General features: G+C 67.8%; 52 protein-coding genes, 1 pseudogene and 1 riboswitch (2 of these 54 running past the window's edge). Of the genes and pseudogenes, 25 read left to right on the plus strand and 28 right to left on the minus strand.

The genetic code is table 11. From position 1 onward, the window contains the following. Positions 1 to 775, minus strand: partial view of a LysR substrate-binding domain-containing protein gene (locus tag ABZS29_RS34265; protein ID WP_355468451.1) — the 5' portion only. The gene continues 152 nt to the left of window position 1, outside the view; the window shows 775 of its 927 coding nt (coding positions 1–775); the start codon lies at positions 773 to 775; the stop codon falls past the left edge of the window. Between ABZS29_RS34265 and ABZS29_RS34270 the strand changes: the two genes are divergently transcribed. Continuing rightward, positions 774 to 1,685, plus strand: a complete 912-nt coding sequence (locus tag ABZS29_RS34270) for an MBL fold metallo-hydrolase (RefSeq protein ID WP_355468453.1) — start codon at positions 774 to 776, stop codon at positions 1,683 to 1,685. The two genes, ABZS29_RS34265 and ABZS29_RS34270, sit on opposite strands and share 2 nt — an antisense overlap. A gap of 53 nt (positions 1,686 to 1,738) precedes the next feature. Here ABZS29_RS34270 and ABZS29_RS34275 read toward each other — a convergent pair whose 3' ends face one another. Then, positions 1,739 to 2,902 carry an acyl-CoA dehydrogenase family protein gene (locus tag ABZS29_RS34275; protein ID WP_355468455.1) on the minus strand — a complete coding sequence of 388 codons (1,164 nt, stop codon included), beginning with the start codon at positions 2,900 to 2,902 and terminating at the stop codon, positions 1,739 to 1,741. Continuing rightward, positions 2,899 to 4,008 (minus strand): acyl-CoA dehydrogenase family protein, encoded by a 1,110-nt coding sequence (locus ABZS29_RS34280; protein WP_355468457.1) that lies wholly within the window; start codon positions 4,006 to 4,008, stop codon positions 2,899 to 2,901. Before ABZS29_RS34280 ends, ABZS29_RS34275 begins: the two co-directional genes overlap by 4 nt. A gap of 243 nt (positions 4,009 to 4,251) precedes the next feature. On the opposite strand from ABZS29_RS34280, the gene ABZS29_RS34285 reads away from it, so the two are divergent. Genes ABZS29_RS34285 through ABZS29_RS34330 form a run of 10 tightly spaced genes read left to right on the plus strand, consistent with a single transcriptional unit; the run spans position 4,252 to position 13,697 of the window. Beyond that, a complete protein-coding gene (locus ABZS29_RS34285) occupies positions 4,252 to 5,403 on the plus strand; it encodes a hypothetical protein (protein WP_355468459.1) in 1,152 nt (383 codons plus the stop codon). 31 nt (positions 5,404 to 5,434) lie between these two features. Beyond that, the gene (locus ABZS29_RS34290; RefSeq protein ID WP_355468461.1) at positions 5,435 to 5,620 is read left to right on the plus strand and encodes a hypothetical protein; all 186 of its coding nucleotides are present in this window, start codon (positions 5,435 to 5,437) and stop codon (positions 5,618 to 5,620) included. Between the two features lies 1 nt (position 5,621). Beyond that, the gene (locus tag ABZS29_RS34295) at positions 5,622 to 6,476 is read left to right on the plus strand and encodes a RimK family alpha-L-glutamate ligase (RefSeq protein WP_355468463.1); all 855 of its coding nucleotides are present in this window, start codon (positions 5,622 to 5,624) and stop codon (positions 6,474 to 6,476) included. Beyond that, positions 6,473 to 7,528, plus strand: a complete 1,056-nt coding sequence (gene argC / locus ABZS29_RS34300) for an N-acetyl-gamma-glutamyl-phosphate reductase (RefSeq protein WP_355468465.1) — start codon at positions 6,473 to 6,475, stop codon at positions 7,526 to 7,528. The genes ABZS29_RS34295 and argC overlap by 4 nt, the downstream gene beginning before the upstream one ends. After that, the gene (locus tag ABZS29_RS34305; RefSeq protein WP_355468466.1) at positions 7,525 to 8,322 is read left to right on the plus strand and encodes a hypothetical protein; all 798 of its coding nucleotides are present in this window, start codon (positions 7,525 to 7,527) and stop codon (positions 8,320 to 8,322) included. Before argC ends, ABZS29_RS34305 begins: the two co-directional genes overlap by 4 nt. Before the next feature lie 2 nt (positions 8,323 to 8,324). After that, positions 8,325 to 8,888: a gamma-glutamyl-gamma-aminobutyrate hydrolase family protein gene (locus tag ABZS29_RS34310; RefSeq protein WP_355468468.1), complete on the plus strand. Its 564-nt coding sequence runs from the start codon at positions 8,325 to 8,327 to the stop codon at positions 8,886 to 8,888. A 16-nt stretch (positions 8,889 to 8,904) separates the two neighbouring features. After that, positions 8,905 to 10,014 carry a Glu/Leu/Phe/Val dehydrogenase dimerization domain-containing protein gene (locus tag ABZS29_RS34315; protein WP_355468469.1) on the plus strand — a complete coding sequence of 370 codons (1,110 nt, stop codon included), beginning with the start codon at positions 8,905 to 8,907 and terminating at the stop codon, positions 10,012 to 10,014. Next, entirely contained in the window at positions 10,011 to 11,549 is a 1,539-nt protein-coding gene (locus ABZS29_RS34320; protein ID WP_355468471.1) for an AMP-binding protein, read from the plus strand. Before ABZS29_RS34315 ends, ABZS29_RS34320 begins: the two co-directional genes overlap by 4 nt. Beyond that, complete coding sequence (locus ABZS29_RS34325; RefSeq protein ID WP_355468473.1) at positions 11,546 to 12,790, plus strand: pyridoxal phosphate-dependent aminotransferase; 1,245 nt, start codon at positions 11,546 to 11,548, stop codon at positions 12,788 to 12,790. Before ABZS29_RS34320 ends, ABZS29_RS34325 begins: the two co-directional genes overlap by 4 nt. Next, complete coding sequence (locus ABZS29_RS34330) at positions 12,765 to 13,697, plus strand: hypothetical protein (protein ID WP_355468475.1); 933 nt, start codon at positions 12,765 to 12,767, stop codon at positions 13,695 to 13,697. The genes ABZS29_RS34325 and ABZS29_RS34330 overlap by 26 nt, the downstream gene beginning before the upstream one ends. Here ABZS29_RS34330 and ABZS29_RS34335 read toward each other — a convergent pair. Then, a complete protein-coding gene (locus tag ABZS29_RS34335; protein ID WP_355468477.1) occupies positions 13,640 to 14,053 on the minus strand; it encodes a MerR family transcriptional regulator in 414 nt (137 codons plus the stop codon). The two genes, ABZS29_RS34330 and ABZS29_RS34335, sit on opposite strands and share 58 nt — an antisense overlap. Positions 14,054 to 14,120: 67 nt before the next feature. Between ABZS29_RS34335 and ABZS29_RS34340 the strand changes: the two genes are divergently transcribed. Further along, positions 14,121 to 15,323: an MFS transporter gene (locus ABZS29_RS34340; protein ID WP_355468479.1), complete on the plus strand. Its 1,203-nt coding sequence runs from the start codon at positions 14,121 to 14,123 to the stop codon at positions 15,321 to 15,323. 45 nt (positions 15,324 to 15,368) lie between these two features. On the opposite strand, the gene ABZS29_RS34345 is transcribed toward ABZS29_RS34340, so the two are convergent. The 3 genes from ABZS29_RS34345 to ABZS29_RS34355 all read right to left on the minus strand — a co-directional run bounded on the left by ABZS29_RS34345 (position 15,369) and on the right by ABZS29_RS34355 (position 17,569). Then, positions 15,369 to 16,043, minus strand: coding sequence for a response regulator transcription factor (locus ABZS29_RS34345; protein ID WP_355468481.1), 675 nt, complete (start codon positions 16,041 to 16,043; stop codon positions 15,369 to 15,371). 154 nt (positions 16,044 to 16,197) lie between these two features. Continuing rightward, entirely contained in the window at positions 16,198 to 16,959 is a 762-nt protein-coding gene (locus ABZS29_RS34350) for an SDR family oxidoreductase (protein WP_355468483.1), read from the minus strand. Further along, positions 16,952 to 17,569 carry a ScbR family autoregulator-binding transcription factor gene (locus ABZS29_RS34355; protein ID WP_355468484.1) on the minus strand — a complete coding sequence of 206 codons (618 nt, stop codon included), beginning with the start codon at positions 17,567 to 17,569 and terminating at the stop codon, positions 16,952 to 16,954. The genes ABZS29_RS34350 and ABZS29_RS34355 overlap by 8 nt, the downstream gene beginning before the upstream one ends. A gap of 134 nt (positions 17,570 to 17,703) precedes the next feature. Here ABZS29_RS34355 and ABZS29_RS34360 point away from each other — a divergent pair, with 134 nt between their 5' ends. After that, complete coding sequence (locus ABZS29_RS34360) at positions 17,704 to 18,666, plus strand: ScbA/BarX family gamma-butyrolactone biosynthesis protein (RefSeq protein ID WP_355468486.1); 963 nt, start codon at positions 17,704 to 17,706, stop codon at positions 18,664 to 18,666. Here ABZS29_RS34360 and ABZS29_RS34365 read toward each other — a convergent pair. From ABZS29_RS34365 to ABZS29_RS34390, 6 genes are all read right to left on the minus strand, one after another. After that, on the minus strand, positions 18,577 to 20,130 hold the full coding sequence (locus ABZS29_RS34365; RefSeq protein WP_355468488.1) for an allophanate hydrolase: 1,554 nt from the start codon (positions 20,128 to 20,130) through the stop codon (positions 18,577 to 18,579). The two genes, ABZS29_RS34360 and ABZS29_RS34365, sit on opposite strands and share 90 nt — an antisense overlap. After that, complete coding sequence (locus tag ABZS29_RS34370) at positions 20,127 to 22,052, minus strand: 5-oxoprolinase/urea amidolyase family protein (RefSeq protein ID WP_355468490.1); 1,926 nt, start codon at positions 22,050 to 22,052, stop codon at positions 20,127 to 20,129. Before ABZS29_RS34370 ends, ABZS29_RS34365 begins: the two co-directional genes overlap by 4 nt. A 2-nt stretch (positions 22,053 to 22,054) precedes the next feature. Next, a complete protein-coding gene (locus tag ABZS29_RS34375; protein WP_355468492.1) occupies positions 22,055 to 22,654 on the minus strand; it encodes an urea amidolyase associated protein UAAP2 in 600 nt (199 codons plus the stop codon). After that, the gene (locus ABZS29_RS34380) at positions 22,651 to 23,259 is read right to left on the minus strand and encodes a DUF1989 domain-containing protein (protein WP_355468494.1); all 609 of its coding nucleotides are present in this window, start codon (positions 23,257 to 23,259) and stop codon (positions 22,651 to 22,653) included. Before ABZS29_RS34380 ends, ABZS29_RS34375 begins: the two co-directional genes overlap by 4 nt. Continuing rightward, positions 23,256 to 24,761, minus strand: coding sequence for an amino acid permease (locus ABZS29_RS34385; protein ID WP_355468496.1), 1,506 nt, complete (start codon positions 24,759 to 24,761; stop codon positions 23,256 to 23,258). Before ABZS29_RS34385 ends, ABZS29_RS34380 begins: the two co-directional genes overlap by 4 nt. A 53-nt stretch (positions 24,762 to 24,814) precedes the next feature. After that, a riboswitch (guanidine-I (ykkC/yxkD leader) is annotated at positions 24,815 to 24,917 on the minus strand. 86 nt (positions 24,918 to 25,003) lie between these two features. After that, positions 25,004 to 26,422: a tannase/feruloyl esterase family alpha/beta hydrolase gene (locus tag ABZS29_RS34390; RefSeq protein WP_355468497.1), complete on the minus strand. Its 1,419-nt coding sequence runs from the start codon at positions 26,420 to 26,422 to the stop codon at positions 25,004 to 25,006. Between the two features lie 51 nt (positions 26,423 to 26,473). On the opposite strand from ABZS29_RS34390, the gene ABZS29_RS34395 reads away from it, so the two are divergent. Then, positions 26,474 to 27,310 (plus strand): helix-turn-helix transcriptional regulator, encoded by an 837-nt coding sequence (locus ABZS29_RS34395; protein WP_355468499.1) that lies wholly within the window; start codon positions 26,474 to 26,476, stop codon positions 27,308 to 27,310. Here the strand turns inward: ABZS29_RS34395 and ABZS29_RS34400 are convergent. Together ABZS29_RS34400 and ABZS29_RS34405 are read right to left on the minus strand one after the other, a co-directional pair. Continuing rightward, positions 27,243 to 29,060, minus strand: a complete 1,818-nt coding sequence (locus ABZS29_RS34400; protein WP_355468501.1) for an AMP-dependent synthetase/ligase — start codon at positions 29,058 to 29,060, stop codon at positions 27,243 to 27,245. The genes ABZS29_RS34395 and ABZS29_RS34400 overlap by 68 nt on opposite strands. Before the next feature lie 11 nt (positions 29,061 to 29,071). Next, positions 29,072 to 30,280 (minus strand): lipase family protein, encoded by a 1,209-nt coding sequence (locus ABZS29_RS34405; protein WP_355468503.1) that lies wholly within the window; start codon positions 30,278 to 30,280, stop codon positions 29,072 to 29,074. A gap of 72 nt (positions 30,281 to 30,352) precedes the next feature. On the opposite strand from ABZS29_RS34405, the gene ABZS29_RS34410 reads away from it, so the two are divergent. Further along, entirely contained in the window at positions 30,353 to 30,985 is a 633-nt protein-coding gene (locus ABZS29_RS34410; RefSeq protein ID WP_355468505.1) for a TetR/AcrR family transcriptional regulator, read from the plus strand. Between the two features lie 13 nt (positions 30,986 to 30,998). On the opposite strand, the gene ABZS29_RS34415 is transcribed toward ABZS29_RS34410, so the two are convergent. The 5 genes from ABZS29_RS34415 to ABZS29_RS34435 all read right to left on the minus strand — a co-directional run bounded on the left by ABZS29_RS34415 (position 30,999) and on the right by ABZS29_RS34435 (position 35,111). Further along, on the minus strand, positions 30,999 to 32,009 hold the full coding sequence (locus tag ABZS29_RS34415) for a hypothetical protein (RefSeq protein ID WP_355468507.1): 1,011 nt from the start codon (positions 32,007 to 32,009) through the stop codon (positions 30,999 to 31,001). Positions 32,010 to 32,027: 18 nt separating this feature from the next. Beyond that, a complete protein-coding gene (locus tag ABZS29_RS34420) occupies positions 32,028 to 32,300 on the minus strand; it encodes a hypothetical protein (RefSeq protein ID WP_355468508.1) in 273 nt (90 codons plus the stop codon). Between the two features lie 507 nt (positions 32,301 to 32,807). Beyond that, positions 32,808 to 34,109, minus strand: coding sequence for an MFS transporter (locus ABZS29_RS34425; protein WP_355468510.1), 1,302 nt, complete (start codon positions 34,107 to 34,109; stop codon positions 32,808 to 32,810). 174 nt (positions 34,110 to 34,283) lie between these two features. Then, entirely contained in the window at positions 34,284 to 34,664 is a 381-nt protein-coding gene (locus ABZS29_RS34430; RefSeq protein ID WP_355468512.1) for a hypothetical protein, read from the minus strand. A gap of 9 nt (positions 34,665 to 34,673) precedes the next feature. Continuing rightward, the gene (locus tag ABZS29_RS34435; protein ID WP_355468514.1) at positions 34,674 to 35,111 is read right to left on the minus strand and encodes a VOC family protein; all 438 of its coding nucleotides are present in this window, start codon (positions 35,109 to 35,111) and stop codon (positions 34,674 to 34,676) included. A 181-nt stretch (positions 35,112 to 35,292) separates the two neighbouring features. On the opposite strand from ABZS29_RS34435, the gene ABZS29_RS34440 reads away from it, so the two are divergent. After that, positions 35,293 to 37,014 (plus strand): BCCT family transporter, encoded by a 1,722-nt coding sequence (locus tag ABZS29_RS34440; protein WP_355468516.1) that lies wholly within the window; start codon positions 35,293 to 35,295, stop codon positions 37,012 to 37,014. Here ABZS29_RS34440 and ABZS29_RS34445 read toward each other — a convergent pair. Continuing rightward, positions 37,001 to 37,570 carry a GNAT family N-acetyltransferase gene (locus ABZS29_RS34445; RefSeq protein WP_355468518.1) on the minus strand — a complete coding sequence of 190 codons (570 nt, stop codon included), beginning with the start codon at positions 37,568 to 37,570 and terminating at the stop codon, positions 37,001 to 37,003. The two genes, ABZS29_RS34440 and ABZS29_RS34445, sit on opposite strands and share 14 nt — an antisense overlap. 119 nt (positions 37,571 to 37,689) lie before the next feature. Here ABZS29_RS34445 and ABZS29_RS34450 point away from each other — a divergent pair, with 119 nt between their 5' ends. Then, positions 37,690 to 39,900, plus strand: coding sequence for a carbohydrate-binding protein (locus ABZS29_RS34450; RefSeq protein ID WP_355468520.1), 2,211 nt, complete (start codon positions 37,690 to 37,692; stop codon positions 39,898 to 39,900). Positions 39,901 to 39,943: 43 nt separating this feature from the next. On the opposite strand, the gene ABZS29_RS34455 is transcribed toward ABZS29_RS34450, so the two are convergent. From ABZS29_RS34455 to ABZS29_RS34465, 3 genes are all read right to left on the minus strand, one after another. Then, a complete protein-coding gene (locus tag ABZS29_RS34455) occupies positions 39,944 to 40,729 on the minus strand; it encodes an NPP1 family protein (RefSeq protein WP_355468522.1) in 786 nt (261 codons plus the stop codon). 91 nt (positions 40,730 to 40,820) lie between these two features. Further along, complete coding sequence (locus tag ABZS29_RS34460) at positions 40,821 to 42,104, minus strand: ABC transporter ATP-binding protein (RefSeq protein WP_355468524.1); 1,284 nt, start codon at positions 42,102 to 42,104, stop codon at positions 40,821 to 40,823. A gap of 139 nt (positions 42,105 to 42,243) precedes the next feature. Then, positions 42,244 to 43,143, minus strand: coding sequence for a GTP-binding protein LepA (locus ABZS29_RS34465; protein WP_355468526.1), 900 nt, complete (start codon positions 43,141 to 43,143; stop codon positions 42,244 to 42,246). A 289-nt stretch (positions 43,144 to 43,432) separates the two neighbouring features. On the opposite strand from ABZS29_RS34465, the gene ABZS29_RS34470 reads away from it, so the two are divergent. The 4 genes and pseudogenes from ABZS29_RS34470 to ABZS29_RS34485 all read left to right on the plus strand — a co-directional run bounded on the left by ABZS29_RS34470 (position 43,433) and on the right by ABZS29_RS34485 (position 49,195). Next, positions 43,433 to 46,462, plus strand: coding sequence for a PQQ-dependent sugar dehydrogenase (locus ABZS29_RS34470; RefSeq protein WP_355468528.1), 3,030 nt, complete (start codon positions 43,433 to 43,435; stop codon positions 46,460 to 46,462). Between the two features lie 60 nt (positions 46,463 to 46,522). Further along, positions 46,523 to 46,945 (plus strand): annotated as a pseudogene (locus ABZS29_RS34475) (serine hydrolase domain-containing protein); the annotation flags it as partial. 50 nt (positions 46,946 to 46,995) lie between these two features. After that, positions 46,996 to 48,342: an FAD-binding oxidoreductase gene (locus tag ABZS29_RS34480; RefSeq protein WP_355468530.1), complete on the plus strand. Its 1,347-nt coding sequence runs from the start codon at positions 46,996 to 46,998 to the stop codon at positions 48,340 to 48,342. Between the two features lie 46 nt (positions 48,343 to 48,388). Further along, positions 48,389 to 49,195 carry an endonuclease/exonuclease/phosphatase family protein gene (locus ABZS29_RS34485; RefSeq protein ID WP_355468532.1) on the plus strand — a complete coding sequence of 269 codons (807 nt, stop codon included), beginning with the start codon at positions 48,389 to 48,391 and terminating at the stop codon, positions 49,193 to 49,195. 3 nt (positions 49,196 to 49,198) lie between these two features. Here the strand turns inward: ABZS29_RS34485 and ABZS29_RS34490 are convergent, their stop codons facing one another. The 4 genes from ABZS29_RS34490 to ABZS29_RS34505 all read right to left on the minus strand — a co-directional run bounded on the left by ABZS29_RS34490 (position 49,199) and on the right by ABZS29_RS34505 (position 52,584). Further along, complete coding sequence (locus ABZS29_RS34490; RefSeq protein WP_355468534.1) at positions 49,199 to 49,561, minus strand: cupin domain-containing protein; 363 nt, start codon at positions 49,559 to 49,561, stop codon at positions 49,199 to 49,201. Between the two features lie 170 nt (positions 49,562 to 49,731). Further along, positions 49,732 to 50,253 carry a gamma carbonic anhydrase family protein gene (locus ABZS29_RS34495; RefSeq protein ID WP_355468536.1) on the minus strand — a complete coding sequence of 174 codons (522 nt, stop codon included), beginning with the start codon at positions 50,251 to 50,253 and terminating at the stop codon, positions 49,732 to 49,734. A gap of 10 nt (positions 50,254 to 50,263) precedes the next feature. Further along, positions 50,264 to 50,926 (minus strand): response regulator, encoded by a 663-nt coding sequence (locus ABZS29_RS34500; RefSeq protein WP_355468538.1) that lies wholly within the window; start codon positions 50,924 to 50,926, stop codon positions 50,264 to 50,266. Further along, positions 50,923 to 52,584: an ATP-binding protein gene (locus ABZS29_RS34505; protein ID WP_355468540.1), complete on the minus strand. Its 1,662-nt coding sequence runs from the start codon at positions 52,582 to 52,584 to the stop codon at positions 50,923 to 50,925. The genes ABZS29_RS34500 and ABZS29_RS34505 overlap by 4 nt, the downstream gene beginning before the upstream one ends. Before the next feature lie 330 nt (positions 52,585 to 52,914). Between ABZS29_RS34505 and ABZS29_RS34510 the strand changes: the two genes are divergently transcribed. The 4 genes in view from ABZS29_RS34510 to ABZS29_RS34525 are tightly spaced (at most 10 nt apart) and all read left to right on the plus strand, a layout consistent with a single transcriptional unit that may run on beyond the window. After that, positions 52,915 to 53,919, plus strand: a complete 1,005-nt coding sequence (locus tag ABZS29_RS34510; protein ID WP_355468542.1) for a tripartite tricarboxylate transporter substrate binding protein — start codon at positions 52,915 to 52,917, stop codon at positions 53,917 to 53,919. Between the two features lie 2 nt (positions 53,920 to 53,921). Continuing rightward, positions 53,922 to 54,428 carry a tripartite tricarboxylate transporter TctB family protein gene (locus tag ABZS29_RS34515; protein ID WP_355468986.1) on the plus strand — a complete coding sequence of 169 codons (507 nt, stop codon included), beginning with the start codon at positions 53,922 to 53,924 and terminating at the stop codon, positions 54,426 to 54,428. Then, positions 54,428 to 55,924, plus strand: coding sequence for a tripartite tricarboxylate transporter permease (locus ABZS29_RS34520; protein ID WP_355468544.1), 1,497 nt, complete (start codon positions 54,428 to 54,430; stop codon positions 55,922 to 55,924). Before ABZS29_RS34515 ends, ABZS29_RS34520 begins: the two co-directional genes overlap by 1 nt. A gap of 10 nt (positions 55,925 to 55,934) precedes the next feature. Continuing rightward, positions 55,935 to 56,241 carry the 5' portion of an EVE domain-containing protein gene (locus ABZS29_RS34525; protein WP_355468546.1) on the plus strand. Its footprint extends 152 nt past the window's final position, so only the first 307 of its 459 coding nucleotides appear in the window; its start codon is at positions 55,935 to 55,937; its stop codon lies beyond the right edge, outside the window.

The raw sequence follows: 56,241 nt of genomic DNA on the forward strand, positions 1-56,241 counted from the left end.
CGAGGCCGATGGTGCCGTTCCAGAGGACGGCTTGGATGCATTCCTGGACGGCTCGGACGATCGGTCCCTCGCGGGATTCGCCGCCGTTCCAGAAGGACTGCCAGCGCTCGTCGGTGCCAGGTGGGAACTGGAACCACGCGCGGTCGGACAGGTCGGCGAGCGACAGGTGGTCCTTCGTCGCCAACGGGTCGTCAGCGCGGAGTACGGCGCCGAGCGAGTCGGCGCGGAGTTCGTGCAAGTGCAGGCCGGTCGGGTCGAAGGGAGCACGGGTGATGGCGATGTCGACCAGGCCTGATCGGAGACCGCAGGTGGGATCGGTGAGGTCGGCCTCGCGGATGGTGATGGCGACACTGGGGTGCAGCCGGCGGTAGCTGTCGGCGAGCCGGGCGATGCCCGGATCGGTGCTGTCGGCAAGGATTCCGACGGTGAGACTCGCGGACGCGATGATGCGGGCTCGGACCTGTTCGGACTGCTCGAGGAGGTTGCGGGCCTCGGTGAGCAGCGTGACGCCGGCCGGGGTGAGCGAGACTCCGGCGGCGGAGCGGTTCAGGAGCGTCGTACCGAGGTCGGCCTCGAGTTGGCGAATCGCTCGACTCAGCGGCGGCTGGCTGATGTGCAGCCGGATCGCGGCGCGCCCGAAGTGAAGCTCTTCCGCGACCGCAACGAAGTAGCGCAGCAGTCGCAGGTCCATGACCTGGGATGATACCCAGCGGGTATCGGCGATGCGGAAGAAGTCTTGGACGGTCTCCGGCTGCTCGCTCGACGATCGTGACATGGCTGACTACCCCTTCCCCGACCCGATCGTCGACACCACCGCCGTCCAGGAGGTCGCGCGGGACCTCGTCGTGATCGCCAACCAGGACGTCGAGCTCGTCCCGAACGTCGGCATCATCGGCGGCACGCAAGCGGTGCTCGTGGTCGACACCGGGCTCGGCCCACGCAACGCTTCGAAGGTGCTGGAGTTCGCGACCGAGTACGCCGCGGGTCGCCGGTTGTACCTGACGACGACGCACTTCCACCCCGAGCACGCTTTCGGCGCACAAGCCTTCGTGGGTGAGGCGACGTACATGGTGAACTCGGCCCAGGCCGCCGACCTCGCCGAGAAGGGAGCTGGCTACCTCGGGATGTTCCGCCAGCTCGGTACGCCGGTCGCGCGGGAACTGGACGGCGTGGAGCTACCGACGCCTGATGTCGTGTACGACGACAGCTACTCGCTCGACCTTGGTGGACGCGTGGTCGAGCTGCGGCCGACCGGGCGGGCGCACAGTCGCGGGGACCAGGTCGTCACCGTTCCGGATGCTTCGGCCATGTTCACCGGGGATCTTGTGGAGGCTGGGCAGTTCGCGATCTTCCCGTGGTTCCCGCCACACGACACCGATGTTTCCGGGGTGCGCTGGATCAAGGTCATGGAGCAGTTGGTGGCCGCCAGCCCGGCGATCGTCGTACCGGGTCATGGTGGGGTTGGAGACGCGCGACTGCTGGCTGAGGTCCGCGACTACCTGACCGAACTCCGCGACGAGACCTGGGTACGGCGGGACTCGGCACTGCCGGTGGAGACCATCGCCGAGGAGGTTCGGGCGCTGATGGTCGAGCGGCATCCGGACTGGCGGCTGCCGGAGTGGATCGACCGCGGAGTCGGCTGCCTCTGCTCGGAGTATCGCCCGGGGACGAAGGACCGGACGTAGTTGTAAGACCGGCCGGGGCGGGGCGGGGCCCCGGCCGGTCTGGTGTGGGGCGGCTAGTAGCCGGTGGTGGGGATCCACCAACTGGGAGGCGGGTTGATCGGGGTGGACCAGGTGGAGGGGCGGTAGGTGGCGGGGGTTTGGGTGAGGTTTTCGGTGAGTTGTTCGCGGAGGCGGTTGGTGGCGAAGGCGCCGACGACGTTCATCTGGGCGTCTCGGTAGTGGCGTTCGACTTCGTGGCCTTGGGTGACGCCCAGGGCGCCGTGGATCTGGACGGCGCGCTGGGTGATCTCGACGGCGAGTTCGGTGGCGTAGACCTTGAGCATGCCGATCAGCTCTTTGGCGGAGTGGCCGGCGACGCGTTCGGTGGCGGCTCGGATGGCGAGGACGCGGGCGGCGTCGAGTTGGGCGCGGGAGTCGGCGAGCTGGGCTTGGACGCCTTCCATGTGGGCTAGCGGGCGGCCGAAGGAGACGCGTTGTTTGGCGTGCCGGACAGAGGCGGCCAACGCGGACTCGGCGGTGGCGATGGCGGCGATGGAGACCAGGAGCCAGCCCCAGGTCATGCCTTCGGCCAACTCCGTGAACGGGACCGGGATGACGTTGTCCGGCTCGACGTGGGCGTCGGTGTAGACGATGCCGCCCCAGGGCATGCCGCGCAGACCCATGTGCGGGATGTCGTAGCGACGGACGCCGGGCTGGTCGAGTTCGACGAAAGCCAGGCACCACTCAGGACCGTCGTCGCCGTCCACGCGTTCGCGGCGGGCGAGTGTGACGGCGATGTCGGCGCGAGGAGCGTTGGTGATCCGGGACTTCTCGCCGCTGATCACATAACCATCGCCAGTACGACGTACCAGGGTCTGATAGGTGGACGCGTCGCTCCCAGCCGCGGTCTCGACGATCGCGAAGGCGGCTAGGCGCTCGCCGGTCACCAGCGAACGAACCAGGTCGTGGTGCTTCTCATTGCCGTAGGTGCGCAGCAGATTGCCGCACAACAGCGCCGAGACAGTGGCAGTCCAATACGTGCCGGAGCAGGCCCGGGCCAGCGCTTCCATGGCGGCGACCTGCTCGGCCGCGGTACCTCCGGTACCGCCCAGGTGCGGCGGATGGAAGACGCCGAAGTAGCCGCCGGCAACGAGTTCCTGCCAGTTCTCGGTCGGGATGGTTCCGGTGGCGTCGACCTGAGCGGCCCGGCCGGCGATCCCGTCGTACGTGGTGGTCATGAGCGGTCCTCGAGAATCGACGCGGCGATCACCGGGCGCAGCACCTCGGAGCCGCCACCGGACGAGACAAAGAAGCGAGCATCGCGATACGCACGCTCGACCAGGTCATCACTCAAGGGGCCCGCGAGCTCAGCGGCAGCCTCAGTGACAGCCCGTACGGCGCCCACCGCGAACAGGCGAGCGGACGCGGCATCCTGATAGACGGTCGGCGTGGACTCGTCGAGCTCGGCGGCGACCTGGGTGAGTAGCCCCGCAACGAGCTCGTTCTGAATATTCAGGTCCGCGAGCGTGAAGCGAGCGGACTGGGAGTCGAGCAGCTTCGCGCCGTTGAGCTCCCGCGTGCGGGCAGCAGCGAGCGAGCCGGTCGCCAGGGCGCGCAGGATGCCGAGCCACGCGGCGCTGACAAAGATCCAGTCGAGCGTGGCGAGGAGTGGCTCAACCTCCGTGGCAGCACTGCCGACCGAACCGAGGACTGCCTCGGCAGGCACAACGCAATCGTCGAGGACGAGTCGGCCCCACGGACAGGTGCGGAGCGCCACCGGCGCGGTGTCCGAAACCTCCAGTCCGGGTGTGTCCGCATCGATCAGGAATGCGGTCCGCGAGCCGGTGCTGTGCTCGGCGATCACCAGGAAGTGATGTGCTTTGGGGCCCAGGGCAACCAAGTCGAGCGTCCCGGAGAGGACCCAGTCCGGACCGGCGGCCCGAGCCGTCACAGTCACCGGACCACCAGTGGTCTGCAACAGCGACAAGCCACCCAGCCACTCACCAGCGGCGATCGGCGGCAGATACCGCTCCCGCTGAGCGTCCGTACCGAAGGTCCGCAGCGGCACCGTCACCAGCACCGCATGCGTCGCCACAGCCAGCGCGAGCCCAGGATCCTGCGAGCCCTCCCCCAGCGCCGTCAGCAACGCACCCGTCTGTACGGCGGTCAGCCCGCCACCGAAGGTGCCCGGAACCGTCAGCGCCTTGAACAGCGTCTCGTCCCACTCGCGGTGCCGATCACGACTGGCGACGGTCGGCCGAGCGAGATGTCCGGCCAGCTGCCGGACCTGCTCGATCACCGCGCCCGCATCGTCGGCGCCGGAACCGGGGAATGTCGGAAACATGCGTAATCCCTTTCCCTCATCTGGAACTCGGGATGGTTTCGAACGAACTTAATCGCGATTTCCAGCAAGCTCCGGATTCATCACAGAAAACCACCGCTCAGCAGATTTCGACACGCATCCTCGCGCTGGCTCACAAGGCTCCACAATCCTTGACACAGACCTCCTTGCCCCGCCTCGGCCCGCCCGACCAAGGTGGTGAACAGCTCACGAAGCCCACCACCAGCCACAGGGAGCACACAAGCAATGGACGAAGCGGTAAGCACCGACGGGCAGGAAATCCGGCCCCGATTGTCCGACGCCACCTTGCGGGACTCGGCGCACATGGCCGGCGTCGAGTTCGGCCCGCAGGACGCGGCGGTGATCGCCGATCTGCTGGTGAAGACCGGGATCGAGCTCGTCGAGGTCGGGATGATCTCGGGCCCGAACAGCAAGGACGCAAACCTGATCGAGGCCACCCACGAGGCGATCGGCCCGGAGCGCAGCATGTCGCTCGTCGTGGTCCGGGACCGCCAGCAGGTCGCGACCGCGCTGGACGAGGCCCAGCGGCTCGGCGTCCACCACATCATGTACTCGATTCCGACCTCGGAGCAGCACGCCAAGCTCAAGCTCGGATCGGCGAGCCCGCGCTTCCTCGAGGCGCTGGCCAAGTCCGCGATCACGCAGGCCAAGGACCGTGGTTTCCACGTCACCTTCAGCGGCGAGGACGGCGCCCGGACGCCGAAGGAGCGGCTGGTTCCCTATGTGACAGCAGGTTTCGGCGTCGGCGCCGACCGCTTCCGGGTGGCCGAGACCGTCGCCTATCTGACGCCGTGGCAGATGCAGGACCAGATCGCGAGCCTCACCGAGATCGACGGTTCCGAGATCGAGATCCACTCGCACAACATGCTCGGGATGGCCGTGGCGAACTCGCTCGCCGCGATCCGCGCCGGCGCCAAGTGGATCTCCGCGACGGTCGGCGGCATCGGCGAGCGGGGCGGCAACGCACCCCTGGCCGAGCTGCTGATGGCGCTGCGGATCGTGCACGGCGACCACCGCTTCGACCTGTCACACCTGACCGAGCTGTCCCGGGTCGCGCTGCGCGGCGCCGGCCTCGGTACGGCGTTCCAGTCCGGCCCGACGTCGCCGAACGCGTTCGCGTACGAATTGCCGGGCCAGCTCACCAACCCGGAGGCCTACGAAACCCTTCCGGCGGAACTGGTCGGAAATTCTCGTGAACTTCTGGTGCGCACTCGGTTAACTCCGGCCCTGGTCAAATGGGCCCTCAACGATTCCGGCATTCCGGTCGATGTCGACGAATTCACCCCGTGGCTGATCAGCCGCCAGGAAGAGACCGGCCGGAACCTGCTCGACCGGGACGGCATCCGCAAGGCCGCCGTCGATTTCCAGTACGCCTGAAATCTCCCTACTCGTCAATTGGAGTTCACTGATGTCCACCGCCACCCTTTCCGGCGTCTGCCCCGAGTGTGAGACCGACCTGACCGTTCCCGCCCTCGTGACCGGAGAGACCTTCTCCTGCCCCGAGTGCATGCTGACCCTGCGCGTCGAGGGCATCGAGGACGGCCAGCTGAGCCTCTCGATGGTCGAGGTGCAGTTGCGCGACTGGGGACAGTGAGATGCCCACGAGATCCATCGCGATCGTCGCGGACCGGATCGCCTGGGAGGAGCGGCAGCTGATCCAGGCCGGGCCCGCGCTGGGCCTGACCGTCGAGTGGATCAACGACGAGTCGCTGTGCCTGGGCAATCCGGACGCCTCGGCGCTGGCCGGCTTCGACGCCGTACTGCTGCGCAGCCGGAGCTACACCCGGGGTGGCCTGATCGCCACCCTGGCCGAGGAGGCCGGCGCCCGGGTGATCAACTCCGCCCACGCCATCAACCTGTGTGAGAACAAAGCTGTCCTCAGGACCGCCCTGAGAGCAGCAGGCGTCCCGGTCCCCGACTTCCGGATGGTGTTCTCGCGCTCCGACTTCACCAAGGCGCTCACGGAGTTCGCCCTCCCGGTCGTCCTCAAGCCCGTGTACGGCGGGATGGGCAAGCGAGTCACGCTGATCCGCGACTCCGACCTCGCGCAGTCCGTCTACGACTACGTCGAGGACCTCGGCCACGCGTTCGAGCAGGCCTGCCTGGTCGAGCCGTTCCTGGCCGGCGGCGCCTCGGTGCGCTGCCTGGTCGTCGGGACCGAATTGGTCGGCGTCGCCGAGTTCAGTACCGGCGGCGAGGACTGGCGTAACAACGCGGCGCTCGGCAACACCAGTCACGCCGCGTCCGACGACCCGTACGTCGCCAAGATCGTCAGCGGGGTGCTCGACGTCCTGGGTCCTGGCATCTACGGCGTCGACCTGTTCCGTACGCCGAAGGGCTATGTCGTCAACGAGGTCAACCACGCACCGGGCTTCCGGGGTGTGGCCACCGCGACCGGCGTCAACGTGGCTGTGGCCATCGGCAACTATCTCGAGGAGGTGCTCGGATGATCCGGGCCGGAATCGTCGGCGCCTCCGGGCTGGCCGGCGGCGACCTGATCCGACTGATCGTCCAGCATCCCGAGCTGGAGCTCACGTTCCTCGGCGGCTCGTCCGCCATCGGCCGCCGCCCGGCCGAGCTGCACCCCGGGCTGCGGATGGACCTGGGCCTGACGGTCCAGCCAGTCACCGAGGACATCGCCGACAAGGTCGACGTCCTGTTCCTGGCCACTCCCGCACCGGTCAGCGCCGAGCTGACCAAGCTGCTGGCCGACAAGGGACCGACGATCATCGACCTCAGCGGCGCCTTCCGCATCCGCACCACGGAACTGCACGACCGCTGGTACCCGAAGGTCAACCGGAGCACCGAACTGGCCGACCGCTTCGTGTACGGCGTCCCCGAACTGATCGCCGATCAGCTGCCGCAAGCGAGCCTGATCTCGCTGCCGGGCTGCTACGCCACCTCGATCACGCTGGCCCTGGCGCCGCTCACGCTCGAGCTCGGCCTGGATCTCAAGACCGTCGTGATCGACGGCAAGAGCGGTTCCAGCGGCGGTGGTCTGTCGATGCGCAAGACAGACCTGCACCCGCTACGCAACGGCGCGATCGCCCCGTACTCCCCCACCGGCCACCGCCATGCCGGTGAGGTCCGGGACTTCTTCGAGCGCGCCAAGCCCGGAACCATCGGTTCGCTCTCGATGTCGGCGTACGGCGTCTCGCACGTCCGCGGGCTGATGACGAGCAGCTACGTCTTCACCGACGCCGAGGTCAACCAGCGGGATCTGCACCGGGCGTACACCCGGTTCTACAAAGGCAAGCAGTTCGTCCGGGTACGCCGGCACAACGAAACGCTGATCCCGGTACCGGACCCGCAGGCCGTGCTGGGCTCGAACTACTGCGACGTGACGGTCCTGTACGACGAAGAGGCCCAGCGGATCGTCGCTCTCGCAGCGCTCGACAACCTGGTCAAGGGCGCGGCCGGGCAAGCGATCCAGGCCGCCAACCTGCGGTTCGAACTGCCCGAGGAATCGGGCCTGACCATGCAGCCGGTGATGCCCGCATGAACGCGATTCCGATCGTCATCAAACTCGGCGGCAGTTGCCTCGACGACCTGGCCGGCGACTGGTGGAACGACTTGGCCGTGCACGCGGCCGAACACCCCGTCGTACTGGTGCATGGCTGGTCTAAACCACTCAAGCAGCTCAGCTCCCGCTACAGCGACCCCTCCGCGATCCTGCGGGACCGCTACGGCAATCAGAGTCGTTGGACCACCCCCGAGGTGATCGAGGACATCAAGACGGTCAGCACGGTGATGGCCGACGACGTCGCCACCCGCCTCGAGTACCGCGGTATCACGCTCGAGCGAAAGCTCGGCAGCGACGGCCTCGTGTACGCCGGCCCCGGCGAGCGCTGGTGGTGGCAGGGCAAGCAGTTGGTGGAACTGGAGAACCTGGTCGGACCGATCACCAAGGTCGAGCCGACGGTCCTCAAGAACCTCCGCCCCGGCCACGTCTACCTGGTCACTCCGCTGGCCAGGAACGAAGCCGGTCAGGAGGTCAACACCGACGCCGACCGCGCGGCCGCGGCCATCGCGGGTGCCATCGGAGCCACCAACCTCGTCCTGGTCACCGATGTGGCGCACCTGCTGATCGACGACCAGCCGGTCTCCCGGATCGACGCCGACGCGGCCGCGGCCTTCCGCGACAAGGGCGCCACCGGCGGGATGCGCAAGAAGTTGCGCGCCGCCGGCGAGGCCCTGGAGCAGGGCGTGGCCGAGGTCGTCATCGGCAGCGCGCCCGTGTCCGACCTGTTGGCCGGCCGGACCGGAACCGTGATCACGAGAGCGAAGGAGCAGTGACCGTGGCGCAACCTCGCGTACTGGTCGTCAACAACAAGACCTTGTCGCTTCCCCAGCTCCGCAAGCGGTTCGAGGACTTCGGCGCGGCGACCGACGTGGTCTCGAGTACCGAGGTACCGGCGAAACTGAACGGCAGCCATCAGGCCATCGTGCTGAGCGGCACCAAGGTCCGGGCCTACGACACCGAGTACTACAAGCCGTTGATCGACCTTGTCATGACGTCCGAGGTCCCGGTCTTCGGGATCTGCGGTGGCATGCAGATCATCGCTGTCTCCCAAGGCGCGGAGCTGGCCGAGGGTGAGCAGCGGGTCGGCGGTCACGAGGCCGAGGTGGACAAGAGCGAAGCCCTGTTCACCTTTGTGAAGCCGACCGTGACGGTCTTCCACCGGCACACCCTCTACCTGCAGGCGGCACCGGCCGGCTTCCGGTCGATCGGCCGCTCCGAGCACGCACCCGTGGAGTTCCTGCGCTCCGACGACGGCCGGATCTACGGGTCCCAGGCCCATCTGGAGTTCCGCGACGACGGCCGCGAGATCCTCCGCGGTTTCGCCCAAACCTTCCTCTGACCCTAAAGGACATGGCATGACTGAGCACGACAAGCCCGCTCTGACCGTGCACCTGAACGGTGCCGGTGGCAACCTTCAGGGCTGGGTGGTGATCGACTCCCTGTACGACGGCCTGGCGATGGGCGGCACCCGGATGACCACCGGTGTCACCGAGGAAGAGGTCGCCGGACTGGCCCGCGACATGACGCACAAGTTCACCCTGGCCGGGCTCCCGATCGGCGGCGCGAAGGCCGGCATCGTCTCCGACGGTAGCGACCGCGAGACGACGTTCAAGACCTTCGGCCGGACCGTGAAACCCCTGCTGCACGGTGGAATCCACCTCGGCATCGACATGGGCGTGACCCCGGCCGACCGGGCGATCTTCTTCGAGGAGGCCAAGTACGACCCGCGCTACCGGCTCGGCGCACCGGACATGCCGATCGACTGGCGCACGTACTACGAGCCGCTGATCGACTGCACCGGCCACGGCGTGGGGGTCGCCGCGCTGACCGCTCTGGAGGCGAATCAGCGTGGCCAGGCGCGTGTCGTCGTACAAGGCTTTGGCGCCGTCGGGCGTGCGGTCGCGAAGTTCCTGGAGGTGCGCGGTCACGTCGTGGTCGGGGTCGCCGACATCGACGGCACGATCAGCGCGGACCGGCTGCCGGTCGACGATCTGATCGCGATCACCGACGAGTTCGGTCGCATCGATCGGAGCAAGTTGCCGGACGGCGTGACCCAGTCGAGCGAGTCCGACGCGTGGCTTGATGTCGACGCGGATCTGCTCATCCTCGCGGCGCAGAAGCGGGCACTGAACGACGAGAACGTGCACCGGCTGCGCGCCGAACTCGTTGTCGAGGGCGCCAATATCGCCTCCACCCCGGTAGCCCAGGAGAAGGCTCGCGCGGCGGGCGCCGTACTGGTGCCTGGTGTGATCGCCAACATCGGCGGTGCCGGCTCGGCGGCCCTGGCCGTCACTCGCGTGGTCCCGTTCGAGCTCGAGGCTGAGGCTCGCAAGGCCTGGGTCTTCGACTGGATCGGCAACCGGGTCAAGCTCAACACCCAAGCCCTGCTGGAGATTGCCGCGGCCGGCGCGGGCGACCCGCTGCCCGAGCTGCTCGCCGTACGGCGTGCGGAGCGCGGGCGATGACAGCGGAGTACCGGCGGCGGGGCTGGTGGCGTGACGACACGTTCCTCGACGACCTGCGCAAGCAGGCCCGGGAGCGACCGCGCAAACTCGCCATCGCCGGCCGCCGGCTGGAGGAGGCACACACGGACACTTTGGACTATTCGGAGCTGTCCAAGCTGACCGATCGGTTCGCGGGAGCCCTTCTGCAGCTGGGAATCGAGCGCGGCGACACCGTCGCGGTTCAGCTGCCGAATCGGTGGGAGATCGTGCCGCTGATGTTCGCCACGATGGCGGTCGGTGCTGTGATCGTCCCGATCGCGCCGGAGTGCCAGGGCGATGAGCTCCAGCACCGGCTCGCACTGACCGAGGCCAAGGTGCTGATCACGACAGCAGTGAGCGAAGAACTTACTGTTGAGCAGCTGTTCCTGATCGACAGCCAGGAGTTCCACGACCACTTCATCGGCACCCGCTGGGAGGAGACGACCGACCTGACCGGTCGTCAGCTCCAGCCGGACGATCCCTTCGTCGTCCTGTTCACCTCCGGTACGACGGGCTTCTCCAAGGGCGTCGTCCACAGCCAGAACACGGTGCATTCCGGCGTCCGCGGGTATGTCGACGCGTTCATGCTCACCGACGACCTGGTCGTCGCGAACACCACACCGCTGGTGCACTACTCCGGCTTCGGCCAGGGGGTACTCGCCAGTGTCTTGCTCGGCGGGACCGTCGCCTTCCAGGACGGTCCCGACAAAGCCGGCCTGCTGGACCTCGTGGAGCGCTATCGCGCCACGCTTCTGTACGGTCCCCCTCCAACCCTCAGCGGTGTCGCACGGGTCCAGCAGGCCGATCCCCACGACGTCTCGAGCCTGCAGCACACGGTCACCGGCGCGGCGCCGGTGCTTCAGGGACTCGTCGACGAGATGCGGTCGACGTTCGGGTCGCGGACCTACTCGGTCTGGGGGATGTCGGAGTTCGGGCCGATCACGATCACCCGGCTCGACTACGACCAGGACTGGGCCGCGCACAGCCACGGTCGGCCGATCGACGCGATGGAGATCCGCGTCGACCTCTGCCACGACCCGTCGAAGCGGGCGCCGGTGGGCCGGTTGCGGGTGCGCGGCGCGTCCCAGGCGCTGGGCTACTTCAAGCAGCAGGACGTGTTCGACGCGGAGATCTCCGAGGACGGCTGGTTCGACACCGGTGACGTGGCGCGCGAGGACGGGCGCGGCGGGATCCGGATTCTCGGCCGGGCCAAGGACACGATCGTGCGGGACGGCATCGTCGTACCGATGGCCGAGCTGGAAGCCGTCATCTCCCAGCACCCGAAGGTCACCGAGGCCGCTCTCGTCGGCACCACCGGCTCCACCGACGACCCGATCCTGGCGGTTGCCGTTGCTCAAGGCAACGCTCGGCCGACGCTCCAGGAGATCCACACCCACCTGCGCTCGGCCGGTCAGGACGAACGGTTCTACCCCGAGCGCCTCGAGGTCGTGGACGTCCTGCCGAAAACCCTTACCGGCAAGGTGCGCAAGATCGAGCTCCGAAGGCTCTACGCATGACCGTGACCATGTCCGCGACGCTGGCCGCCGACGAGGAGTTCGAGCGTCGGCGGCTGGCCGGGGAGCAGGTGCTGTTCCTGGCGACGGGTGAGATCGGGCTTCCGGTGCTGCCGGAATTGCGGGAGCACTTGGTCGCTGCGGCCGGTCGCAACGCCTATGGCCCGGTGGCGGGTTCGGCGGAGCTGCGGTTGGCCGCGGCGGGCTACTGGAGTCGTCGCGGTCTGCCGACCGATCCCGCGAACGTCGTCTGCGGTCCCGGGACGAAGTCGTTGCTGTTCGCGCTGATGCTGGCGATCGGCGGCGATGTCGTCGTACCGGTGCCGACGTGGGTGAGCTATGCCGCGCAGGCGCAGCTCGCCGGTCTGCGGTCGATTCCGGTACGAACGCGGCCCGGAGAAGGCGGCGTACCGGATCCGGCCGAACTGCGGCGGCACGTCCTGGCAGCCCGCAAGGCCGGCGGGAATCCGCGCAGCGTCGTCGTGACACTGCCGGACAATCCGACCGGCACGATCGCCAAGCCGGAAACGGTTCGTGAGCTCGCCGACGTGGCCCGCGAACTGGACCTGGTGATCATCTCCGACGAGATCTATTGCGACCTCGCCTACGCACCCGTTGTCTCCCCAGCTGTCTACGCACCGGAACGCACAGTCGTCACCACCGGCCTGACGAAGAATCTGGCCGTCGGCGGCTGGCGGTTGGGCGTAGCCCGCCTCCCAACCACCGAACTCCGCACCAGACTGATCGGAATCGCGAGCCAGATCTGGTCGAGTACGGCGGCTCCGGTCCAGGCGGCGGCTGCGTACGCCTTGGCCGAACCGCCTGAGGTGATCAGGCGAGTCGCCGACTCCCGCCGCTTGCATGAACGCGTCGTACGGCGAGTGGCCGAAGTCTTCACCGCGGTCGGCGCGGAGCTCGCGCCCGTCCAGGCCACTTGCTACCTCTACCCCGACTTCGCGCCCCTGCAGCTCGGAATCAGCGGCAATGAACTCACCGAGCTGCTCAGCAAGAAGTACGGCGTCGCCCTGCTCCCCGGCACAGCCTTCGGCGAACCCGAGGACTCACTGCGGATCCGCGCCGCCACCAGCCGCCTGTACGGCGAGACCGATGCCGAACGCCTAGCCGCACTCCACGCGCCGGACGCGCTCACCCTGCCTTGGATCAGCGCGTCCATCGACCGCCTGACCGAAGTACTGACCCAACTACTCAAGGAGAGCAATGTCCACCGTCATCTTCGAGGTTGAGTACCGCGGCCGGCGCTACGCGGGAGTGGGGCTACCGACCGATGCCCCGGTCACCCTGTTTCCGGTCGCCGAGGATCAGCTGCGGAACGCCGTACTGGCTGGCGGCGGCACGCAGGCGCTGCTGGATTCCCTGACCTCTGGCGCCGACACGATCACCATCGCCGCCGACGACCCCGAGATCCACTTCCTGCCGCCGCTGCTGCCGGCCTCGAACAACTCGCTCGTCACCGGCTTCATGGGGACGCACCGGTCCAAGTTCCCGGCGCCGCCGGCTCCGGACGAGGAGTTCAAGGCGCCGAACTGGCTGATCAAGGGTTTCGGCTCCTGGCTGGAGACCAACGGCAAGCCGCTGACTGTGCCCTCCACGGCGGTCGAGCTGCTCGAGGAGCCCGAGGTCGGACTGGTCTTCGTCAACGACGAGTTCGGCAATCCGCACTACGCCGGCTACACGTTCGGCAACGACCTCAACGACATCGGGCTGCACTTGCAGAACCCGTGGGGCTGGACGCCGTACGCGAAGTTGTGTGACACCTCGCTGACGCCGTGGCTGTTCCTCGGTGAACCGCCGACCACGGTCACCGGCCAGATCATCATCGAGCGCGACGGCGAAGTGGCCTGGAAGGGCGACTTCTCGGCCGGCGCGGACGCGATCTTCCAGCGCGTGCCGGACATGGTCGACAACCTCTTCGCGTACGCCGGGATGCGGCGGCCCGGCCTGGTGAACTACCTGCTGCTCGGATCGGACAAGGCCAGCTGGCACGCCGGCTACCGGATCGCCGACGGCGACCGGGTGACCTTCGACATCGCCAGTCACGGGGTCGTGCTGGCGAACGACATCGTCGTCGCCGCTCAGGCGGAGACGGCCGCCTCGGACGGGTTCGGGGTCTGGGGGGCGGCCTCTGCCTGAGCCGCCCGGACCGCGACCAGGTACTCGGAGATGGCATCGCGGTTGCGCTCGAGGAAGCGGATGCGCTCGGCCATCCGGTCCCGCTCGCCTTCGAGGAGCGCGATCGTCTCCTCGGTCGGCGCAGAGATCCGGATCGCGCGGGGCGTGTCCATACAGGGCAGGACCTCGCGGATGACCCGGGTCGGCAGTCCGGCGTCCAGCAGGCCGCGGATCTGGATCACCTTGTCCACACACGACTCGGCGTAGTCCCGGTAGCCGTTGGCGGACCGCTGGGAGCCGATCAGCCCCTGCTCCTCGTAGTAGCGCAACAGCCGCCGGGACGTCCCGGTCCGCTCCGCCAGAGTTCCGATCCGCATGTGGTGCACCTCACATGTCCAATGACCTTGACCTGCACATCAATGAGAAGGTTTGAGTATATCTCCCATGGCTGCTTCCCAGACTGAGATCTCGACACCGCCCATCGGAGGCGGGAACAAACTTCCCTGGTCACCCCTGCTGGCCCTGAGCACCGCGGCGTTCGTCGGCATCCTGACCGAGGCCCTGCCCGCCGGCGTCCTGCCGGAGATGGCCCGCGACCTGTCGGTCAGCGAGTCCGCCGCCGGCCAGTCGCTGACCATCTACGCCATCGCGACCGGCATCTCGGCGATCCCGTTGTCCGTGGCGACCGCCACCTGGAACCGCAAGAAGCTGCTGCTGCTCGCGGTCGCCCTGATCGGTCTCGCGAACATCGTCACCGCCGTCTCCTCCAGCTACGTCCTGACGATGGGCTTCCGCCTGCTGGCCGGTATCGCGGCGGCGGCGGTCTGGGCCGAGCTGGTCGGCTACGCGCGCCGATTGGCACCGCCGCATCTGCAAGGCCGAGCCATCTCGATCACGATGGCCGGTGTCCCACTCGCGCTCGCACTGGGCATCCCGGTCGGCACGTTCCTCGGCAACCTCTTCGGCTGGCGCCTCACCTTCGGCATCGTGGCCGCCCTCTCGGTCCTGCTGCTGGGCTGGATGGGTCTGTCGGTGCCGTCCACTCCGGGTCAGCCGGTCGGGCAGCGGGAGCCGATCTTCCAGGCCCTCAAGCTTCCGGGCGTCGTCGCCGTACTGTTCACGGTCGCGGCCTGGGTGCTGGCGCACAACATCCTCTACACCTACATCTCGACCTTCCTCGACGAGTACCACATGGGCGGGCGGCGCGACGTCGTACTGCTGGTCTTCGGGATCGCCTCGGTCGTCAGCATCGTCGTCACCGGCGCCCTGGTCGACCGCAAGCTGCGCGGTCTCACCATCGGCTCGGCAGCGATGTTCGTACTCGCCGCGGCGATGCTCGGAGTCGGCGCCAGTAGCGACCTCGTGGTCTACGCCGCGATGATCATCTGGGGCCTGAGCTGGGGCGGCGTCACCACGCTGCTGCAGACGGCCGTCACCGACGCCGGTGGCGATCGGGGGCAGGCACTCCTGGTGACCACGTGGAACTCGTTCATGGCCGGCGGCGGCGCTGTCGGCGGCATCCTGCTCGCGGTACTCGGGCCGGTCTCGTTCCCCTGGGGCGTGCTGGTGCTCGTGATTCCGGTGCTGCTGGTTGCCGTCCTCGCCCGCAAGCACGGCTTCCCCAGCCGGCGACCAAACGCAGCCTGATCGCCGAACGAGGCCGTGTCCGTCCTGGGACGGACACGGCCTCACCTACCCTCTGCCGATCCGGTAGCCGACTCCGCGGACCGTGATGATCCACGAGCTCGACCCGAGCTTGGCGCGCAGACTCCGCACGTGGGTGTCGATGGTGCGACTCGAGTCCGCCCAGCTCGTCTCCCAGACACTGGCCATCAACTGTTTGCGCGACACCGGCTCATCGGGATGCGAGGCCAGCTTGTGCAACAGCTCGAACTCCTTGCCGGTCAGCCGGACCGGCTCCCCGCGCAACCGCGCCTCATGCGCTTGTACGTCGAGGCTCAGCGAGCCCACCGTCATCACCCGGCCCGGCTGCCGACAGGGCAACGTCCGACGCAGTACCGCCTCGATCCGGGCCAGCATCTCGCGCGGACCACAGCGTGCATCCACGCAGTCGTCCGCACCGGCCTGCAGCGCGAGGATCCGGTCCGTCTCGGTGCCACCCGAGGAGACCGTGATGATCGGCTTGTCGCCGGCACCGCGGATCGACCGGCACACCTCGAGACCGTCGATATCGGGCAGATCCAAGTCCAGCAAGACGAAATCGGCACTCCGATGTGCCCGCATCGCCTTGGCGCCGGTGTCCACACTGCTCACCGCGTATCCCTGCCGCTGCAGGTCGCGCCGTCGGGATTCGATCTCCGCCGAGATCCCTTCGACCACGAGAACGCGCACTGTCCCCTGTGCCACTGCTCACCTCACATGCCTCTCGATACGAGACCTCACCGGCAGCGTCCCCCCAGGACACTAAAATGATAGTGATCTTTTTTTTATCGTCAACGAAGTTCGGTCAAAAAGTGGCCATCAGTCACCAACTGGCCACTTAGAGCGGACTGGGCCGGTTCTAAATGGCGCTCGCGCCGCCGTCGACGGGGATCGCTCCACCCGTCACGAACGACGCGTGGTCGCTGAGCAGCCAGGCCGCCGCCCGCGCCACCTCGACCGGGTCGGCCATCCGCGGCTGGATCTGCCGAGCGACCGCTCCCTGCTCCAGGGGCGGGAACGCGCGAATCGCTTCCTCGATCAACTCGGTGCGCGTGGTCCCGACGATCAGCGCGTTGACCCGGATGCCGTACGACCCGTACTCGGCCGCGGCAGCCCGGGTCAGACCCAGTACGGCGTGCTTGGCAGCGACGTACGCGGCGCCTGCACCAGTGGCGAACTCCCCTGCCGTGCTGGAGGTGTTCACCACCGAACCACCGGACTCCATCATCACCGGCATCTGATGCTTGAGACAGTTCCAGGTGCCGCGGACATTGACGTCCATGGTGCGCTCGAAGTCCGCGTCACTGGTCTCGTGGACGAGCGTCCCGATCGTCCCCCAGCCCGCGTTGTTGAAGGCGCCATTCAGGCCGCCGAACGCACTCACCGCGGTCGCGACTGCGCGCTCCACCGCATCGGCATCCGTCACATCGCCGGGAGCCAGCTCGACCCGGCCGTCGGCCGCACGGATCTCCGCGGCGATCTCCTCGAGCTTGTCCTTGCGCCGAGCCATCAGTACGACGGCCGCCCCTTCACCGGCGAACCATCGTGCGGCCGCGGCGCCGATGCCGCTGGAGGCGCCGGTGATCATGATGGTCTTGCCGCTCAACGTGCCTTCACTCACGGCCGACCCCCTTGATCCCCTCGTACTGATCGGACACTCCGAGCGCCGGCAGCAGACAGCGCCAGATCTCCTCGACCCGCTCGACCAGGTCCTCGTGCGCGGTCTCGACGTACGAGTGCATCTGGGCACCGGTGCACGCGTTGACGATCAGCCGCGCGATCGCCTGGATGTCGACCTCAGGCTTCAGCTCACCGTTGTCCACCGCGGACTGCAGGTCGGCCGCCATCAGGCTGGTCCACTGCTGGTGGGAGTTCTCCCCCGCCGGCATGAACCGGTCCTGCTCCCAGACCAGCCGGGCGCCGGCCCGCAGCATCGGGCTCTCCGCGAGCTGCTGCGCCCAGATCCGGGTCACGTCGATGGCGCGCTGCAGCCCCTGCGAGCTCTCCGGCGGTACGACGAACTCCGGCTGGCCGGCCACGATCGCCCGGGCCAGCTCCTCCTTGGAGCGGAAGTGGAAGTACACCCCGCCGAGCGTCACCCCGGCGCGGTCGGCGATCTTCATGACGCTGGCACCGGAGAACCCGTTCTCCGCGAACACCTCGGCCGCGGCCAGCATCACCGCCGCCCGGGTCCGCTCGGCGCGCGCCTGTTTCACCACCCGTGGAGCCATGAAGACACCCTCTCCCCTGCAATCTGACCCGAATCGCTTCACGAAAAGAACAACTTTATTTAATTTATACGTGGACACTGGGCCGGGACCACCGCCCAGGCCCATACCTGTCGTCCCACAGGGGGGAAATCGTCATGATCACAACCACCGCGCCGCCCATCCAAACGCTTGTCCGCAAGGACAAATCGGACGAAGCGCTCGTCACCGAGTGGCGCGAACTGCCCGAGCTCGTCCAGGAAGTCGCCGCGATCTGGCCACAGCGTCACAGCTTCTACACAGAGCGCGACCATTACAACCCGCTGATTTTCACCGAAAGCCTGCGACAAGCACTTGCTTTACTCAGTCACCGTGTTCATTCGATTCCGCTGGGTCACCGACTGGGCTGGGAACAGATCACTTCCTGGATTCTTCCGAGCGCGCTGCACGTCCAGTCCAGCGCGCAGAAGGTCACGCTGCTGGTGAGTCATCCGAGCATCACCCGGCGCCGGATGGGCTCGGTCTATCTCGTCTCCCGGATCGATGCGGTCAGCAACGGCCGGCGGATCGGTGGCGCCGAGGTCCGCTACAGCGCGCATCCGCCGGCGATCTACGACCGGCTCCGCGGCCCCTACGCCTCGGCGAAGGACGCGTTCAGCAAGGCGATCCGGCTCACCGCCCCCGTCGCGCCGGCTCTGGTGGGCCGGAGCGACACCCGCAACGTCGTACTGACCCCGATCGACCAGCCGCTGACCTGGCAGCTGCGGGTGGACACCAGCCACAGTGTCCTGTTCGATCACCCGCACGACCATGTCCCCGGCATGGTCCTGCTCGAAGCCGCAGCCCAGGCGGCCCAAGCCACTCAGCCGACGCCCGTGGCGGCCACCCGCTTCGAGACCCTGTTCCTCCGCTACGTCGAGTTCGACCAGCCCTGCCTCGTCACGGCCGAGCCCACGGGCAGCACCGTCCAAGTCACCATCACTCAGGCCGGCAACCCCGTCTTCACCGCCGCAGTCACCACCGAACCCTGGTCAGCGGGTGGCGAGGTAGGTTCGCCAGCTGCGGTGGGCTGTGATGTCGTTGGCTGGGTTGATGGCGTCGGCGGTGGCGAGGAAGCCTAGGACTCGGCGGCCGTCGGAGAGGTCGAGGGGGCCGATCGCCAGCGGGGGCTGGATTGTGGTGGTGAAGCTGCCCAGCTGAGCGGCGGGGATCGCCCAGAGCTCGACCTCGAGTTCGGCTCCTTCGGCGGCGGGCGTGATGCCTGGGCGGGGGCCGTCGACCAGATACATCCGGTACGACGATGCGGTCCGCGTCGACTCGACCAGGCGCGCACCGCGTCGTACCAGCTCGGAGTTGAGGGGTTGGCCGGTGAGGTGGGCACCGGCGACCGCCAGCAATACCTCGTCGGTCCACTGGGCGGCGAGGTCGATCAGTGTGTAGTCGTGACCGGCCGGAGCGATCAGCTGAACGCCGAAGGGCAGCCCGTCGGCCCGATCCGGTCCCGGGAAGGCGACCGCGCACAGGTCGAGCAGGTTGACCATGTTCGTGAAGCGGCCGAGCCGGCTGTTCGTACCGATCGGGTCGGCGGCGACCTCGGCGAGCGTCGGGTGGTTAGGTGTCACCGGCAACAACAGCGCGTCGAGCTCGGTCCACAGCTGCTCGCTCGCCCGAGCCAGTTCAGCGAGCCGATCGAATCCCGCGAAGGCCGCCGACGCGGTCAACGCCTCGCCGCCGCGGACAATCGTCCGTACTGTCGGGTCGACTTCAGGTACGTCGTTGAGCTTGTCACCGAAGGCCAGCCAACGCTCAGCCAGCCAAGGCCCGGAGTACAGCAGGTTCGCTGCCTCCAGCAACGGTCTGACATCGACCCGGACCACCTCACCGAGTCGATGCGCCTCGGCGAGCATCTGCTGCCAGGCCTTCTCGTGCAACGGATCGAGCTCCAGATCAAGATCCGGTACGCCGATCACCGGCGGACCCTCGCGACCCGGCCGACTGTGCGGCAGCGACTCGAACCGCCGCGACCACGCATCGTCCGGATCGAACCCGACCATCACCTCGAATGCCCGGCGAGCCGTCTCGACCGACCGCGCCATCACCGTCACGCAGTCGAGCGACCGACAGGCCGGGACGACACCACGCGCCGACACGAGCCCGCGCGACGGTTTGATGCCGACCAATCGGTTGAACGCGGCCGGCACGCGACCACTCCCGGCTGTATCCGTGCCAAGCGCGAAATCTACCTGCCCGGTCGCGACCGCCACCGCGCTTCCCGAGCTCGAACCACCCGAGATGTGCTCCGTCGAGAAGACCGAGTGACAAGCGCCGTACGGCGATCGCGTGCCGACGAGTCCGGTCGCGTACTGATCGAGGTTGGTCTTCCCCAGCGGTACGGCGCCGGCCGCAATCAAGCGGTCGACCACGAAGGCGTTCGCCGCGGCCGGTACGACGGTCCGCGGATCACCGGCCGTGGTCGGGACACCGGCCAGGTCGATGTTGTCCTTGAGCGCCATCGTCAACCCGCGCAACGGTCCCGGCTGCGGCTCGACCGGGTCCACCCGGGTGATCCATTCCGCGTTGCTCATGCTCCCCACCTCGCCCGTTCCGCATCGAACGCCGCTCGGCGCCGTGCTCTCACAGTTGCGATCTCCACCGGCGCTTCGCGCTCGATCCGGCGTACGTCGGCGATCGAGAACGTGGCAGGCGCGACCTGGAGGTCCGCCCGGCCGGCCGCGATCTCCGCCCGCTCATGCGCCAGCTGCTCGACACTCACCGGGGTGAACCTGATCAGATCGAACTGCCGCAGCAGCCACGGCCGCTCATCGCCGAGCCGCCACACCGGCACGGTCCGTCCGACCAACTGGTACCCACCCGGACCCTCCATCCCGTAGACACACAGATAGATGCCGCCGATCCCGACTGCGTTCTGTGGCGTCCACGTCCGAGCCGGGTTGTACTTCGTCGTCACCAACCGGTGCCGCGGATCGATCGGTACCGCGACCGGCGCACCGAGGTAGACATCCCCGAGCCCAACCACCAGGTACGTCGCCTGCTGGACGATCTCGAACACTTCGTCACGCTCGTCCAGGTCGTTGACCCGCCGGATGAACTCGACGTTGTCCGGGCACCACGGCGCATCCGGCCGGACCGAGGTCGCGTACCGGCGCATCGCCTCGTGCGCCTCCGGATGGTCGAAGGCGATCGGCAACGTCACCTCCCGAGCCGGCAGTACGACGGTCTCGGGATCCGCCAAGCAGGTCGCGAGTTTCGCCAGGTGTTCGGCGAGCTCGAACGGTCCGAGTCGCGAGGTGTCCATGGCAACCAACAGCGAACGGACGCCCTCGACGATCTCGGTCACGCCGGTCGGCTGGTCTTCGCGCAACGCCTCGGCGAGCAGGTGGATCCAGACCCGGACCGTGAGATCCAGCTCGGCGGATCCCGCCTCGACGAGTAGGTGGCGTTCGCCGGCGCAGCGGATCGTGTACGCCGGTTGGCCGTCTGCCTCGTGCAGTACGTCGGGCCGCGCCGCCGCACCGATGATTGTTGCGGATGGCAAGGATTGCTGCCGCAGGTCGGCCAGCCAGCGGCGTCGTTCCGCGATCGCCTCCGTCGCGCCCTCGATCGTCACCGGCACCAGCCGAACGGTGTCCCCCGCCCGCAACTGCCCGAGCATCCATCGGTCGGCCTCGATCACCACCGCCGGTACGACGAACCCGCCCAGGGAAGGTCCGTCCTTGCCGACGATCACTGGGGTATCGCCGGAGAGCATGATGCCACCAACCGGGTAGGCCGAGTCGTGCACGTTCGACGGGTGTAGTCCCGCCTCGCCGCCGTCGCTGCGCGCCCAGCCCGGCAGCGGGCCGGCCAGCCGGACGCCGGTCCGATCCGAGCGGTGGTCGACGACCCACTCGGTGTTGAAGAAGGCTTCGACACCGGCAGCCGTGAGGTGGTCGGGAGCGCCGTGCGGGCCGGGGATCACGCGCAGCTGCCAGCTGTTGGTGATGGTCGGCAGCTCGACATTCGCGGGGCTCAGAAGGTTCTCGCGACGACCGAGCGGTAGCTGATCGCCGGCCGCGAGTGGCCGACCGTCCTGTCCGCCGAATCCGCCGAGCACAAAGGTGGAGCGGCTACCCAAGACCGGCGGTACGTCGATGCCGCCCTCGATCGCGAGGTAGCCGCGCATGCCGTCGAGCGGGCCGAGGTCCAGGACTGCGCCCGCCGGGAGCATGACCACGAGGCCGGGCCGCAAGGGCCAGCCGTCGATGGTCGCGTGCTTGACGGCGCCGCCGACGCAGACCATGCGGTCCTCATCGCAGGTCAGTACCGGGCCGGTCTGCACACACTCCAGGCCGGCTGCGCTCGCCGGGTTGCCGACGGCGGCGTTGACCAGGGCGAAGGTGAGTTCGTCGGCCGCGCCCGATGGCGGTACGCCGACGTCCCAGAGGCCTGGTCGGCCTTCGAGATCTTGGATGGTGGTTTGCAGGCCGGGACTGAGCACGGTGATCACGCTCACCACCAGCCCAGGAGCTGGACCGGGGTCGGGTTCCAACCGTTGCAGGGGTTGTTGATCTGCGGGCAGTTGCTGATCAACACGAGGAGATCCCGGGTCGCCGTCACCTCGACGTACCGGCCGGGTGCGGACAGGCCGTCGTCGAACTTCAGGTCGCCGGACGGGGTGACCGGGACGTTCATGAAGAAGTTGATGTTGTGGGTGAGTTGCCGCTGCCCGATCCCGGCGTGAGCGCCGAGCGTGAGGAAGGTCTGGCGGCAGGCGTGCTGGTGCCGGGTGTGGTGGCCGTACCGGATGACGTTGCTCTCCTGCGAGCAGGCGCCGCCGACGGTGTCGTGCCGTCCGCAGGTATCGTCGGAGATGACCCCGAGCTCGTCGCCTCGCGTCGAGATCAGACGGGATCCCGTCGTGAGGTAGACGGCGTGCTGGGTGCGGATCGTGTCGAAGGCGGAGTACCGGTTGTCGATGTCGTGGGCGTCGTAGAACAACGTGTCCACGGCCTGGTTGCCGTGCAGATCCACCATCCTGAGCCGCCCGTTGGCGGGGATGGTCAGCAGCGCGCCCTCGCCTGCTTGCACGACCTGATCGAGCGCGCTCACCGGACCAACTCCAACGCTCGCAACGCCTCCGGCCGCAGCTCGGGGTCGCCCCGCTCCGCCGTACCGATCTGTACGCCGATGCTCCCGGCCGGCGTGGTGGCATAGGCGTGGGCCGCGGTGGAGATGAACACCAGCAAGTCCTGCTCGGCCCGAAGCGTCACGCTGGCTCCAACGGTCGCGTGACCGGGGACAAACGCGAGCGTGGCTTGAGGAGCCGATGAGGCAGCCGCCTTCTCCGCTACCGCTACCTTCGTGAAGAAGTTGATGCAGCCGTGGAGGTCGGCGGGCCCCAGGCCGTGTTTCGTGAGCTCCAGCAGGAGCAGGTTGCTGGGGACGAAGCCGGTGAGGCAGTCGTGCCAGTCGAGGGTGGAGGCGGTCACCGTGGCCAGGGCTTGGCCGCGGTCAGACATCAGGACGAGACCGGCGTGGATGCGGGCTGTCATCTGTGACTTCAGGGTGTCGGGGATGTTGAGGCGATCCAAGCGATCAGGGCCGATGATGAGCACCGAGGCATTGGCGTTGTCGTCCAGGACAGTCAGCGTGAGTGCGCGACCGGCGCGGACCGGGACGGACCAAGCGGCGTCGGCGGGGAGTTCGTGCTTCATGCGCTCACCGACTCGAGGTAGGCCTGCCGCTGGGACCGATAGGCGATGAAGCCGCCAATCCCCACCAACGCCAGCGTGATCAGCGGAAGGTAGTGCAGATACCACCCGTCTCCCGCCGGGTCGTAGACCTCCGCCCGCGGCCAGCCGAGGTTGATCGCCATCGCGGTTCCGTAGCCGACGGCAACGACATTGACGACAACTCCGAAGCGTCCGAGCGAGAACAACGGACGACCGTTCTCATCGGTGCCGCCGGCAAGCGTGTGACGGCGGAACAGCAACGGCAGGGTCACCATCAGATAGGCGATGTAGAGCAACATGATGCAGACGCTGGCGAGACCAAGGAACAGACCAGCGTTCCCCACGTTGACCACCAAGCACACAGCCGCCAGCACACCCGGTACGACGGTCGCCGCGACCGGCGTACCGGTCCGTGGTGAGACGCGCCGCAGCCAAGCCGACGCGGGCAGCACATTGTCGCGCGCCATCGAGAAGATCATTCGCGCGGCCGCGGTCTGAATCGCCAACGTACACACGCACACCGCGAGCGCGACATCGAGCAGCAGAAGCTTGCCCGTCGTCGTACCGAGCCGACTGGTCAGGACGTACGGCAACCCCTGCGTACCCAGGTCGCCATCCGTCACCGACGGCGCTGCCATCAACGCCGCGATGATCAGGAACGCACCACCGATGCCAGAGGCCACCACCGCGCGGATGATCGTCCGAGGCGTGGTCGCGCGTGGCTTGTGCGTCTCTTCCGCCAGCTCGCCCGCACTGTCGAACCCGACCAGCACGTACGCCGCCATCAACGCCGAGATCAGCAACGGAACGACGTACCCGGTGCTGTGATCCAAACCCGTCGTGTGCAAGACGACGGAGGGACCGCGCTCGGCCTTGCTGGTCAGCAGGATGACGATCAGCACCACGCCGACCAGCTCGCAGGTGACGCCGATCGAGTTGACCACGGCCATGATGCGCACGCTGGTGGCGTTCAAAACAGTGGTCGCGACCAGCAGGATGCAGCCGAGCACCACAGCGTTCGAAGCACCGTCCTTCGACGACAGTGCAGGGTCGGTGCCAACCAACTGGAAGCCCGACCAGACGGCCGGAAGCACGGCCTGCAAGGCGATCGCGGCAGCGGCGAGCGTGATGGTCTGTGCGATCACCATCGTCCAGCCCGCGAACCAGCCGACCACCGCGCCACCGAGCCGGCGCGCCCACTGATAGATCGCGCCGGAGAGCGGGAACCGAGCCGCCAGCTCGGCGAAGCACAGCGCCACCGTCAGTTGCCCGACCAGTACGGCGGGCCACGTCCAGAAGAACGCCGTACCGCCGAAGCTGAAGCCGAGACCGAACAGCTGGAAGACCGTGGTCAGGATCGAGACGAACGAGAAGCCCGCCGCGAACGACGCGTAGCTGCCGACCCGTCGGGACAGTTGCTGGGCGTAGCCGAACCGGCTCAGATCATCTGTTGGGGCGGTGAGTACCTCACTGGGTGCTGACATTCCGGCCTCCGTCGAGTCGGCCCGGAACGCACACGGCATGCCCGGGCCTCGCGGCCTCCCGGGCTTTTGTCCCGCCGTGGAACGGCGCCGAAGCGCCGTCTCCCCTCTCGGACCAGACCCACCGGAATCGGCGGCGGAACCCTAGGGGCGCCCCGCCGTCCCGGCGGGTCTGTTCCAGTTCAGGACCCTACGGTTTCAGCAGCACTCTTCAGTTGTTGCAACCAGGTAAACGACTTCTCTCATCAACTGCTGAGATCGGAGAGAGTGCTGGGAGCTTTGCCCTGCTCGACCCACTTCACCAGCGCACCGAGCGGATCGGTCGGGGCCGGCCCGCCACCGCAGTGACCGGCGCCCGGAACCAGGAAGAGCCGGTAGAAGTCGTCCACGTCACCCAGCCTGCGCTCGACCCGCTTGTGGTAGTCGACCGTGCCCTGGGCCGGGATGAGGCTGTCCGCGAGACCGTGCCAGGAGAGCAGCTTGCCGCCCGAGCGCCGGAAGCCGGACAGGTCGGGGTTGTCGCTGCCGATCACCTTGTCGTACTGCGCGTGCGACTGCCGGAACAGCTTGTAGTACTGGGCATAGGTGAGCTTGCTGGTGTCGAAGCTCGGATCGAGCTTGAGGAAGTTGCGAACCCAGCTGTCCGGTACGACGAACGGCACCGCGTGCTGCCCATCGGTCACCGCCAGCCCGTCGAACGACGTACCGCGGGTGAGGCCGTACCAAAGCCCACGCGGACCGTCCCAGATCTTCCGTACGACGCGCGCATCGGCGGCCGTGATCTTCACCGGCTTGCCCTCGCACAGGATGGTCTTGCCGATCAGGTGCTCAGGCGCCCACCGGCAGTCCTGCGGCGCATCGATCCCACACGCCTGGATCGCGGCCTTCGCGAACTCGTCGAACTCACACTTCGTCGGGTAGGTGTGTTCCTGGTTCATCACCACGGCCGGCCAGATCGCGGCCACCGTCCAGCGGTCCCAGTTGATCGCGGGCGAGGCGGCGAGGATGCCGTCGAAGTCGTCCGGGTGCCGCTGCGCCTCGACGTACCCCTGGCGACCGCCGGTGGAGCAGCCGTTCCAGTACGAGTACGACGCCGCGCGGCCGTAGTACTGCTGGGTGACGGCCTTGCCGACCTCGGCGAGATCGTGCAATGACCGGGAGGCGAAGTTCGTCAGCAGGCCCTGGTTCACCTTGCCGTCCTTGAGCGCCCAGTTGTCCGCGGTGAACGGCGACGGACCGACACCCGCGTCGGTCGCGGCGACGGCGTACCCGGCCTTGACGGCGTTCGCCCACGGTGCGCCGAACTCGCCGGCCCAGTAGCCGCTGCCGCCGAGCGCCTGGAAGCGTCCGTTCCAACCGGTCTTGGGAAGCCAGACCACGGTCTTGACGTGATCGTCCGCGCCCGGGTGGCTGAGCTGGACGGTGACCTCGCAGTACGCCGGTACGCCGGCGACCGGGTCGTTCGGGAACGGCGGGTTGGGCGGGAAGGTGACCGTGCCACCGGGCTGATCGACCGCCGTCACGGAGTCGACGTGGGCGCCCTGCGGCGCCTTGACGGAAAGGGTGGAACAGTTGCTGGGCTCGGCGGCCGAACTGCTCGGCAGCGGGACCAGCGCGGCGAGCGGGACGACGGCCGCCGCCACCAGGGTCAGGAGTCGTTTCATGATGCCTACCGAACCAACAGCGCTCAGCGGCAACCAGGGATACTTTGTCCTGTGATCCAAGGCACAGGACTCAATCGGGCGATGCTCGCGGACTTCCTGCGGTCGCGCCGGGCCCAGCTGCAGCCGGAGGACGTCGGTCTGCCGCGGGCGCCGCGTCGCCGCTCCGACGGGCTGCGCCGCGAGGAGGTCGCGGAGCTGGCCGGGGTCTCCGCCGACTACTACAGCCGGATCGAGCAGCAGCGCGGTCCTCGTCCGTCGGAACCGATTCTGACCGCGCTCGCCGATGCGCTGCGGCTGACCGATGACGAGCGCAACCACCTCTTCCGGTTGGCCGGCTACCCGAATCCGCCGCGGCACCTGCACGACCGACCTGCTCAGCACCTGCTGCGCGTCATGCAGCAACTGGAGAACACACCTGCTCAGATCTGTAGCCACCTGGGCGAAACGCTGCAGCAGAACGAGCTGTCGGTGGCGGTCTTCGGCGACCAGTCCATGTTCGAAGGGCTCGAGCGCTACTGGGCGTACCGGTGGTTCACGTGCGCGTCGGAGCGGGCGCTCTATGCAGAACGGGATCACGACCGGATCTCCCGGGCGATCGTCGCGGAGGTGCTTGCCACTCATGCCACCTCCGATCCGCAGGCCGCCGTACTGGTTGATGCGTTGCGTAGCCAGAGTCCCGAGTTCGAAGCGGTGTGGGCCGAACATCCGGTGTTCGAGCGATCGTGGCCTCGGCTGCATCTCGACCATCCGACGGCCGGTTGGCTGGAGCTGAACAGCGACTACGTCGTCGACGCGGATCGGTCGCAGTTCCTCGCCATCTTCACCGCCGATCCTGGGAGCGAGGACGAGAAGAAGCTCCTCGCTCTTCTTCGGCGTACAGGCTGTTGAGGGAGTCGGCGTACTTCTCACCCACCACGGATCGCTTGAGCTTCAACGTCGGCGTGAGCTCGCCGCTCTCCGGACCCCACGGAACCTCCAACAGGGTCCAGCGTTTCACCTGTTCGACCCGCGAGAGCCGCTCGTTTCCCGCACGCACCGCGCGCTCGATCTCAGCCCGTACGGCGGGATGCGTCGCGACAGCCTCGATGTTTCGCGCCGTGCACCACTGCTGCCATGCCGGATCAAGGGTGATCAGGGCAACCAAGTACGGGCGGTTGTCGCCGTGGACGTAGACGGAACCGATCAGATCAGAGGCGGACGACAGCGCCTGCTCGACGTTGGCGGCGGAGATGTTCTTCCCGGCCGCGTTGATGATCAGCTCCTTCTTGCGGCCCACGATCGAAAGGTAGCCGTCGGCATCTATCCGGCCGAGATCGCCGGTGTGCAGCCAGCCGTCGACGAAGGTGTCGGCGGTCGCGTCCGGCCGGTTCAGGTAGCCGGGCGAGATGATCCGGCCGCGCGCCAGCAGTTCACCGTCGTCGGCCAGGCGCAGCTCGACTCCGGGCAGTGCACGACCGACCGTGCCGAGCCGTGGTTCACGCAGAGAGTTGAGCGTCAGGACGGCGGAGGTTTCCGTCATCCCATAAGCCTCGACGATTGTCACGCCGAGGCCGCGGAAGAGCACCAGCACCTCCGGCGCGATCGGCGCCGCGCCGCTGACCGCGACCATCAGGTGATCGAGCCCAAGCGCTCGCCTGATCTGCCAGTAGACGAGCCGCTCCAAGATTGCGTGCTGCAGCCGCAGGCCCGGGCCGGCCCCAGTGCCGAACCGGGCCCGGCCGATCTCGCGGGCGACGACTATCGCGCGCCGGATCAGCGCGCGGCGTACTGCTGAGCGTTCGGTGACGGCTCGCTCGGTGACGGCGCCGAGCAGCTTCTCCCAGACACGTGGGACGGCGAGGAACACCTGCGGCTGGATGACGGGTAGTTCGGCGGCGAGCGTGCGGAGGTCGCGGACGTACGTGACTGTGGAGGCGAGTGCCGTACCGAGGTAGTGGGTGATCATCCGCTCGGCCAGGTGGGCGAGTGGGAGGTATGAGACCTGTGAGCGTCCGGGTTCCGGGATCGCGCCAAGGTCCTCGTCCACACGGGTGAGGATGCCGTCCAGCACTGTGCAGATGCCGGCGTGAGTGACGAGGGTGCCTTTCGGTGGACCCGTCGTACCGGAGGTGTAGATGATCGTGGCCGGGTCGTCCGGTTGCACCTTGGCGGTCGCTCGGTGGACCTCGGCGATCCGGTTCGGCAGTTCGGTGCGGGCGGCCGCTGTCAGCGCGTTGAACGACAGCACTCCGGTGGGCGCTGGGCCGATCACAACTAGTGCGCGGAGGTCGGGCAGCTTGTCCCGGATCGCCAGCCAGGTCTGGAGAAACTCGCTGTCGATGATGCAGACCTTGCACGCCGAGTCGGCTGCCACGTAGGCGAGCTGCTCGGCGGCGAGGGTGTTGTAGTACGACGACGGTGTCGCGCCGGCGAGCATGGCACCGACATCGGCTAGGACGTGTTCGGCCCGGTTCACCAGCTGGAGGCCGACGACATCACCGGGTTCGATTCCCAGGTCCAGCAGGACGAGTGCGATCACTTGGGCTTCACGCTCGTACTCGGCCCAGGTCAGCTGCCGGTCGCCGTCGACGATCGCCATCACGTCACCGTGCTCGGCCGCGTTCCGGCGTACCAGGTCGAGGACGGTGGCGTGAGTCATGGCGTTGCCCGTCAGCAGGAGGTGGTCGCGGGACGGTTCTGGAAGCGGGCGCCCAGCCAGTTCAACGCGTTGGTGCCCCAGAGGGAGACGGTGGCGACGTGACCGCCGAGCGGGATCGCGTGCCATTCGAGGGTCGCACCGGCTGCGCAGTAACGGTTCTTGAGTTGGAGCGCGCCCTGGTACGGGATGAGTTCGTCGACCGTGCCGTGGTAGAGGTAGACCGGCGCGGAAGGTTTGACGTTGCCGAGCAGGTTCTCGTCGAGCCGGCGCTGCCAGCGCGGATCCTTGATCACATTGGGAACCGTGGTGAAGTCGTTCAGCCTGCGACCCGGTGCGAGCAAGGCGATCTCGGCGACACAGGACTGTTTGATCTTCGCGAACAACTGCTTGCCTTCTGCGGTCAGCACGTCATCCAGCGGCACCTCCGGGTACGCCGTCGCCAGGCCCGACGCGGCAGCGGCCACCAGGCCGAATCCGATGCCGCCATCGTTGCTCGCAGCAACCAGGTCGAGATCGCCCGGTACGCCGCCGGTCGCCGTACCGGCGATCTTGAGTTCAGGCGCGTAGGACGCGGCCTGCTCGGCCGCCGCGGCTGCGGCCTGCCCGCCTTGGGAGTAGCCGAAGATACCGATCGGTGCCGCGGGGTCGAGCCCGGCCGCGGGGAGGCGCGTTGCTGCGCGGGCTACGTCCAGGAGCGCACGACCCTCGGACTTCGCGGTCGCGTAGGTATGGGTTCCCGGCGTACCGAGTCCTTCGTAGTCGGTCAGCGCGACCGCCCAGCCCTTGGTGATCGCCTGCGCGATGAAGGCAACCTCGACCTCGGTGCCGGTCCGGATCTGGTACGACGGCGCGCACTGGTCCCCGAGGCCCTGCGTGCCCATCGCGTAGGCGACGACCGGGCGTTTGCCCGGGCCCGGCCAGGTGGTGAGTGGGGTGATCACGGTGCCTGAGACGGCGTTCGGCGTACCGGTGGCTGACGTGGAGCGGTAAAGCACCTGGTCCGCGCGGGTGGGGACGGGAAACAGCCGGAGGATGTCGACGTACAGGTCGACCTTGCGGGTCCTGAGGACGTCACCGGCGGCGACCTTCGGGAGCGGGGACGGCGCTGTGTAGAAGGGGTCGTTCTGGGGAGTCGGCGGGCGGTCGTCGGCCGAGGCCGGTACGACGACCGCACAGGACAAGCCGGCGACGGCGAGCCCGGTGACGAGTCTGCGGAACATGATGGGACCTCCGGGGGCGGGAGAGTGGTAACGAGGATTACCCGAATATAGGGGCCGGGATAGGCTGTGACAATGGCTGGGGCGACTGAGCGGAGTTATGGGGGCGTGCCGCTGACTCGGCGTCGCGAGGAACGGCGTGCGCGGCTGCTGGCGGCGGGGCTCGAGCTGTTCACGTCGACCGGCTATCAGCAGACGAAGATCACCGAGCTCTGCGCGGCGGCCGGGATGTCGAACCGCGGCTTCTACCAAGAGTTCGAGACCAAGGAAGCGCTACTCCTCGAGCTGTACGCCAAGACGAATCAGCTCGCACACGACCGCGTCAGCCAGACCCTCACCACCCTGGAGACCGCCGACCCGGCCGCCCGGATCGACGTCCTCATCGACGTCTACCTGACCGCCGTCACCGCCGACCCGCGCCTGGCCCGCCTGAACTACGTCGAGGCCGTCGGCGTCAGCCCCGCCGTCGAAGCCCTGCACGTCGAGTGGGTCGAACGCTGGAGCGACCTGATCGAACACGAAGCCGACCGCGCCGCCGACGCCGGTCTCGCGCCCCGCCGCGACTTCCGCCTGACCGCCATCATGATCGTCGGCGCCATCACCGGCCTGCTCCGGGAATGGCAAACCCACGCCGCCCGCTACCCCGCTCCCGACATAGCCGCCGAAGCCAAGGCCCTCATCCACGCCTCAATCACCCGCCGAGCATGACTGCTCGGATCGGTCAGTAGGTCTGGTAGTAGAGGAGTTGGCCGGACTCGCCGGGGGCGGCGCCTTCGCTGGGGATGAAGAGGGTTATGAGCACGGCGTTTTGGCCGGTGGGGGTTTTGAGGGTGGTGATGGTGGGGTTGGCGAAGGCTGTGCTGCCGGCGGTGGTGTGGATGGTGGTGCGGTCGGCGTTGCCGGTTTGGTAGTCGTAGAGGAAGGTGCGCCAGGAGCCGAAGTCGCCTTTGGTGTATTGGCCTTCGATGAGGGCGAAGTTGTAGCCGCGGAAGGTGGTTTGGTCGCGGTCGCCGATGTTGCCGCCGACACCCCAGTAGAGCAAGGCATTGTCGACGTTCGGTTGGGCTGTGGTGGACCAGGAGGTGAAGTTCTTCAGGGTGCCGCGTTGCTGGCGGTCGCGGTCGCAGTTCCACCAGTAGTGGCCGCCGACGTCGATCGTCGAGTGGTCGATGTCGGGTGCGAGCGTGACGCTGTAGATGTTCGGCGTACCTTCGGCGCAGGAGGACAGGCGGCGCGGGGCGTCGAAGGCGCGATTCACCTTGCCTGCCAGGAGATCCGCACGGTTGGCGAAGTACCGGAAGGCGAGGTGGTTGTTGCCACCGCCGGGCTGTTCCTGTTCCCAGGCGAGCACGAAACCGCCGTTCGACGCTTGCACGATCGTCGGCTGCGAAGCTGGGCCGGTATTGCTGCCGGCCAACTCGCGAACCCAGTGCCAGTTGAGCAGATCGGTCGAGGTCGCAAGGTTCACCCGGAAGTGACCGTCAGCGGCGAGGTGGTGCGAGACGGCCAGGTAGCCGCCGGTCGAGTCCTGGATGATCTTCACCGTGTCCATCACATGACCGGCGTCGTCCTTGACGTTGTAGCGCTTCCCGGTGGCGCCCACGACGTTCTCGACGATCGCGCGTAACTCCGCCCGAGCTGGATCGGAGGCGGCGGTCGTCGCGGCCTCGGCCGAGCCAGCGCTCAACGCGGCCAGTACGACGACAAGCAGAACAGCAAGAGCTCTGGGCATGGGCGGCACCCCTCGCAGTCAGTTGTTCGAGTCCCAGGCTAGCGAGGTCAGAGCCGCCGCGCCCAGATCAGCGTGTGCCCGCTGTCGCCCTCCGCGACGAACTCCTCCCGATCGATCGTCAGCCCGGCAGCCTCGATCCACGACCGGGACCTGGGCGTGGGCGGGGAGTTGGGTCAGCAGAGTCGCCAGCCAGTCGCCGTACTTCGTCTCGCCGCCGAACGCCTCGTCGTACTGCGCCGACAGCGCGTCGTACCCCCGCCGTACGAGCTCCTTGGCTGCCTCGTTCTCCATGACCAGGCACCCTAAGCACCCCACCCCGACCACGCGACCGGATATCCCCCGGTGTTGCCCCTTCTCCCCGTCGTATACGGCCCGATAAGAGGCAATACGACCGGATATCCGGCTCTTCTGACCTATCCGTGGGTCTGTCCGGAGGGTGCAGTCAGCCAGCGCATGCCGTCTCGACACCTCACCTCGTGCCTGCTCGGCCGAGTGCGGGAAGCAGGCCTCCGAGTGGAAGCAGTGTGTCGCCGGATATCGATTACCAGCGACACTCTCCTTCCACTCGACACCGGATGACCGTGGTGCGCGCCGACCGAAGCCACCGCGCACCCCCACCGAAGCCACTGTGCGAGTGGGGGGACTTGGTCGGCGACTGTGAGGTCTGGGGTGTTGGTAAGCGGCTTCCGACGGCACGGTACTCGCAGTGGATCCACGTCGGCCGTCGATACACGGCCGGCTGGAACTGACCCACCGATCTGACAGAAGAGCCGGAAGTCCGGGGTTGTGGGGCGGGGGTTAGCGGGGGCGGGCGTGGTGGAGGGTTGCGGCGGCGGCTAGGCAGACCACGCCGGGGACGGCGAGGGCGGTGGCGGGGGTGAAGAGGGTGGCGGCTCCGGTGGCGGCAGCGAGGGTGAGGGTTTCGACGGTCATGCGGGTCGTACTGAAGAGCGCCGCGCCGGCGCCGCCTCGGTGGGACGGGACGTGCTTCAAGGCCTGGCCGTCGGGGACGCCTTCGGTGAGTCCGAGGCAGACACCCAGTACGGCGGCGCCGAGGAACAGCGCGATCGGCGCGCTGGTGAGTTGGAGGGCGAACGCCGTACCAGCGCAGATGACCAGGGCGAGTGTCACCAGGGTTGCTGCCCAGCGGCGGGCGATCCGGGCGGCGAGCAGCGGGAGAAGGGTTGAGGGGATCGTGAGCAGGCTGAGCAGCAGACCGACCTGGCCGGCACCCAGATGCGCACCGAGCTGCGGCAGGGCGGTCAGGCCGACGACCAGGATGCCCATGAAGGCACCCGTCCCCAACGCATAAGCCCGGTACGCCGGGATGCGCAGCAGGTCGAGCGGGATCGCCGGATCCGCCGTACGGCGCTCGACCCGCACGAGCACCATGATGCCAGCCGCCGTACCGACCAGCAGCCCAACCGTCGCCCACACGGGTAACGCGAAGCCGAACGCGGTCACGGCGGCCGCGATCGTGAGACCGAAGATGATCGCACCGGCGAGATCGAATTCCCGCGGAAGGTTCGTGGTGCGCAGGCTCGGCAGACCGATGGAGGTCAGAACCGCGATCCCCGCGACAGCAGCTGGTACGACGAACACCATCGGCCAGCCGCCGACGGCCATCAGGCCCTGAGCGGCGAAGGGACCGAGCGCGAGACTCGTGCCCAGTACGGCGCCGACGTATCCGTAGACGCGGTGCCGTTCTTCAGGCGGGTAGACGGCCAGCACCATCGCCGATCCACCGGCCGCACACATGGCTGCACCGACACCGGCCAGCACGCGGAGTGCCACCAGCGTGTCGAGATCCGGCACCAGCGCTGAGAGCACGCCGGAGACGGCGACCACGATGTTGCCTAGAGCAAAGAACTTCGTGCGGGAGGTGCGATCGGCCAGCACGCCGGCCAGCAGCAGGGCGGCGGCGAAGAGGCCGTTGTAGCCGACGACGATCCAGGGGCCGAGGGCGTCGGCCCCGGGCAGTTCCGCGGTCGCGGCCGGTACGACGGCGGTCGAACCCGTGATGGCCAGCGGGAAGACCGAGGTCGAGATGAGGTTGGCGACGAGAACACGCCGCCGATGACGGACAGACAGGTGAAACACGGTTTGCGCTCCGGAGTCAGCAGATTCCGAGCGCCACGAGGGCGCTCCTGACGGATAGCCAGGAGCGACGGCGAAGTCTGGGTGCTATGCGCCGTCGCTCTCAGCGACGGCGCACCGTGTCTGTCTTGGGCACGCACCGAACCTAACATCGGAGCCGGAGTCTCGGCGCGGGGTTTACCAGAGCGAGCCGGTGGCGTCCCAGTGCCCGTGCGGGCGCTCGTCGGTGAACGGCACCAGCCACGCCACCGGCACCGTCAGCGTCTGCACCCGCGGCAGCACGATCGGCGTACCGTCCGCCGTCCGCAGGTTCCCGATGATCTCGTAATCGCCGTCCGGCAACCCGAGCTCCAGGCACTGATCAGCCGTCAGCCGGACCGCGGTCGTCGGACTCAGCACCGACCGCACGCCCTCGGCCGTCGTCTCCTCCACCGCCGTCACCGTCAGCGGAAAAGTCGCCCCACGCAGCGCGCCGAACGTCAGCCGCTGGTCCCCTTCCAGCACGTGCGGGACCTCGACCAAGTACGTCGTACCGACCTCAACCTCGCCGCTGAGCACATCTCCAGGCTACTCGCGACCGGGGAGGCGGGTAGCGATTTCTTGCAGGATCCACGTGTTGCCGTCGGGGTCGGTGAAGGTGGCTCGAGTTCTGTAGGTGGCGCGAGCGGGGTCGAGGCCGGGGGCCATGCCGTCGGGGGTGGCGTGGAAGTAGTCGGTGACCTCGACGCCGGCGGCGACCAGCGCCTCGCGCGCGGTGACGATGTCGGCGACGACCAGGTAGGCGGTGGCCGAGCCGGGCGCGGCGGGCGTGAACCCTTCGGGGCCGAACTGGACCGAGGTCGCCGAACCGGGCGGAGTCAGCTGTACGACGCCGGGCGGGGTGACGTCGAGCCGCCAGCCGAGGCGGACGTAGAAGTCGCGGGAACGGTCGACGTCGGAGACCGGGAGGATCAGAACCTCGATCCGCTGCGCGAAGTCGCCGAGTTCAGAAGTGTTGGTAGGCATGGATCCAGCGTCCCCGGGTCCGCGATCCTTCGCACCAGGGTAAGTCCTTGGGGTGTGGCCCGGGCCACGATAGTTGCTTTTCTCCCCGATCTCCGGAATGGTCGGACGGCAGACCATTGGCCCGAACGACAGTTCCCTAGTGAAAAGTGGAGGCGCGCCCGAAGCGAGGCGTGATTCAGCTGTGGCGATCGACATCGACAGCCAGCAAGGACAATCCGACCACGCAACCGAGCATCCTGCGCTCGCGACGGCGCCACCGCCCGGCAGCCGAAGTACCGGTTCGGGTACCGATCGGGTCGTGTTCGGCGTCACGGCCGCGATCGCGCTGGCCTTCGTGGTCTGGGGTTTCGTCGGCGCGACCAGTCTCGGTACGGCGTCCACCTCGGCACTGACGTGGGTCGAGACCAACACCGGCTGGCTGTTCGTGCTGCTCGCCTCGGGATTCGTCGTCTACGTGTTGTGGCTCGCAGCCGGCCGGTACGGGCGGATCCCGCTCGGCGCGGACGACGAGGAGCCCGAGTTCAAGACCGTGTCCTGGGTGGCGATGATGTTCAGCGCCGGCATGGGAATCGGCTTGATGTTCTACGGGGTGAGCGAGCCGCTGTCGCACTTCATGGCGCCGCCGCCGGGCACGGTCGAGGCCGGTACCGACGCGGCACTGCAGACGGCGATGGCCACCACGCTGTTCCACTGGACGTTGCATCCGTGGGCGATCTACGCGGTCGTCGGAATTGCCATTGCCTACGGCACCTTTCGGCGCGGCCGCTCGCAGCTGATCAGCTCGGCCTTCGCGCCGCTGCTCGGCAAGCGGACCGAAGGCCCGATCGGCAAGGTGATCGACGGTCTGGCGATCTTCGCGACGCTGTTCGGCTCGGCTGCCTCGCTCGGGCTCGGTGCGCTGCAGATCGGTTCGGGGGTGCGGATCCTCGGCTGGCTCGACAAGACCGGGAACGCGGTCCTGGTCGGAGTGATCGCCGTACTGACTGCTGCGTTCGTGGCATCGGCGGTGTCGGGTGTTGCCAAGGGCATCCAATGGTTGTCGAACATCAACATGGTGCTGGCGGTGGTGCTCGCCGCGTTCGTCTTCGTCGTCGGACCGACCGTACTGATCCTCAACCTGGTGCCGACCGCGATCGGTGACTACCTGCGGGACATCGCCGACATGGCGGCGCGGACCGAGGCCAGCGGCGGCGACACGATGGCCGCCTGGCTGTCCAGCTGGACGGTCTTCTACTGGGCGTGGTGGATCTCCTGGACACCGTTCGTCGGGATGTTCATCGCACGGATCAGCCGCGGCCGGACGATCCGGCAGTTCGTCACCGGTGTGCTGCTGGTTCCGTCGATGGTCAGCCTGGTCTGGTTCTGCATCTTCGGCGGCGCGGCGATCGACACCCAGCGGCACGGCGTCGACATCGCCGGTCAGTCGACCACCGAGGGTCAGCTCTTCGGCCTGCTCGATCACTACCCGCTGGCGTCGGTGACCACGATCCTGGTCGTCGTCCTGGTCGCGATCTTCTTCGTCTCCGGCGCGGACGCGGCCTCGATCGTGATGGGCACGCTGTCCCAGCGCGGTGCGATCGAGCCCCGCAAGTCGATCGTCGTCTTCTGGGGTGTTCTCACCGGTGGGGTCGCGGCCGTGATGCTGCTGGTCGGCGGTGGTGGCGCGAAAGCCCTGCAGGGACTGCAGAATCTCACGATTGTCGCGGCTCTGCCGTTCGCGCTGGTCATGGTCGGTCTGGCGGTGGCGCTGGCGAAGGATCTCCGCACCGACCCGCTCATGCTTCGCAGGGCGATCGGGACGGAGGCGGTGGAGGCCGCTGTCATCGAAGGCGTCAGCGCCCATGGCGACGACTTCTCGCTGGTCGTCACTGGAAACGGCGAGGATCCGATCAGGAAGGACTGACCGTCCGGGTCACCACCCAGCGGTGCGGTGCGATCGACCGGGTGCGCTCGAAGCCGTGCAGTTCGAACGCGGCCATCGGGCCGGTGTGCAGGAAGGAGCCGGCGACCTTACGGTCGTCGGTTTCTTCCGGATACCCCTCGACGACGCCACCGCCGTACTCGGCGATCTGAGCCAGCGCGCCGCCGAGCGCGGCATTCGCAACACCCTGGCCGCGGTGACCTTTGCCCGTGAAGAAGCAGGTGATCCGCCAGTCCGGGAGTGTCGTCAGCCCTTTGTCGTACAGGCGCTTGCTCTTGATCTCAGGCAGTTCCTCCGGCGAACCGAACTGGCACCACCCGACGCACTCGTCGCCATCGAAGACGAGTGCGTTGTGCGTGGTCCCGTCGTGGACCCGCCGCTCCTTCTCAGCCCGATTCTCCGCCGCGGTGCGCCCCTTCAGCTTCAGATGGAAGCCCACACACCAGCACCCACCCCACACCCCGTTGTTCGCCTCCACCAGCGCCGCGAACGCCGGCCACGTCTCAGCATCCAACGCCCGCACGCCGAACTCACTCACCTGGTCAGTATGACCACGTCCGACTTAGTTCCGGAACCGGCGAGGGGCTGTGCATGCGCATTCCAGCGCGTAGGGTCGGCGGCGCTAGTAAGCGCTTTCCGGGACTGGTGGAGGAATTTGTGAGGCGAACTGTCGGTGTGGCGGTGACGGTGGCGGCGTTGGGGGCCGGGTTGTTGACGGCCTCGACGCCGGCCAGCGCGGGGCGGCCTGAGCGTGGGGCTGTGGTGAGTGGGACCTACTCGAGTGGGTCCGCGCAGACGTGGCAGCCGTTGCCGTCGGCGTACGTCGGGAACGACCGCGGTACGACGCCGGACGCGACCGTGGTGGTCGACCCGAGCACGTTGCGGCAGAAGTACAGCGGGGTCGGGTTCTCGCTCGACGAGACGAGCGTTTCGAACCTGTGGAAGCTCACGCCGGCCGAGCGGGACCGGGCGATCCGGCTGCTCGTCGACCCGAAGAACGGCGCCGGGTTCGACCGGTTCCGGCTGACGATCGGCAGCCCGGACCTGATCGAGCACCTGCCGTTCTGGTCGTACGACGAACTCCCGCCGGGCGTCACCGAGGACTTCGGACTGAAGTACTTCTCGATCAAGCGTGACCTGGACGCGCACATCGTCGACACGGCCAAGCTGATCCGGCGCTACAACCCGAAGGCGACGTTCTTCGCCTCCGCGTGGAGTGCGCCGGCCTGGATGAAGACCAACAACCGGTTCACCGGCGAGGTCGCACTCAAGCCCGGCAGCACCACGTCGTACTACCAGGTGGGCAAGCTCCGCGACGACTGCATCGACGTCTTCGCGCAGTACTACGTGAAGTACGTCCAGGCGTTCGCCAAACAGGGCATCACGGTCGACGCGCTGACGCTGCTCAACGAGCCCGGGATCGACGTCGTCTACCCGGCGATGGACATCAGCGTCGAGCAGCAGCAGAAGCTCGCGGTCGCGATCAAGCGTGAGGTACGGCGGGCCGGGCTGCGGACCGAGCTCTACGTGCACGACTTCAACTTCTGGGACTGGCGCGATCCGAACAGCACCGAGACCAAGAACTACTACCGGATCTTCAACGACCCGAAGACCAAGGCCGCCGCGGACGCGATCGCGTTCCACCCGTACTGGGGCGACCCGACGGTGATGCGGGACGCGTACGAGCAGACCGGCAAGCCGGTGCATATGACCGAGACCAGTGACCTCAACCCGGCCACGATCCTGAACTACTTCCGGCTGGACGCGTCGTCGTACGTGATGTGGGCGCAGACGACCGACCAGGACGGCGGCACGCTGCACTGGACGCCGGCGCGGGACAACAACCTCGACTGGGATGAGGTCGGCCGCACCACCAAGTGGCCGAACCGGCTGGTCAAGGTCGACACCACCACCCGCACCTTCACCGTCCGGGACGAGCTCTACGCGATGGGCCAATTCGCCAAGTACCTCGGTCCCGAGCACACCCGCGTCGAATCCAGTACGACGGTCAACGGCATCAGCAACGTCGTCTTCAAAGACCGCGGCGACAACTTCGTCGCGATCATCGGCAACGCCAACCCCACGTCGAGTCAGGTCCGCGTTTCGCTGGCGGGCAAGACGTTCACCGTTACTGTCCCGGCCAAGTCGTTCGCGACGTACCGCTGGCACGGCGATGTCCCGTCGCCGCATGGCAACCACGCGCCCGTACTGAACGACGTACCGGATGTGATCGCCGACCAGTACGGCGCCACCCAGGTCCAGCTCACTGCGACCGACCGGGATCGGGACAAGCTCGCGTACTACGCCACCGAGCTGCCGGCCGGAGTGAGCCTGGACGCGCAGACCGGTCTGCTCACTCTTCGTCCGACCGTCGCGGGTACCCAGACCGTAAAGGTCCGCGTCACCGACGGCGCAGCGCACGACGAGACGACGATCAACGTCACCGTCCGCCCGCACGGTACGCCGGTCGGCCAGAACATCGAGGCGGAGTCGTACGTCGCGCAGAGCGGCTGGACGGAGGGCGGCGCCAACTTCGTCGAGTCGAACCCGTCGGCCAGCGGCGGCAAGAACATCGGCTGGACCGACACCGGCAAGTGGCTGCAGTACCGCGTCGATCTGACCAAGGCGGCCACCTACAACCTCGAACTGCGAGTGGCGAACGGCACCGGCGCGGTCGCCCCGGACGCGATCTCGATCCGGGACGCATCGGGCGCCGTACTGGCGAAGGTCTCGGTGCCCGCCACCGGCGGCTGGGCGACGTACCAGTCGATCAGCACGCAGGTGACGCTGCCGGCCGGCGACCAGAAGCTCACGGTCTTCTGTGAGAGCGGCGGCTTCAACCTCGACTACTTGAAGCTGACCGAATGACGGAGGTGGGGAGGAGCCGGCGGGGCTCCTCCCCACCTCACTTTCACGCGTAGGCGTCGAACGGGATGCCGCTCGGCTTGGAGACGTTGAGCAGGTAGCGGAAGCGGTCGTCCTTGTCGGTGACCTTGATCGTCGCCGAACCGAAGTCGGCGTTCATCAGCGTGTCCCGCAGGCTGGTGCTCGGCCAGCCGTCGAAACCGACGAGCGGCGGGTAACGCCAGTTGTGGTAGTGGTTCTCCGGCGGCTCGTCGTTGCTGTTGGCCAGCCGGAAGAAGTGCGTGCTGGCGCCGTCTTTGTGGTAGACGACCGTCGGGTGCGAGCCGTCGAACCGCACCTGCGACCGCGGGTAGGTGACCTGGCTGGAGTGCTGGGTCGTGGTGACGAACTCGACCTGGTTGCTGGCCTGGTTGATCCACGAGATGACGTGCTCGAAGTCGTGCCGGTGACCACCGAGACCGCTGCCGGCGACCGCCTGGTCCTTCTCGAAGTAGCTGGCGTAGACCACCGCACACCAGCCGTTGTTGCACTTCGAGCGCGAGTAGGTCTGGGAGTTGTCGAGGTCCGACTGGTCGTGGCAGCTGCCGTTGACCGCGCCGGTGGTGTTGAGCCCGGCGTTCAGCGTTCCGTCCGCGCCGATCGCCGGTACGGCGTAGCAGCCGTCGGTGTCGTAGTCGTAGGCCGGCGAGAACGACTGCTCGTACCCGTTGGCGTTCTGCGGCAGGCTCGGTGGTGGTGCGGCGTAGGCCATCGCGGCGGTGGCTACGAGGAGGGTCGCCGTACCGATCACCACACCGGTGAGTCGTCGGCGCAGGCGGGACTGATCTGTCATGTTGCTCCTTCGGGGCGGGAAGACAACGCTGTCGAAGCGTGACAGATCAACCCCAGGTCAGTACATACTTCACACGATGAATAATTGGTGTTCAGCGGGCGACGCGGTCGATGCGCTGGCCGTGCCGGTCGAAGAGGTACACGCGGCTCATGTCGACGGCGAAGCTGACCTGGTCGCCGGGGACGTGCGGCGTACTGGAGTGCAGCTCGACCACGAGATCGGCCCGGCGGTGCGTGGGCGTCGAGGTCTCGGGCATCGCCCGGCGGCTGAGCTCCTTGCGATGGAGGATGCCCGAGCGCTTGGTGGCGCGGGCGGCCCGGCGCCAGATCGAGCGGCGCGAATGGTGCGAGAGCCGCTCAGGTCTGTGGCGGCCGATCAGGTCGGGGTTGACCATGTCGATCCCGGTCTCGACGTACGCGATCCACTGGTGGCCGTGGTACTCCAGCGTGCGCAGCTTGCCGGAGACGCGGTTGGGCTGGGCTTCGCCATCGAGTGTGAGGGCATCACTGCGGATGCCGATGATGATCTCCTCACCACCCCGCCGCAGCAGCAACGTCGTACGGCGATCGTCCGGGTCGAGGTGGAGCGCCTGGCCGCCGCCGAGCACCAGGCTGACCCGGCCGCCGTCGGCCCGGACCGAGCTGGAGAGCAGGTTGATCCGCGGCGTGCCGAGGAAGCCGGCCACGAACGCGGTCGCCGGGTCGTCGAAGACCTCGGCCGGCGTGCCGACGTCCTCCAGCCGGCCGTCGCGCATGACCGCGATCCGGTCGGCCAGCGTCAGCGCCTCGACCTGGTCGTGGGTGACGTAGACCGTCGTGATGCCCATGTCGCGCGTCATCGCGCCGATCTCCTGGCGGAGCTCGGTGCGCATCGCCGCGTCCAGGTTCGACAGCGGTTCGTCCATCAGGAACGCCGACGGCGACCGGACGATCGCGCGCCCGATCGCGACCCGCTGCCGCTGACCGCCGGACAGTGTCTGGGGCAGCCGGTCCAGCGTCTGCTGGATACCGAGCACCCCGGCCAGCTGGTGCGCCTTTTCGTTGGCTTCCTCGGGTTTTTCGCCGGCCATCTGGAGCGGGAAGGTGATGTTCCCGCGGACCGTCCGGTTCGGGTAGAGCGCGCCGCTCTGGAAGACCATCGCGACACCGCGCTCCCGGGCCGAGATCCGGTTCGCGAACACCTCGTCGAAGTACAGGCTGCCGGCGGTGATCTCCTCGAGGCCGGCCATCATCCGCAGCACGGTCGATTTTCCGCAGCCCGACGGGCCGAGCAGCACCATGAACTCACCGTCGGCGACGTTCAGCGAAAACTTGCTCACGGCAAGGTGTTCCCCGTCGTACGACTTGGTGATCTCCTCGAGGCGGATCGAACTCATCGACGAACTCCCAGGAGGGGCGGCAGCTTAACGGGGGCCTAACGTATAGCCGAGCCTCCACCCGCTGTCCAGGGCAAAGCAAGCGATTCACCGCGACCACTCCGCTACGCAACGGAGCCGAAACAGTCCGTAGAAGAAATCAGCGGCGGTGCAGCCGGACCGCGTTCCGCAGGGCGTCCAGGACGTAGCCGGGGAAGCGCAGCCCCTGCTTCTGCGCCCAGAGCAGGTCGCGCTCGACCCGGCCGATCTGCTGCGCGTACTTCCGGATGCCCTCGTCGCCGTCGGTGGTGATGCCGAGCGCCTCCATCACGCCGCCGAACTCACCGCGCTGGCGCTTGTTGTACGCACCGACGACTTCGAAGGACTGCTTGCGCAGCATCCGGACCAGCCACTTCTGCCAGGGCGCCATTTCGCTCCACAGGCCGCGGGCCGCGATCTTGTAGTACGCGAAGTGGCCCGGCTCCTGACGGCGGATCGGCGCGATGATCGTCGACGCGACCGCACGCTCGTCGAGATCCAGCAGGCCCTTGTGCAGCAGGTTGTAGGCCAGGATCGCGGACTGCTCGGTCGCCACCCCGGTCAGGTAGTAGAGCATCCGGCTGATGTCCTGGATCGACGGCAGCTTGGCGAGCGCGCCGAGGAACCGCAGCTGGAAGGAGATCTTGTCGACGTTCGGCGGTGAGCCAGGCAGGCCGGCCAGCGACTGCAGCTTGTCCAGCAGCAGCCCGTGGTGGATCTCTTGCGGCGACCAGACCTCGGCGTAGAAGAGCTTGTCGACCGGCGGCGGATCCGGCAGCAGCAGATTCAGCTCGAGGACGTTGCGCTCGACCTCCAGCTCGACCCGGGTCATGTAAGCCACGACACCACCGAACCTGCTGGCCAACAGGTCTGGTCGCTTCATCGTGAAGTCGGCGCTGTCCAGCGGGATCGGCGGATGCTCCTCGCCGAGCCGTTGGACGTGCTCGAGCAGCCGTGCCTCGATCGACTCGGCCTTGCGCGGCCGCCGGTAGCGGACCCGCGACGTCTCCGCGGCGCTCATCGGCCGCAGACCTCTTGCCAGCCGCAACTTCCCTTGCCCCGGCCTGTCACCACGACGGATCCCCACCCCTTCGGACCATAGCTACTGGTCGGTGAACCTTCAGCGTACCGGCTCCCTCGGACAGACACCCTTCGACGCCGAAAGCCGCCCGGATGGCTGTTTTCCGCGGAAAGCAGGTTCCGGTCTGCCAACGCTGCACCAAGAGCCCTTGCGCTGCTCGGTCCTGACCCCGCATCCTGACCAAGCTCACGGGGGCGTGGGGATCGAGTGTGCACTGGGGGAAGTGTCGATGCGTTTTTCCGCCGATGCGCTGCGGCGGGCGCTGGCTGTGATCTGTGTGTCACTGCTGGTTCCGCTGGTGGCGACAGAGTCGGCGCGTGCCGTGGCCGCGCCGAGTGGTTTCACCGAACAGACCGTCTTCAGCGGACTGAGCAACCCGACCAACGTGGCGTTCTCGCCCGACGGCCGGGTCTTCGTCTCGGAGAAGAGCGGGCTGATCAAGGTCTTCGATTCCCTCGACGACCCGACGCCGAGTACCTACGCCGATCTCCGAACCGAGGTGCACAACTTCTGGGACCGCGGCCTGCTCGGTCTGGCCCTGCATCCCGGCTTCCCGGCCGACCCGCGGATCTACGTCCTGTACACCCACGACGCCCTGATCGGCGGCCAGGCACCCAAGTGGGGTACGGCGGACGCGACCGACGACCCGTGTCCGTCCCCGCCCGGTCCGACCAGCGACGGCTGTCAGGTGAGCGCCCGGCTGGCAGTGCTCACCCAGACCGGATCGACGGTCTCCGAGCAGGTGCTGGTCGAGGACTGGTGCCAGGTCTTCCCGAGCCACTCGATCGGCACGATCGAGTTCGGACCGGACGGCAAGCTGTACGCCGGTGGCGGTGACGGCGCGAGCTTCACCTATGCCGACTACGGCCAGGACGGCTTCCCTGCTTCGGATGCGACCCCGGACAACGCCTGCGGCGACGGCCCCGCACCGGTCGGTGCCACCCTGACCCCGCCGACGGCCGAGGGCGGTTCGCTGCGCGCACAGGACCTGCGCACCTCGGGTGACCCGGTGACGCTGGACGGCTCGATCATCCGGATCGACCCCGACACAGGCCAGGCCGCACCGGGCAACCCGCTCGCGTCCAGCCCCGACTTGAACGCTCGCCGCATCGTCGCCGAAGGCCTGCGCAACCCGATGCGGTTCACCTTCCGGCCCGGGACCAACGAGCTCTGGGCCGGCGACGTCGGCTACGCGACCTGGGAGGAGATCAACCGGATCGTCGTCCCGACCGCGGGCGTCGCGAACTTCGGCTGGCCTTGTTACGAAGGGCCGAACAAGCTCAACGCCTTCGACGCCGCGAACCTGAACATCTGCGAGAGCCTGTACGCCGCCGGCCCGGCCGCCGTCTCCGCGCCGTACTACGCGTACAACCACTCGGCCCACGTCACACCGGACGAGACCTGCTCGGTCGGCAGCTCGTCGTTGTCCGGACTCACGTTCTATGCCGGAGGCAACTATCCGGCCGAGTACGACGGCGCACTGTTCTTCAGCGACTACAGCCGCCGCTGCGTCTGGGCGATGCTCAAGGGCACCAACGGTCTTCCGGATCCGGCCAAGATCGTCCAGTTCGCCTCGGGGTACGGATCCACCCGGCTCGTCACGGGCCCCGCCGGCGACCTGTTCACGGTCGACTACGACAACGGCGCGATCAAGCGTTACGTCTACAGCGCCACGAACAATCCGCCGACCGCGGTGATCCAGGCCGACAAGACGAGTGGCAACGCGCCGCTCCAAGTGGCCTTCGACGGCACCGCGTCCAGCGATGCCGACAACGATGCGCTCACCTACGCCTGGGATCTGGACGGCGACGGCCAGTACGACGACTCCACCGCCGCCACCGTTCAGCGCAGCTACGCGAGCGGTCCGATCACGGTTCGGCTGAAGGTGAGCGACGGCAACGGCGGGACAGCGACGACCTCGACTCAGATCAACGTCGGCAACACCGCACCGACCGCCTCGATCACATCCCCCGGACCGGCCACGACCTGGAAGGTCGGCGACACGATCTCGTTCTCCGGATCGGCCAGTGACGCGGAGCAGGGTTCCCTGCCTGGTTCCGCGCTGACCTGGTCGCTGATCATGCACCACTGCCCCAGTGATTGCCATGAGCACCAAATCACGTCGATGACCGGCTCGAGCGGCTCGTTCGCCGCGCCGGATCACGAATACCCGTCGTACCTGGAGTTGCGACTCACGGCGAAGGACGCCGGCAGTCTGACGGATGTGAAGAGCGTCCGGCTGGATCCGAAGACGACCAAGCTCAGCTTCGCGACCGAGCCTTCCGGACTCCAGGTCACCTATCTGGACAAGAAGCTGAAGGCGCCGGCGACCGAGACCACCATCACCGGCTCCAGCGGTTCGGTCTCCGCGGAGCCGGTGCAGCTGGTCGGGCCCGGTCTGTACAAGTTCGCGTCCTGGTCCGACAGCGGCGCCCGGAACCACAACTTCTCCGCGCCCGAGACGCCGGCCAGCTACACGGCGACGTACGTGCCGAAGCGGAACCTGGCCTTGAAGCGTCCGGTCACGACCTCGTCGGTCTACGGCAATCGGCCCGGATCGCTCGCGGTAGACGGCAACACGACGACGTTCTGGTCGAGTGCTCGCAGCGATCCACAGTGGCTGCGGATCGACCTCGGGCGAGTCCAGGTCGTCAACCGGGTGCTGCTCAGCTGGCTGTCGACGTCGTACGCGAAGTCGTACCAGATCCAGGTGCTGGAGAGCGGCCGCACCTGGCGCAAGGTCTACTCGACGACAACCGGCGACGGTTACGTCGACAGCCTCGGCTTCACCTCGAGCCGAGCTCGCTTCGTGCAGATCAACATCACCGGCCGAGGTGTGGCCGGCAGCTACAACGGGCTGTGGGAGATGGGCGTCTACACCGACGAGGGCGACGTGACCGGCCTGGCCGGCAAGTGCGCCGACGTCGACGGCTCCAAGACCGCCGACGGTACGACGGTCCAGCTCTACACCTGCAACGGGACCACGGCCCAGCGGTGGCTGGTGCTCGACACTGGCATGATCCGGTCGTCACTCGGCAAATGCCTGGACGCCCGCGGTACGGCGGCCGGCACGCCTGCCGTCCTCTGGACCTGCGACAGCAGTCCCGGCCAGAAGTGGACGCCACGAGCCGACGGCACCTTGCTCAACGTTCGCTCCGGGCTCTGCCTGGAACCGGCCAACGGTCAAAGTGCTGACCGCACCAAACTGTTGATCAACTCCTGCACAGCCGGCACCGCACAGAAGTTCCTCATGCCGTAAACCAGTCGTCCGCCCGGTCGTTCGCCCCGTCCGGAGTTTGTTGCTTAGGGCAAAGAGTCAGTCACGCTCCGGATGGTGCTGGGGCACCGGGCCGGGATTCCGGTGCTGGACAAGACGTTGTCGTTCGAGGAGATCGCGGCCTGGACGCCGGTGATCACGGCGATCGAGGAGCAGAAGCCGCTCTGGGAGCCGGCGACAGCGTACGAGTACCACGGTCATGTGTTCGGTTTCGTGGCCGGTGAGGCGATCCGGCGGCTGACTGGGCTGCTGCCGGGGGCGTACTTCCGGCAGGCGATCGGCGAGCGGCTCGGGCTGCCGGCCCGGATCGGCTTGCCTGCTTCGGAGTTGGGCGCGTTGGCCCGGCTGACCGAGGCGCGAGGGCGACCGCCGATGCCGCCGCCGGAGCACCTGCTCACCCGGATCGTCACGATGAACGGCGCACTGCGGTTCGGTCGCCGCACTCAAGGACTCACTGTGACCTGAGTCACAGCGCGAGACTGTCACACGCGGCGGCGCGGCGGCGTCACGTGGGCATGACATTCGATGAGCTTCGGCATGGGTTCGGTGGCGAGATTGTGGAGGCCGGCGCGGCTGAGTACGACGCGGCCGGCAAGACCCCGTTCCGGGTGGGGAAACCGGCCGGTGTGTTGCGGCCGCAGAGCGTGGCGGACGTCCAGGCGGTCGTGCGCTTCGCCGCGGACACCGGGTTGCCCTTGGCAGTGCGGGGTGGCGGGCACGCGTTCGCGGGTTTCGGGACGAACGACGGCGGCGTCGTACTGGATTTGAGCGAGCTCGCTGACGTGGAGCTGCTCGAGGCGGGGCGCGTACGGATCGGTGGCGGGGCCACCTGGGGTCAGGTTGCTGATGCGCTGGCGCCGCACGGGCTGGCGATCTCGTCGGGCGACACCCGCAGTGTTGGCGTCGGTGGGCTGACGCTGAGCGGCGGGATCGGCTGGAAGGTTCGGAAGTACGGTCTGGCGCTGGACCAACTGGTGGCCGCGGAGGTCGTGACTGCCGATAGCGACGTCCTTCAAACGTCCGCCGATGAGCACCCGGAGCTGTTCTGGGGACTGCGTGGCGGTGGCGGCAACTTCGGTGTCGTGACGGCGTTCGAGTTCGCTGCCCACGAGACGACGCAGGTCTTCCACGGCAAGCTCGCCTTCCCGGCGACCGAGGCGCTGGAGGTGCTGCAGGGCTGGGCGGAGTATCTCCGGACCGCACCGGCGGAGCTCACGGCGATCGCCAACTTCGCCAACCCGTTCCTGGGTGGGCCGAACGCACCGGTCGAAATCCAGCTCACCTTCGATGGCGACGACGCAGCAGCGGCGGCCGCGGCGATCGATCCGATCCGCAGCCTCGGCACGGTGATCGCCGATGACGTCGCGCTGATGCCGTACGCCGGTGTCCTGGTAGAAGGTCAGACGCCGCCACCCGGGATCCAGCTCGTGACCCGCAGTGCCTTTGCGGAGAAGGAGTCTGTGTCCGAGGTGCTCCGGATCCTGGCGGAGACCGGTACGACGGCAGGGTCGCCGATCATCTCCGTACGGAGTGTCGGCGGCGCGGTGGCGCGGGTCGCTGCCGATGCGACGGCGTACCCGTATCGGCAGGCGGAGTTGATGTTCGTCACCACGACGATCGGACCGCCGCCGGTGATCGCGGCGGCGCGCTTCGGCCTGGACGCGCTGTGGGAACGGCTCGCTCCGCACAGCACCGGCGCCTACGCGAACTTCCTCGCGTCAGCCACCGAGGCCGATGTCGCGGCCGTCTATCCCGCGCAGACCTACCACCGGCTCGCCGCCCTCAAGCACGACTACGACCCCGGCAACCTGTTCCGCGGCAACCACAACGTGCCCCCGCAGCAACTACCCTCGGCGGAATGACCTTCGACGACGAGAGGTGAACCGTGCGAGCTGAATACTGCTGGTCGTGCGCAAAATCTCTGGAATCGTTTCCGCTCTGGCTGGGTCTCTCCTGCTCGTGGTGCCTGTGACGACGGCACAGGCCGCCACGACAGTGAAGACCTTCACGTTCAACATCCACCACGGTGCCGGCACCGACGGGAAGCTCGATCTCGAGCGGACCGCGAAGGCCATCGAGGCCTCGGGTGCCGGGATCGTCGGATTGCAGGAGGTGGACAGGAACTTCGACGCACGCAGCAACTGGGTGGACCAGGCGGCCTGGCTGGCGACGCGGCTGAACATGAACTACGTCTTCGCGGCGAACCTGGACTGGGATCCGCCGGAGGCGGGCAAGCCGCGCCGCCAATACGGTACGGCGGTGCTGTCGAAGTACCCGATCGTCGACTCGCGGAACACGCCGCTGCCGAAGGTCGGCGACGAGGAGCAGCGCGGCCTGCTGGAGGCCGTGATCGACGTCGACGGTACGCCGGTTCGATTCGCCGACACGCATCTGAACAACGCGACGGCGGCCGAGCGCCAGCAGCAGGCGACCGCGATCGTCGGCCTGCTGGGGAACGCCGCCGAGCCGGTCGTCCTGGTCGGCGACCTGAACGCCGTACCGACGACCACCGAGATCAAGACGCTCACGGCGCGCTGGAAGGACACCTGGACCGAGGTCGGCATCGGCCTCGGCTACACCAGCTCGGTGCCGCTGCCCACCCGTCGCATCGACTACGTGTTGCACAGCAGCGGCCTGAAGGCGACCGCCGCGGCGGTTCCGTCGACGTTCGCCTCCGACCACTACCCGGTCAGCGCCACCTTCACCTTGGGCTGATCGCTACTCCAGCCACGTCGTCTCGAAGGTCGGGTTGGCGTGGATGTGCAGCGCTTCGTAACCGCCGGGGCCGGTGCGGAACTTGTGCGGGGTCTCAGCCGGTACGACGAGGATCTGGCCGGCGTGGGCGACCAGCTGCTGGTCGGCGACGGTGAAGGTCGCGGAACCACGCCGGATGATGAAGGTCTCGGCGTACGGGTGCAGGTGCAGGCGCGGGCCGACGCCTTCCTGGGTGGTGGCCTCGAGAATCAGTGACACACCGGCACCACCCGGTAGCTCAGTGTAGTTTTCGGTCCAGTCGTCGCCGTCCGCGCGGCCGTCGGCGCGATCGATGACGAAGGCTCCGGTGTTTGCGATCTCGGTCACTTTCAGCCCCTCTTCCCTCGGTGGTTCCGCCACCGTAACCGCGGCCGAGGTTCGATAGGGGGCATTCGATCGGAGCACCTGGGTACCGGAGTTTTGACGGGTTGAGCAGCCAGCCCATGAAGGGCCTCGGGGCCGCTGAGGTTACGCGCCCTGGGGCCCTTCCTACAGCGTCAGTCGACGCGAACGACGGTCTCCGCGTGCCGTCGCGCGAGATCGTGATAGACCGCCGCGTTGTGATCGACGAAGAGCTTCGCCGTCCCTTCCAGCGGGACGATCTTCTTCGCCGGGCTTCCCATCGCCACCGACTCCGGCGGGATCACCACCCCCGGGGTCACCGTGGCACCGGCCGCGACCAGCGTGCGCGCGCCGACGACGGCGCCGTCCAGGACGATCGCACCGTTGCCGATCAGCGCCTGCTCACCGATGGTGCAGTCGTGCACGAGGCACTGGTGGCCGACCGTCACGTTCGGACCGATCTCACAGCCGTTGTGGCCGACGTGGATGACGGTGTTGTCCTGGATGTTCGCCCCGGCCCGGATGGTGATCGTGCCCAGGTCGGCGCGGATCACCACGCCGTACCAGACCGAGACGCCGGCCTCGATCACGACATCCCCCACCAACGTGGCGGTCGGCGCGATCCAGGCGTCCGGGTGCACGGTCGGGCTCTTACCTTCGAACGAGAACATCGGCATGGTGTGCACTCTAGGTGCGCCAGCGATACCGGCGTTCGGGGCGGCCTGTCGTGCCGTAGCGGAGGGCAACGATCGCCTGGTCGCGGGTGCAGAAGAACTCGAGGTAGCGGCGGGCGCTGACGCGGGACAGGCCGACCTGTTCGGCGCACTCCGCTGCGGAGAGGGTGTCGGCTGCTTTCAGGGCAGTGGAGACGAGGTCGGCGGTCTCCTGGCTGAGGCCTTTGGGCAGGCGGTTCCCGGCCGGCCGCGAGGGCGTGAGCACGCGATCGACGTCGGCCTGACTTGTCACCTGCTGCGGCACGCTCGCCCGCTGTCGCGCGTACTGCTGCAGCCGCGCCCGCAGGTCCTCGAAACCGAAGGGTTTCAGCAGGTAGTTGACGACCCCCTGCCGCACAGCACCCCGGACGGCGTCCGCCTCGCGAGCGGCCGTGATCACCAGAATGTCGCAGTCCGGCTGGGCGGAGCGGAGCTGCGCGATCAGGTCGATCCCGAACGTGTCCGGCAGGTAGAGGTCGAGCAGGACGAGATCCGGACGCAGCTCGCGGATCGCGGTCAGCGCCTGCTCACCCGAGTTCGCCGTACCGACGACCTCGAAACCGTCGACGCGGTCCACGAACCCGCGGTGGATCCGCGCCACCATGAAATCGTCCTCGACCACCAGCACCTTGATCATTTCGCTCCCTCCGGCAACGGCTGGACCGACATCCGCGCGACGAACGCGGCGCCGCCGTCGGCCAGGTTGGTGACCGCGACCTCGCCGCCGCGACGCCGGCAGATCAGCCGGATCATCGCCAGTCCGATCCCCCGCTCCCCCTCGGCCGCAGCCTTGGTGGTGAAGCCGTGGGCGAACACCTCCTGCGCCAACTCCGGCGCGATGCCCGGCCCGGAGTCGCGGACCTCGATCTCGATACTGGTCGCGTCCTGCCGCAACTCGACCTCGACCCAGGCGGGTGACAGCGGCGTCCCGGACTGGGCGGCGGCGTCGACCGCGTTGTCGACGAGGTTGCCGACCACGGTGGCGATATCCGCGGACAGCTCGGGCGCGAGCCGCTGCACGGTGGTGCGTTCCGAGACGCGGAGCTCGACGCGACGTTCGGCCGCGACCGAGGATTTCGCCATCAGCAGGGCGGCGACGGTGGTGTCGTGGACGCGCCGGGTCAGGGTCAGGTCGAGCGATTCGCGGTAGCGGTTGAGAGCGCCGACGTACGCGACGACCTCGTCGTACTCCCCGATCTGGATCAGCCCGGAGATCGTGTGCAGCTGGTTCGCGAACTCGTGGGTCTGCGCCCGGAGCAGCTCGGCCGAGCTGCGGAACGAACCCAGCTCGCGCTCCAGCTGGGACAGCTCGGTGCGGTCGCGCAGTGTGGTGACCGAACCGAGGGACCGCCCGTGTTTGGACACGTTCATCCGGTTCATCACCAGCACCCGGCCACGCCGTACGACGACGGCGTCGCGGGCGGCATCGCCGTCGTGCTCACCGGCCAGCACCTCGCGGAGCCGGCCCTCGATGCCCAGCTCCCGCAGGCTGCGGCCGACCGCGTCGGTCGGCAGATCCAGCAGCCGGCGACCGACGTCGTTCACCAGCGTCACGCGCAAGTGGGGGTCCAGGGCAACGACTCCCTCGGCGAGTCCGTAGAGCATCGCCTCTCGGTGCTCAGCCAGACCGACGATCTCGCGCGGCTCCAGGCCGAGCGTCTGCCGCTTGATCCGGCGCGCCAGCAACCAGGAGCCGAGCAGACCGAGCACACAGGCGATCCCGAGATAGATCGCCAGGTACGACGATGCCCCGCGCAACCGTTCCAGGACCGACGGGACCCGCTCACCGACCATCACGGTGCCGATCCGGTCGCCGAGCGAACCGTCCGGCTTGTTGTTCGCGTCCGTGCCCTGGCTGAGGACCGGGATCTGCGACACCAGCTCCTGCTCGGTGTCGACCCGGAGTTCACCGGACCAGCCGCGACCTTCGGCGACTCGCTGATCACCCAAGGTCATGGTGTTGCCGATGGTGGAGAGATTGGTGGCCGCGATGACGCGGCCGTCCGCGTCGGCGACCGTGATCGAGGTGACGCCCGCCTGGATCAGAGTGGTGGTGAGGAGCGGGGCCAGCACCTCGGCGGGGACGGGATGCCGGATTCCGAACCGCAGCGTCTGATTTCCGGCGAGTTGTTCGGCCAGTGCGGTCACCCGGCGGCCCTCCACCCGGTTGAAGGTCGCCGCCGACTGGGCAAGCGAAACCGCGGCGACGGCCACCAGCACCACCACCACGATCGCCAACTGCAGAACCAGCAGTTGGCCGGCCAGGGTCGGCCGCTTCTTGATTCGCAACGCCACGGCCGCATGATCGTTGGTGAAACACCGTGAAGGCCACCCTTCAGGGCCAATCGAGTCGTGACCACAATGAACTCAACCTCCGCTGCGGCCACAACGCAGACGCCGTACCCACCGACCCACCACCATCAACCCAACCGCGCCCACCCCAAACCCCACTCCCCACCCGTCCCCGCCCCAACCCCTCTCATGGGTTAACCCATGAGGTTGTGGGTTAACCACCCGCATGAGGGTGCAGAACCCACAATCTGGTGGGTTAACCCAGCAGATGGGGCGGGGAGGGCGGGGGAAGGGGGTGGGCGGGCGCACTTAGATGGCTTGGAAGGAGTTTTGATGAGGTTGAACGTTTGGGTGGCCGGTACGGCGGTGCTGGCGTTGGTGAGCGCTACCGCGTGCGGGGCGACGGCGGAGAAGAAGGACTCCGGTGGGACCGGGAGTGGCAAGCCGGTGAGTGGGTTGCGGTTGATGGTGCCGAACACGGCGGGTGGTGGGTACGACACAACCGCGCGGGTTGCGGCCAAGGTCATGGATGACGCCAAGATCGCGACCGGGACGCAGGTCTTCAACCTGCCCGGCGCGGGCGGGACGGTCGGGCTGCAGCGGACCGTGAACGAGAAGGGCAACGGCAAGCTCGCCCTGCAGATGGGCCTCGGCGTGGTCGGTGCGACGTACACGTCGAAGTCGAAGGCGACGCTGACCCAGACGACCCCGCTGGCCAAGCTCATCGAGGAGGCCGGGGCGATCGTGGTCCCGAAGAACTCGCCGTACCAGACGATCGGCGACCTGGTCACGGCGTGGAAGGCGAACCCGAAGGGGCTTGCGGTCGGCGGCGGCTCGTCGCCCGGTGGGCCGGATCACCTGCTGCCGATGCAGCTCGCGCAGGCGGTCGGGATCGACCCGAAGCAGGTCAACTTCGTCTCGTACGACGGCGGCGGCGAGCTGCTTCCCGCCTTGCTGGGCAGCAAGATCGCCTTCGGAGCCAGCGGGTTCGGCGAGTTCCTGGATCAGGTCGAGAGCGGTCAGGTTCGGGTCCTGGCGGTGACCAGCGAGCAGCCGGTCGCGGCGCTGAAGGACGTGCCGACGCTCAAGGGATCCGGGATCGACCTGGTCTTCACCAACTGGCGCGGGATCGTCGCGCCGCCGGAGATCAGTGCCGCGGACAAGCAGGTCTGGATCGACGCCCTGACCCGGATGCACGACTCGCCGGAGTGGAAGGCCGAGCTGACCAAGCACGGCTGGACGGATGCTTTCGTCGCCGGTGATGCCTTCGGCACCTTCCTGACCGAGCAGGACAAGGCGGTTGCGGACGTCCTGACCAAGCTGGGACTCGCGTCGTGACGATGGTCGACGCGGCCGTCGAACGGCGGCCCGACAAGGCGCAGTACGGCGTCTGCGGGTTCCTGATGCTGGTCGGCGGCCTGGTGATCGTCGATGCGCTCCGCATCCGGCACATTGCCAACAGCAACGATCCGATCGGCCCCAAACCGGTTCCGATCGTGCTCGGCGTCCTGCTGCTGGTGGTCGCGGTCCTGTACGCCGTCGATGTCGCGCGCGGCGGTTCCGGCGAGGCGGAGGGTGGTGAGGACGTCGATCCGACCTCCGCGGTGGACTGGAAGACCGTCCTGCTGCTGATCGCGGCGTTCGTGGTGAACCTGATCCTGATCGAACCGGCCGGCTGGGTGATCAGCGGCGCGGTGCTGTTCTGGGGTTCGGCCTACGCGCTGGGTAGCCGGCACTACGTGCGGAACCTGCTGATCGCGGTCGCGTTGTCGCTGATCACGTTCTACCTGTTCGCGATCGGGCTCGGTGTGAACCTCCCGGCCGGCGTACTGCAAGGGATCCTGTGATGGGTAACCTCGCGAATCTGCTGACCGGCTTCGGCGACGTCCTGACGCCGATGAACCTGCTGCTCGCACTCCTCGGCGTGACCGTCGGTACGGCGGTCGGCGTCCTGCCGGGAATCGGCCCGGCGATGACGGTCGCGTTGCTGCTGCCGATCACGTACGGGCTCGAGCCGGTGCAGGCGTTCATCCTGTTCGCCGGGATCTTCTACGGCGGGATGTACGGCGGTTCGACGACCTCGATCCTGCTCAACACACCTGGTGAGTCGTCATCGGTGGTGACGGCGATCGAAGGTAACAAGATGGCGCGGTCGGGTCGCGCGGCGCAGGCACTGGCAACGGCGGCGATCGGATCGTTCGTCGCCGGCACTATCGGCACGTTGCTGCTCGCGCTGGTCGCGCCGCAGGTGGTGAAGTTCGCGATCAGCCTGGGTGCGCCGGACTACTTCGCGATCATGCTGCTCGCCTTCGCCGGAGCCACCTCGGTACTGGGGTCGTCTCGGATCCGTGGACTCGCGGCGCTGTTGCTCGGGCTGGTGATCGGTCTGGTCGGGATCGACAAGGTCACCGGTCAGGAGCGGCTGACGTTCGGTATCCCGCAGCTTGCCGATGGCATCGATGTCGTGGTGGTTGCCGTCGGCATCTTCGCGGTCGGCGAGGCGCTCTGGGTGGCCGCCCACCTGCGGCGGACTCCGGGGACTGTCATCCCGGTCGGCCGGCCTTGGATGGCCAAGTCGGACTGGCGCCGGTCGTGGAAGCCGTGGCTGCGCGGTACGGCGTTCGGGTTCCCGATCGGGGCGCTACCCGCGGGTGGGGCGGAGATTCCGACGTTCCTGTCCTATGCGACCGAGAAGAAGCTGTCGAAGCATCCCGAGGAGTTCGGGCACGGCGCGATCGAGGGCGTGGCCGGCCCGGAGGCGGCCAACAACGCCTCGGCGGCCGGAACGCTCGTACCGATGCTGGCGCTCGGTCTGCCGACCAACGCGACCGCTGCGGTGATGCTGGCCGCGTTCACGTCGTACGGGATCCAGCCGGGTCCGCTGCTGTTCCAGCGCGAGTCCCGCCTGGTCTGGGCACTGATCGCGAGCCTGTTCATCGGCAACCTGATGCTGCTGCTGCTCAACCTCCCGCTGGCACCGGCGTGGGCCAAGCTGCTGCAGATCCCTCGCCCGTACCTCTATGCCGGCATCATCTTCTTCGCCTCGATGGGCGCGTACGCCGTGAACGCGCAGCCGCTCGATCTGTTGCTCCTGCTCCTGCTCGGGCTGCTCGGCTTCGGAATGCGCCGCTTCGGCCTCCCGGTGCTGCCGCTGATCATCGGCGTCATCCTCGGCCCGATCGCCGAACGCCAGGCCCGGATGTCGCTGCAGCTGTCCAACGGCGAACTTCACGGTCTGGTCGGCGGCCCGGTTTCGTACGTCATCTACGCCGTCCTGCTGCTTCTGCTCGGGTGGCCGCTGGTGTCGAAATATATGACTAAACGTGTCACCAATACCGTCTGACACTGAACTCATGACGAACACACTGATCACCCGGGCCTGGCTGGCTGTCGTCTCCGCCGAACACGCACGGCGCGGTGTCGCCGGAGGCTTCATCCAGCTCAACCATGGCAAACGCCCCGGCGTCGCGCGACTGCGCCGGGGCGACGGTTTCGTCATCTACTCCCCGACCGAGCAGTACCTGGCGAAGACCCCACTGCGCGCTTTCACGGCCCTCGGCATCGTCGCCGACGACGAGCCCTATCAGGCCGCCCCGATGGACATGGGCTCCCACGGCATCGTCCAACCCTGGCGCCGGACCGTCGACTTCGACCGCGTCA

Origin of the sequence: Kribbella sp. NPDC005582, assembly GCF_040605415.1 — a bacterium.
GTDB lineage: Bacteria > Actinomycetota > Actinomycetes > Propionibacteriales > Kribbellaceae > Kribbella.

Bases quoted from the DNA above. Each gene is read 5' to 3' on its own strand.
- ABZS29_RS34315 (WP_355468469.1), top strand. From the start codon at position 8,905: ATGACTGAGCACGACAAGCCCGCTCTGACCGTGCACCTGAACGGTGCC.
- ABZS29_RS34335 (WP_355468477.1), bottom strand. From the start codon at position 14,053: ATGCGGATCGGAACTCTGGCGGAGCGGACCGGGACGTCCCGGCGGCTG.
- ABZS29_RS34500 (WP_355468538.1), bottom strand. From the start codon at position 50,926: ATGATCAAGGTGCTGGTGGTCGAGGACGATTTCATGGTGGCGCGGATC.
- ABZS29_RS34465 (WP_355468526.1), bottom strand. From the start codon at position 43,143: ATGAGCGCCGCGGAGACGTCGCGGGTCCGCTACCGGCGGCCGCGCAAG.
- ABZS29_RS34415 (WP_355468507.1), bottom strand. From the start codon at position 32,009: ATGCCCAGAGCTCTTGCTGTTCTGCTTGTCGTCGTACTGGCCGCGTTG.
- ABZS29_RS34355 (WP_355468484.1), bottom strand. From the start codon at position 17,569: ATGGCTCCACGGGTGGTGAAACAGGCGCGCGCCGAGCGGACCCGGGCG.
- argC (WP_355468465.1), top strand. From the start codon at position 6,473: ATGATCCGGGCCGGAATCGTCGGCGCCTCCGGGCTGGCCGGCGGCGAC.
- ABZS29_RS34390 (WP_355468497.1), bottom strand. From the start codon at position 26,422: ATGAAACGACTCCTGACCCTGGTGGCGGCGGCCGTCGTCCCGCTCGCC.
- ABZS29_RS34460 (WP_355468524.1), bottom strand. From the start codon at position 42,104: ATGAGTTCGATCCGCCTCGAGGAGATCACCAAGTCGTACGACGGGGAA.
- ABZS29_RS34470 (WP_355468528.1), top strand. From the start codon at position 43,433: ATGCGTTTTTCCGCCGATGCGCTGCGGCGGGCGCTGGCTGTGATCTGT.
- ABZS29_RS34385 (WP_355468496.1), bottom strand. From the start codon at position 24,761: ATGTCAGCACCCAGTGAGGTACTCACCGCCCCAACAGATGATCTGAGC.
- ABZS29_RS34480 (WP_355468530.1), top strand. From the start codon at position 46,996: ATGACATTCGATGAGCTTCGGCATGGGTTCGGTGGCGAGATTGTGGAG.
- ABZS29_RS34360 (WP_355468486.1), top strand. From the start codon at position 17,704: ATGATCACAACCACCGCGCCGCCCATCCAAACGCTTGTCCGCAAGGAC.
- ABZS29_RS34280 (WP_355468457.1), bottom strand. From the start codon at position 4,008: ATGTTTCCGACATTCCCCGGTTCCGGCGCCGACGATGCGGGCGCGGTG.
- ABZS29_RS34285 (WP_355468459.1), top strand. From the start codon at position 4,252: ATGGACGAAGCGGTAAGCACCGACGGGCAGGAAATCCGGCCCCGATTG.
- ABZS29_RS34455 (WP_355468522.1), bottom strand. From the start codon at position 40,729: ATGACAGATCAGTCCCGCCTGCGCCGACGACTCACCGGTGTGGTGATC.
- ABZS29_RS34340 (WP_355468479.1), top strand. From the start codon at position 14,121: ATGGCTGCTTCCCAGACTGAGATCTCGACACCGCCCATCGGAGGCGGG.
- ABZS29_RS34495 (WP_355468536.1), bottom strand. From the start codon at position 50,253: ATGCCGATGTTCTCGTTCGAAGGTAAGAGCCCGACCGTGCACCCGGAC.
- ABZS29_RS34290 (WP_355468461.1), top strand. From the start codon at position 5,435: ATGTCCACCGCCACCCTTTCCGGCGTCTGCCCCGAGTGTGAGACCGAC.
- ABZS29_RS34400 (WP_355468501.1), bottom strand. From the start codon at position 29,060: ATGACTCACGCCACCGTCCTCGACCTGGTACGCCGGAACGCGGCCGAG.
- ABZS29_RS34325 (WP_355468473.1), top strand. From the start codon at position 11,546: ATGACCGTGACCATGTCCGCGACGCTGGCCGCCGACGAGGAGTTCGAG.
- ABZS29_RS34515 (WP_355468986.1), top strand. From the start codon at position 53,922: ATGGTCGACGCGGCCGTCGAACGGCGGCCCGACAAGGCGCAGTACGGC.
- ABZS29_RS34305 (WP_355468466.1), top strand. From the start codon at position 7,525: ATGAACGCGATTCCGATCGTCATCAAACTCGGCGGCAGTTGCCTCGAC.
- ABZS29_RS34270 (WP_355468453.1), top strand. From the start codon at position 774: ATGGCTGACTACCCCTTCCCCGACCCGATCGTCGACACCACCGCCGTC.
- ABZS29_RS34520 (WP_355468544.1), top strand. From the start codon at position 54,428: ATGGGTAACCTCGCGAATCTGCTGACCGGCTTCGGCGACGTCCTGACG.
- ABZS29_RS34405 (WP_355468503.1), bottom strand. From the start codon at position 30,280: ATGTTCCGCAGACTCGTCACCGGGCTCGCCGTCGCCGGCTTGTCCTGT.
- ABZS29_RS34410 (WP_355468505.1), top strand. From the start codon at position 30,353: ATGGCTGGGGCGACTGAGCGGAGTTATGGGGGCGTGCCGCTGACTCGG.
- ABZS29_RS34365 (WP_355468488.1), bottom strand. From the start codon at position 20,130: ATGAGCAACGCGGAATGGATCACCCGGGTGGACCCGGTCGAGCCGCAG.
- ABZS29_RS34380 (WP_355468494.1), bottom strand. From the start codon at position 23,259: ATGAAGCACGAACTCCCCGCCGACGCCGCTTGGTCCGTCCCGGTCCGC.
- ABZS29_RS34320 (WP_355468471.1), top strand. From the start codon at position 10,011: ATGACAGCGGAGTACCGGCGGCGGGGCTGGTGGCGTGACGACACGTTC.
- ABZS29_RS34435 (WP_355468514.1), bottom strand. From the start codon at position 35,111: ATGCCTACCAACACTTCTGAACTCGGCGACTTCGCGCAGCGGATCGAG.
- ABZS29_RS34275 (WP_355468455.1), bottom strand. From the start codon at position 2,902: ATGACCACCACGTACGACGGGATCGCCGGCCGGGCCGCTCAGGTCGAC.
- ABZS29_RS34420 (WP_355468508.1), bottom strand. From the start codon at position 32,300: ATGGAGAACGAGGCAGCCAAGGAGCTCGTACGGCGGGGGTACGACGCG.
- ABZS29_RS34295 (WP_355468463.1), top strand. From the start codon at position 5,622: ATGCCCACGAGATCCATCGCGATCGTCGCGGACCGGATCGCCTGGGAG.
- ABZS29_RS34510 (WP_355468542.1), top strand. From the start codon at position 52,915: ATGAGGTTGAACGTTTGGGTGGCCGGTACGGCGGTGCTGGCGTTGGTG.
- ABZS29_RS34330 (WP_355468475.1), top strand. From the start codon at position 12,765: ATGTCCACCGTCATCTTCGAGGTTGAGTACCGCGGCCGGCGCTACGCG.